The 57,671-nt window shown below is 31.9% G+C and carries 55 protein-coding genes and 1 other RNA gene; 37 read left to right on the top strand and 19 right to left on the bottom strand.

Going from position 1 to position 57,671, the window contains the following annotated elements:
- Nucleotides 1–296: 296 nt before the first annotated feature.
- The 8 genes from LCI24_RS14470 (at nucleotide 297) to LCI24_RS14435 (ending at nucleotide 7,481) form a co-directional block, all read left to right on the top strand.
- The gene (locus LCI24_RS14470; RefSeq protein ID WP_274641014.1) at nucleotides 297–503 is read left to right on the top strand and encodes a hypothetical protein; all 207 of its coding nucleotides are present in this window, start codon (nucleotides 297–299) and stop codon (nucleotides 501–503) included.
- 10 nt (nucleotides 504–513) lie between these two features.
- Nucleotides 514–747 (top strand): hypothetical protein, encoded by a 234-nt coding sequence (locus LCI24_RS14465; RefSeq protein ID WP_274641013.1) that lies wholly within the window; start codon nucleotides 514–516, stop codon nucleotides 745–747.
- Nucleotides 747–1,025 carry a membrane protein insertion efficiency factor YidD gene (gene yidD / locus LCI24_RS14460; protein ID WP_274641012.1) on the top strand — a complete coding sequence of 93 codons (279 nt, stop codon included), beginning with the start codon at nucleotides 747–749 and terminating at the stop codon, nucleotides 1,023–1,025. Before LCI24_RS14465 ends, yidD begins: the two co-directional genes overlap by 1 nt.
- 20 nt (nucleotides 1,026–1,045) lie before the next feature.
- Entirely contained in the window at nucleotides 1,046–1,282 is a 237-nt protein-coding gene (locus LCI24_RS14455) for a hypothetical protein (RefSeq protein ID WP_274641011.1), read from the top strand.
- Between the two features lie 92 nt (nucleotides 1,283–1,374).
- Nucleotides 1,375–3,231, top strand: a complete 1,857-nt coding sequence (locus LCI24_RS14450) for a DNA topoisomerase IV subunit B (RefSeq protein WP_274641010.1) — start codon at nucleotides 1,375–1,377, stop codon at nucleotides 3,229–3,231.
- A 93-nt stretch (nucleotides 3,232–3,324) separates the two neighbouring features.
- Nucleotides 3,325–3,816: a hypothetical protein gene (locus tag LCI24_RS14445; RefSeq protein ID WP_274641009.1), complete on the top strand. Its 492-nt coding sequence runs from the start codon at nucleotides 3,325–3,327 to the stop codon at nucleotides 3,814–3,816.
- Nucleotides 3,817–3,900: 84 nt separating this feature from the next.
- The gene (locus LCI24_RS14440) at nucleotides 3,901–6,615 is read left to right on the top strand and encodes a DNA gyrase/topoisomerase IV subunit A (RefSeq protein ID WP_274641008.1); all 2,715 of its coding nucleotides are present in this window, start codon (nucleotides 3,901–3,903) and stop codon (nucleotides 6,613–6,615) included.
- Nucleotides 6,615–7,481 carry a mechanosensitive ion channel family protein gene (locus LCI24_RS14435; RefSeq protein WP_125067321.1) on the top strand — a complete coding sequence of 289 codons (867 nt, stop codon included), beginning with the start codon at nucleotides 6,615–6,617 and terminating at the stop codon, nucleotides 7,479–7,481. The genes LCI24_RS14440 and LCI24_RS14435 overlap by 1 nt, the downstream gene beginning before the upstream one ends.
- Nucleotides 7,482–7,496: 15 nt before the next feature.
- Here the strand turns inward: LCI24_RS14435 and LCI24_RS14430 are convergent, their stop codons facing one another.
- From LCI24_RS14430 to LCI24_RS14420, 3 genes are all read right to left on the bottom strand, one after another.
- On the bottom strand, nucleotides 7,497–8,459 hold the full coding sequence (locus LCI24_RS14430) for a hypothetical protein (protein ID WP_274641007.1): 963 nt from the start codon (nucleotides 8,457–8,459) through the stop codon (nucleotides 7,497–7,499).
- A gap of 145 nt (nucleotides 8,460–8,604) precedes the next feature.
- Nucleotides 8,605–8,916, bottom strand: coding sequence for a DUF6787 family protein (locus LCI24_RS14425; protein ID WP_274641006.1), 312 nt, complete (start codon nucleotides 8,914–8,916; stop codon nucleotides 8,605–8,607).
- Nucleotides 8,917–8,998: 82 nt separating this feature from the next.
- Nucleotides 8,999–9,649 (bottom strand): DUF937 domain-containing protein, encoded by a 651-nt coding sequence (locus LCI24_RS14420; RefSeq protein WP_274641005.1) that lies wholly within the window; start codon nucleotides 9,647–9,649, stop codon nucleotides 8,999–9,001.
- Nucleotides 9,650–9,779: 130 nt separating this feature from the next.
- Between LCI24_RS14420 and LCI24_RS14415 the strand changes: the two genes are divergently transcribed.
- Nucleotides 9,780–11,105 carry a dicarboxylate/amino acid:cation symporter gene (locus LCI24_RS14415; RefSeq protein ID WP_274641004.1) on the top strand — a complete coding sequence of 442 codons (1,326 nt, stop codon included), beginning with the start codon at nucleotides 9,780–9,782 and terminating at the stop codon, nucleotides 11,103–11,105.
- A gap of 6 nt (nucleotides 11,106–11,111) precedes the next feature.
- Complete coding sequence (locus LCI24_RS14410) at nucleotides 11,112–11,951, top strand: sulfurtransferase (RefSeq protein WP_274641003.1); 840 nt, start codon at nucleotides 11,112–11,114, stop codon at nucleotides 11,949–11,951.
- Between the two features lie 37 nt (nucleotides 11,952–11,988).
- On the opposite strand, the gene LCI24_RS14405 is transcribed toward LCI24_RS14410, so the two are convergent.
- From LCI24_RS14405 to LCI24_RS14395, 3 genes are read right to left on the bottom strand one after another with little or no spacing between them, the layout of a single operon-like run.
- Nucleotides 11,989–12,501 (bottom strand): DUF7935 family protein, encoded by a 513-nt coding sequence (locus tag LCI24_RS14405; RefSeq protein ID WP_274641002.1) that lies wholly within the window; start codon nucleotides 12,499–12,501, stop codon nucleotides 11,989–11,991.
- Nucleotides 12,491–13,204 (bottom strand): DUF3307 domain-containing protein, encoded by a 714-nt coding sequence (locus LCI24_RS14400; RefSeq protein WP_274641001.1) that lies wholly within the window; start codon nucleotides 13,202–13,204, stop codon nucleotides 12,491–12,493. The genes LCI24_RS14405 and LCI24_RS14400 overlap by 11 nt, the downstream gene beginning before the upstream one ends.
- Nucleotides 13,201–13,818 (bottom strand): SatD family protein, encoded by a 618-nt coding sequence (locus LCI24_RS14395; protein ID WP_274641000.1) that lies wholly within the window; start codon nucleotides 13,816–13,818, stop codon nucleotides 13,201–13,203. Before LCI24_RS14395 ends, LCI24_RS14400 begins: the two co-directional genes overlap by 4 nt.
- 228 nt (nucleotides 13,819–14,046) lie before the next feature.
- On the opposite strand from LCI24_RS14395, the gene LCI24_RS14390 reads away from it, so the two are divergent.
- From LCI24_RS14390 to LCI24_RS14375, 4 genes are all read left to right on the top strand, one after another.
- Nucleotides 14,047–16,377, top strand: coding sequence for an ATP-dependent helicase (locus LCI24_RS14390; protein ID WP_274640999.1), 2,331 nt, complete (start codon nucleotides 14,047–14,049; stop codon nucleotides 16,375–16,377).
- A 47-nt stretch (nucleotides 16,378–16,424) separates the two neighbouring features.
- Entirely contained in the window at nucleotides 16,425–17,057 is a 633-nt protein-coding gene (locus LCI24_RS14385; protein ID WP_274640998.1) for a DUF4290 domain-containing protein, read from the top strand.
- Complete coding sequence (murA, locus tag LCI24_RS14380; RefSeq protein WP_274640997.1) at nucleotides 17,058–18,371, top strand: UDP-N-acetylglucosamine 1-carboxyvinyltransferase; 1,314 nt, start codon at nucleotides 17,058–17,060, stop codon at nucleotides 18,369–18,371.
- A gap of 120 nt (nucleotides 18,372–18,491) precedes the next feature.
- Nucleotides 18,492–19,256 carry a DUF6503 family protein gene (locus LCI24_RS14375; RefSeq protein WP_274640996.1) on the top strand — a complete coding sequence of 255 codons (765 nt, stop codon included), beginning with the start codon at nucleotides 18,492–18,494 and terminating at the stop codon, nucleotides 19,254–19,256.
- A gap of 63 nt (nucleotides 19,257–19,319) precedes the next feature.
- Here the strand turns inward: LCI24_RS14375 and LCI24_RS14370 are convergent, their stop codons facing one another.
- Nucleotides 19,320–19,511, bottom strand: coding sequence for a hypothetical protein (locus LCI24_RS14370; RefSeq protein WP_099216630.1), 192 nt, complete (start codon nucleotides 19,509–19,511; stop codon nucleotides 19,320–19,322).
- 198 nt (nucleotides 19,512–19,709) lie between these two features.
- On the opposite strand from LCI24_RS14370, the gene LCI24_RS14365 reads away from it, so the two are divergent.
- From LCI24_RS14365 to LCI24_RS14325, 9 genes are all read left to right on the top strand, one after another.
- Nucleotides 19,710–20,270, top strand: a complete 561-nt coding sequence (locus LCI24_RS14365) for a nucleotide exchange factor GrpE (RefSeq protein ID WP_274640995.1) — start codon at nucleotides 19,710–19,712, stop codon at nucleotides 20,268–20,270.
- A gap of 70 nt (nucleotides 20,271–20,340) precedes the next feature.
- The gene (gene dnaJ, locus LCI24_RS14360) at nucleotides 20,341–21,465 is read left to right on the top strand and encodes a molecular chaperone DnaJ (RefSeq protein ID WP_274640994.1); all 1,125 of its coding nucleotides are present in this window, start codon (nucleotides 20,341–20,343) and stop codon (nucleotides 21,463–21,465) included.
- Between the two features lie 185 nt (nucleotides 21,466–21,650).
- Nucleotides 21,651–21,960: RNase P RNA component class A (rnpB, locus tag LCI24_RS14355), an RNA gene on the top strand.
- 291 nt (nucleotides 21,961–22,251) lie between these two features.
- A complete protein-coding gene (locus LCI24_RS14350; protein WP_274640993.1) occupies nucleotides 22,252–25,032 on the top strand; it encodes a bifunctional aconitate hydratase 2/2-methylisocitrate dehydratase in 2,781 nt (926 codons plus the stop codon).
- Nucleotides 25,033–25,222: 190 nt separating this feature from the next.
- A complete protein-coding gene (locus tag LCI24_RS14345) occupies nucleotides 25,223–27,490 on the top strand; it encodes an aconitate hydratase (protein ID WP_274640992.1) in 2,268 nt (755 codons plus the stop codon).
- A 106-nt stretch (nucleotides 27,491–27,596) separates the two neighbouring features.
- Nucleotides 27,597–28,268 carry a Crp/Fnr family transcriptional regulator gene (locus LCI24_RS14340; protein WP_274640991.1) on the top strand — a complete coding sequence of 224 codons (672 nt, stop codon included), beginning with the start codon at nucleotides 27,597–27,599 and terminating at the stop codon, nucleotides 28,266–28,268.
- A 76-nt stretch (nucleotides 28,269–28,344) separates the two neighbouring features.
- The gene (locus LCI24_RS14335; protein ID WP_274640990.1) at nucleotides 28,345–29,232 is read left to right on the top strand and encodes an anti-sigma factor; all 888 of its coding nucleotides are present in this window, start codon (nucleotides 28,345–28,347) and stop codon (nucleotides 29,230–29,232) included.
- 112 nt (nucleotides 29,233–29,344) lie between these two features.
- Entirely contained in the window at nucleotides 29,345–30,043 is a 699-nt protein-coding gene (locus LCI24_RS14330) for a peptidoglycan DD-metalloendopeptidase family protein (RefSeq protein WP_274640989.1), read from the top strand.
- Between the two features lie 121 nt (nucleotides 30,044–30,164).
- The gene (locus LCI24_RS14325) at nucleotides 30,165–30,638 is read left to right on the top strand and encodes a DUF6495 family protein (RefSeq protein ID WP_274640988.1); all 474 of its coding nucleotides are present in this window, start codon (nucleotides 30,165–30,167) and stop codon (nucleotides 30,636–30,638) included.
- A 17-nt stretch (nucleotides 30,639–30,655) separates the two neighbouring features.
- Here LCI24_RS14325 and LCI24_RS14320 read toward each other — a convergent pair whose 3' ends face one another.
- Nucleotides 30,656–31,339 carry an SIR2 family NAD-dependent protein deacylase gene (locus LCI24_RS14320; RefSeq protein ID WP_274640987.1) on the bottom strand — a complete coding sequence of 228 codons (684 nt, stop codon included), beginning with the start codon at nucleotides 31,337–31,339 and terminating at the stop codon, nucleotides 30,656–30,658.
- Nucleotides 31,340–31,615: 276 nt separating this feature from the next.
- On the opposite strand from LCI24_RS14320, the gene LCI24_RS14315 reads away from it, so the two are divergent.
- Entirely contained in the window at nucleotides 31,616–32,269 is a 654-nt protein-coding gene (locus tag LCI24_RS14315; RefSeq protein ID WP_274640986.1) for a hypothetical protein, read from the top strand.
- A 131-nt stretch (nucleotides 32,270–32,400) separates the two neighbouring features.
- Complete coding sequence (locus tag LCI24_RS14310; RefSeq protein WP_274640985.1) at nucleotides 32,401–33,072, top strand: TrmH family RNA methyltransferase; 672 nt, start codon at nucleotides 32,401–32,403, stop codon at nucleotides 33,070–33,072.
- Here LCI24_RS14310 and LCI24_RS14305 read toward each other — a convergent pair.
- The 3 genes from LCI24_RS14305 to LCI24_RS14295 form a co-directional block, all read right to left on the bottom strand.
- Nucleotides 33,065–35,392 (bottom strand): type IA DNA topoisomerase, encoded by a 2,328-nt coding sequence (locus LCI24_RS14305; protein ID WP_274640984.1) that lies wholly within the window; start codon nucleotides 35,390–35,392, stop codon nucleotides 33,065–33,067. The genes LCI24_RS14310 and LCI24_RS14305 overlap by 8 nt on opposite strands.
- 86 nt (nucleotides 35,393–35,478) lie before the next feature.
- Nucleotides 35,479–36,180, bottom strand: a complete 702-nt coding sequence (locus tag LCI24_RS14300; protein WP_274640983.1) for a LytR/AlgR family response regulator transcription factor — start codon at nucleotides 36,178–36,180, stop codon at nucleotides 35,479–35,481.
- Complete coding sequence (locus tag LCI24_RS14295) at nucleotides 36,177–37,139, bottom strand: sensor histidine kinase (protein WP_274640982.1); 963 nt, start codon at nucleotides 37,137–37,139, stop codon at nucleotides 36,177–36,179. Before LCI24_RS14295 ends, LCI24_RS14300 begins: the two co-directional genes overlap by 4 nt.
- Before the next feature lie 340 nt (nucleotides 37,140–37,479).
- Here LCI24_RS14295 and LCI24_RS14290 point away from each other — a divergent pair, with 340 nt between their 5' ends.
- From LCI24_RS14290 to LCI24_RS14280, 3 genes are all read left to right on the top strand, one after another.
- Nucleotides 37,480–39,663, top strand: a complete 2,184-nt coding sequence (locus tag LCI24_RS14290) for a DUF5916 domain-containing protein (RefSeq protein WP_274640981.1) — start codon at nucleotides 37,480–37,482, stop codon at nucleotides 39,661–39,663.
- A gap of 146 nt (nucleotides 39,664–39,809) precedes the next feature.
- Nucleotides 39,810–41,243 carry an ATP-grasp domain-containing protein gene (locus tag LCI24_RS14285; protein WP_274640980.1) on the top strand — a complete coding sequence of 478 codons (1,434 nt, stop codon included), beginning with the start codon at nucleotides 39,810–39,812 and terminating at the stop codon, nucleotides 41,241–41,243.
- 10 nt (nucleotides 41,244–41,253) lie between these two features.
- Nucleotides 41,254–42,216: a succinylglutamate desuccinylase/aspartoacylase family protein gene (locus tag LCI24_RS14280; RefSeq protein WP_274640979.1), complete on the top strand. Its 963-nt coding sequence runs from the start codon at nucleotides 41,254–41,256 to the stop codon at nucleotides 42,214–42,216.
- A 36-nt stretch (nucleotides 42,217–42,252) separates the two neighbouring features.
- On the opposite strand, the gene LCI24_RS14275 is transcribed toward LCI24_RS14280, so the two are convergent.
- The 3 genes from LCI24_RS14275 to LCI24_RS14265 all read right to left on the bottom strand — a co-directional run bounded on the left by LCI24_RS14275 (nucleotide 42,253) and on the right by LCI24_RS14265 (nucleotide 44,536).
- Nucleotides 42,253–42,444 (bottom strand): hypothetical protein, encoded by a 192-nt coding sequence (locus tag LCI24_RS14275; RefSeq protein WP_274640978.1) that lies wholly within the window; start codon nucleotides 42,442–42,444, stop codon nucleotides 42,253–42,255.
- A gap of 90 nt (nucleotides 42,445–42,534) precedes the next feature.
- On the bottom strand, nucleotides 42,535–43,623 hold the full coding sequence (locus tag LCI24_RS14270; RefSeq protein ID WP_274640977.1) for an NADH:flavin oxidoreductase: 1,089 nt from the start codon (nucleotides 43,621–43,623) through the stop codon (nucleotides 42,535–42,537).
- 70 nt (nucleotides 43,624–43,693) lie between these two features.
- On the bottom strand, nucleotides 43,694–44,536 hold the full coding sequence (locus LCI24_RS14265; RefSeq protein WP_121147350.1) for a DUF2911 domain-containing protein: 843 nt from the start codon (nucleotides 44,534–44,536) through the stop codon (nucleotides 43,694–43,696).
- Nucleotides 44,537–44,656: 120 nt separating this feature from the next.
- Here LCI24_RS14265 and LCI24_RS14260 point away from each other — a divergent pair, with 120 nt between their 5' ends.
- From LCI24_RS14260 to LCI24_RS14250, 3 genes are read left to right on the top strand one after another with little or no spacing between them, the layout of a single operon-like run.
- The gene (locus LCI24_RS14260) at nucleotides 44,657–45,160 is read left to right on the top strand and encodes a hypothetical protein (protein WP_099216652.1); all 504 of its coding nucleotides are present in this window, start codon (nucleotides 44,657–44,659) and stop codon (nucleotides 45,158–45,160) included.
- Between the two features lies 1 nt (nucleotide 45,161).
- A complete protein-coding gene (locus tag LCI24_RS14255) occupies nucleotides 45,162–45,827 on the top strand; it encodes an MIP family channel protein (RefSeq protein ID WP_274640976.1) in 666 nt (221 codons plus the stop codon).
- Nucleotides 45,814–46,572 (top strand): NAD(P)-binding domain-containing protein, encoded by a 759-nt coding sequence (locus LCI24_RS14250; protein ID WP_274640975.1) that lies wholly within the window; start codon nucleotides 45,814–45,816, stop codon nucleotides 46,570–46,572. The genes LCI24_RS14255 and LCI24_RS14250 overlap by 14 nt, the downstream gene beginning before the upstream one ends.
- Nucleotides 46,573–46,653: 81 nt before the next feature.
- Here the strand turns inward: LCI24_RS14250 and gldG are convergent, their stop codons facing one another.
- Genes gldG through LCI24_RS14225 form a run of 5 tightly spaced genes read right to left on the bottom strand, consistent with a single transcriptional unit; the run spans nucleotide 46,654 to nucleotide 50,701 of the window.
- A complete protein-coding gene (gene gldG / locus LCI24_RS14245; RefSeq protein WP_274640974.1) occupies nucleotides 46,654–48,294 on the bottom strand; it encodes a gliding motility-associated ABC transporter substrate-binding protein GldG in 1,641 nt (546 codons plus the stop codon).
- Nucleotides 48,287–49,006, bottom strand: a complete 720-nt coding sequence (gene gldF / locus LCI24_RS14240; RefSeq protein ID WP_274640973.1) for a gliding motility-associated ABC transporter permease subunit GldF — start codon at nucleotides 49,004–49,006, stop codon at nucleotides 48,287–48,289. The genes gldG and gldF overlap by 8 nt, the downstream gene beginning before the upstream one ends.
- Before the next feature lie 6 nt (nucleotides 49,007–49,012).
- Complete coding sequence (locus LCI24_RS14235) at nucleotides 49,013–49,540, bottom strand: GNAT family N-acetyltransferase (RefSeq protein WP_274640972.1); 528 nt, start codon at nucleotides 49,538–49,540, stop codon at nucleotides 49,013–49,015.
- Nucleotides 49,540–49,836, bottom strand: a complete 297-nt coding sequence (locus tag LCI24_RS14230) for a putative quinol monooxygenase (protein ID WP_274640971.1) — start codon at nucleotides 49,834–49,836, stop codon at nucleotides 49,540–49,542. The genes LCI24_RS14235 and LCI24_RS14230 overlap by 1 nt, the downstream gene beginning before the upstream one ends.
- 4 nt (nucleotides 49,837–49,840) lie before the next feature.
- Entirely contained in the window at nucleotides 49,841–50,701 is an 861-nt protein-coding gene (locus LCI24_RS14225) for an SAM hydrolase/SAM-dependent halogenase family protein (RefSeq protein ID WP_274640970.1), read from the bottom strand.
- Between the two features lie 119 nt (nucleotides 50,702–50,820).
- Between LCI24_RS14225 and LCI24_RS14220 the strand changes: the two genes are divergently transcribed.
- The 6 genes from LCI24_RS14220 to LCI24_RS14195 all read left to right on the top strand — a co-directional run.
- On the top strand, nucleotides 50,821–51,774 hold the full coding sequence (locus LCI24_RS14220; protein ID WP_274640969.1) for a PhoH family protein: 954 nt from the start codon (nucleotides 50,821–50,823) through the stop codon (nucleotides 51,772–51,774).
- A gap of 62 nt (nucleotides 51,775–51,836) precedes the next feature.
- Entirely contained in the window at nucleotides 51,837–52,787 is a 951-nt protein-coding gene (locus LCI24_RS14215; RefSeq protein WP_274640968.1) for a phosphoribosylaminoimidazolesuccinocarboxamide synthase, read from the top strand.
- Between the two features lie 116 nt (nucleotides 52,788–52,903).
- Nucleotides 52,904–53,365, top strand: coding sequence for a (2Fe-2S)-binding protein (locus tag LCI24_RS14210; protein ID WP_274640967.1), 462 nt, complete (start codon nucleotides 52,904–52,906; stop codon nucleotides 53,363–53,365).
- Between the two features lie 12 nt (nucleotides 53,366–53,377).
- A complete protein-coding gene (locus LCI24_RS14205) occupies nucleotides 53,378–55,594 on the top strand; it encodes a xanthine dehydrogenase family protein molybdopterin-binding subunit (protein WP_274640966.1) in 2,217 nt (738 codons plus the stop codon).
- A 128-nt stretch (nucleotides 55,595–55,722) separates the two neighbouring features.
- Nucleotides 55,723–56,976, top strand: coding sequence for a cysteate-C-fatty acyltransferase (gene capB, locus LCI24_RS14200; RefSeq protein ID WP_099216665.1), 1,254 nt, complete (start codon nucleotides 55,723–55,725; stop codon nucleotides 56,974–56,976).
- Between the two features lie 107 nt (nucleotides 56,977–57,083).
- The coding region (locus LCI24_RS14195) for a DUF4294 domain-containing protein (protein ID WP_274640965.1) at nucleotides 57,084–57,671 on the top strand (588 nt) is incomplete at its 3' end.

The following is a 57,671-nucleotide window of genomic DNA, read 5'->3' as shown; positions in this document are numbered from 1 at the left end:
CCACTGTCTAGTGTTAAAGAATAGTAGTGTCGGGTGTCACAATGCAAGCTTAGAGATATAGCTTATCCGAAACTAGAGTTTAGACTTTCTTTTTATTTTCAAAAGAACTATTAAACTTGATATATATAGTGGAAATGTCTTTTCGTGCCTAATGGAAAAGGTATTTTGTGCCTAGTAGAAGTATTATTTCGTACTTAATGAAAAATTTAATAATTAAGTTAACCTTATGGAAACCCGTAAGGTTTTGCTTTTTTATTAAGGTAGGTTTGTGAGAAAACTAATCAAAAAATATAGAAATGGCAAGGTATTATGTAAACAAAAATGCACAAACTAATGGAGATCATGAAGTTCATAAATTAGAGTGTTCTTGGATTCCTAAAGTTGAAAATAGAATTTATTTAGGGGAATTTGATAATTGTAAAGATGCAGTCAAAGAAGCTAAGAAGTATTATAACAAAGTTAATGGTTGTTACTACTGTAGCAAAGAATGTCATACTAGTTAATTTATAAGTTATGGAATACAAGGTAGTGCCTTTTTATCCTGTGATAAACAGAGATAAGGATAATTCAAAGAAAGTAGCAAAACAATTAGAAGATATCATAGAAAACTTTACGAATCAAGGGTGGAGATATGTTCAACTGGAGAGTGTTGAGACCTATGTAAGAGCTGATCCAGGTTGTTTTGGCTTTGGTGCAAAACCTGGGTTTACAGCATATAGACAAATGATTGTTTTTAGTAAAGAATAATGAAATATTTGTTACTTCTTTTTATAAAAATATATTGGAAATTTAAACCAAAAGATAAATCAGCTAGCTGTATTTTCAGAGAATCGTGTTCACATAATGTATATAGAGAAACATTAAATAATGGAGCAATAGCAGGTTTACGAGCTCTCAAATATAGGTTTGAGAACTGTTCTTATGGTTATGAGTTGTACATAAACCCTATAAACAAGAAGAAACAAATAATTCTAAAGAACGGTGAAGTACTTCAAGAAGAAGAAATAGCAAAGAGATTATTGTGATAACCAAAACTAAATAACAAATGAAAAAAGTCATAATAATGCTACTATCAGTAGGTGTGTTAGTGGCATTTCAAAAAGTAGAAGACAAAAAAGTGTATATCTGTAGCAGTGTAGCAAGCACAAAATATCACTTTAAAAAGAATTGTAGAGGATTGTCGCAATGCAAAGCAACGATAAAGGAAAGTACAGAGAATAAAGTGAGGAGATATGGGAGATTGCTCTGTAAATGGGAGAAGAAAGCATTAAAAAAGAAATAAAACGAACTCTGTTGATAACTATATTAACAGAGTTTTTTATTTTTTCTGGCGAAGTACTATTTTAGCACAGACTTCAATTCACACGATTTTTTATGACGCAAGAAACACAATATACCGAAGACAATATACGCTCGCTCGATTGGAAAGAACATATCCGCATGCGACCTGGGATGTATATTGGTAAACTTGGAGATGGATCATCACCAGACGACGGAATTTACATTTTGGTTAAAGAGGTTTTAGATAACTCTATTGATGAATTTGTCATGGGAGGAGGTAAAACCATAGAAGTTTCTGTACAAGGAAATAAAGTAATCGTTCGAGACTATGGACGTGGTATTCCGCTAGGAAAGGTAGTTGACGTAGTTTCTAAAATGAACACAGGAGGAAAGTACGACTCTAAAGCCTTTAAAAAATCAGTAGGATTAAACGGAGTAGGTACCAAAGCAGTAAATGCGTTATCAACCTACTTTAGAGTAGAATCTAACCGTGACGGTAAATCAGCTTCAGCAGAGTTTGAGAAAGGAAACTTAACGAATCAAGAATTACTGGATGAAACATCACGTCGTAGAGGTACTAAAGTAACCTTTATAGCAGATGAAACAATCTTTAAAAATTACAAGTATCGTCCTGAATATATATCTAAACTATTAAAAAACTATGTGTACCTAAACCCAGGGTTAACCATTGTTTTTAATGGAGAAAAGTTTTATTCAGAAAACGGATTAAAAGACTTATTGGAAGACAACAACAACAAAGAAGATATGTTGTATCCAATAATTCATTTACGAGGAGATGATATTGAAGTAGCAATAACACACAGTAGAACACAATATTCAGAAGAATACCATTCGTTTGTAAACGGACAAAATACTACACAAGGAGGAACACACTTAAATGCCTTTAGAGAAGCAGTAGTAAAAACAGTTCGAGAGTTTTTCGGAAAAAATTTCGATGCTTCCGATGTACGTAAATCAATTATCGGTGCCATTTCAATCAAAGTAATGGAGCCTGTTTTTGAAAGTCAAACAAAAACGAAATTAGGTTCTACAGAAATGGGAGGAGACTTACCAACCGTAAGAACCTATATTAATGACTTTGTAAAAACACAGTTAGATAATTATTTACATAAAAATACAGAAATAGCTGACAAACTTCAAAAGAAGATATTACAGGCAGAAAAAGAGCGTAAAGAATTATCAGGAATACGAAAATTAGCTCGTGAACGTGCAAAAAAAGCAAGTTTACACAACAAAAAACTACGCGATTGTCGTATACATTTTGGTGACACTAAAAAAGATGGGTATTTAGATACTACGTTGTTCATTACGGAGGGAGACTCGGCAAGTGGTTCGATCACCAAATCTCGTAATGTAAACACACAAGCAGTATTTAGTTTAAAAGGGAAGCCATTAAACTCGTATGGGTTATCTAAAAAGATAGTGTACGAGAATGAGGAATTTAACCTACTACAAGCAGCTTTAAATATTGAAGACGGACTGGAAGACTTGCGTTATAACAATATTGTAATAGCAACCGATGCCGATGTAGATGGTATGCACATTCGTTTGTTATTAATAACATTTTTCTTACAATTCTTTCCAGAAGTAATCAAAGAAGGACATTTGTATATTTTAGAAACTCCGTTATTTAGAGTACGAAATAAAAAAGAAACCATTTATTGTTATTCAGAAGAAGAAAAGCAAGCTGCGATAAACAAACTAAGAGGAAAGCCAGAAATTACTCGATTTAAGGGGTTAGGGGAGATTTCTCCTAACGAATTTGTCCATTTCATTGGAGATGATATTCGTTTAGACCCAGTAATGTTAGACAAAGAAATGTCGATAGAACAAATGTTAGAATTCTATATGGGTAAAAATACTCCTGACAGACAAAAGTTTATCATTAACAACTTAAAGGTTGAGTTAGACTTAGTAGAAGAAGTTTAAAATGAAAGAATCTTGTTTAAAGATAGATGACAGAATAGATACAAAGTATAATTAATGAAGATTATTAAACTATCCTCCAAAGATATAACTCATTTGAAAAAACAGATAAAAAATGATTATATGTTATTGTTTTTTATGATGGTTATATTAATACTTTTTTGGTACTTATTTAATGATAATGGAATTTTTGGAAAGTTAATTATAGTATTTGGAGGAATAGGTATCCTTGGGATATTTTTAAATAGGTTGGTAATCTATCAAGATTTAATAGAGAAAAAAAAATATTCTGGAGAATTTAAGGTAATAGAAAAAATTGAAAGAGTAAGAGGCGGAGGGCATGATACTGATTCTGGTTATATAAGTAGTGTTGAAGATATTATATACTTAATTAAATTCAATGATTGGCGGATAGGAAATATAAGGTTTGAAAAGGAATATTGGGAAAAAGTATCTGAAGGAGATTTTTTCAAAATAGAACAAGCTATAAATTCACAATATGTGTTAGAAATTAGCAGAGGTGGAGAAGATTTTAATAAAGCTGTTGCATTAGATTACAATGATAGAAAGAGTAGTTTAGATAGGTAAATTACTTTTTTTAAAGATATATGATTCAGGCAAAGAATAAAAATAAACTAACTCTTAAACGAATAAACGTTTAAACATTCATATATGAGTGAAGAAAACAATAAGTACGAACAAGACGAAGAATTAAATCAACCCCTTGAAAATACAGAGACTATAACCAAGGTTACGGGAATGTACAAGGAGTGGTTTTTAGACTATGCTTCGTATGTAATTTTAGAACGTGCAGTACCGTCAATGGAAGATGGGTTTAAACCAGTGCAACGTCGTATTATGCATTCAATGAAAGACTTAGATGATGGGCGCTATAACAAAGTAGCAAATATTGTTGGTCACACAATGCAGTATCACCCTCATGGAGACGCTTCAATAGCCGATGCCATGGTGCAAATGGGACAAAAAGAGCTGCTAATAGACATGCAAGGTAACTGGGGTAACATTTTAACAGGAGACCGTGCCGCAGCCTCTCGTTATATTGAAGCACGTTTATCAAAATTTGCGTTAGATGTTGTTTTCAATGCTAAAACTACTGAGTGGCAAGCTTCGTATGACGGACGTAAAAAAGAACCTGTAAACTTACCCGTAAAATTCCCTTTGTTATTAGCACAAGGAGCAGAAGGTATTGCGGTAGGATTATCAACAAAAATATTACCGCACAACTTTAACGAGTTAATAGATGCTTCTGTAAAGTACTTAAAAGGAAGAAGTTTTACTATTGTACCTGATTTTTTAACAGGTGGAATAGCAGATGTTACCAATTATAATGATGGTAAAAGAGGGGGGAAAGTAAGAGTAAGAGCAAAAATATCAGCTCTAGATAAGAAAACACTGGTAATTACAGAAGTTCCTTTTGGTACAACTACATCATCATTAATTGATAGTATTTTAAAAGCCAATGATAAGGGCAAAATTAAGATTAAACGTATTGAAGATAATACAGCAGCTAATGTTGAAATCTTAGTGCACTTACCAGCTAATGTATCACCAGATAAAACGATAGATGCATTATACGCTTTCACTAATTGTGAAAACTCAATATCTCCGTTATGTTGTATTATTGAAGACAACAAACCTGTATTTATTGGGGTAACAGAAGTCTTAAAAAAATCGACAGACTTCACAGTAGAGCTGCTTAAACGTGAATTAGAAATTCAGTTACACGAATTAGAAGAGCAATGGCATTTTGCTTCTTTAGAACGTATTTTTATTGAGAATAGAATTTACCGTGATATTGAAGAAGTAGAAACTTGGGAAGGAGTAATTGAAGCAATTGATTTAGGGTTAAAACCGCATACTAAACATTTAAAAAGAGAAGTAACTGAAGAAGATATTGTTCGTTTAACAGAAATAAGAATTAAGAAAATCTCTAAGTTCGATATAGACAAAGCGAAACAATTTATTGAAAGTTTAGAGGAAAAAATAGCAGAGGTTAAACATCATTTAGATAATTTAATTGACTTTGCCATAGACTATTTTAAAGAGTTAAAATCAAAATACGGAAAAGGGAAAGAACGTAAAACCGAAATCCGCATTTTTGACGATATCGTAGCTACCAAAGTAGTAATGCGTAACTCAAAACTCTATGTAAATAGAGAAGAAGGATTCATAGGAACATCCTTACGAAAAGACGAATATGTTACAGATTGTGCCGATATTGATGATGTTATAGTATTTAGAGAAAATGGCTCTATGGTAGTAACTAAAGTAGACTCTAAAACTTTTGTTGGTAAAGGAATTATTCATGTTGCCATATTCAAGAAAAAAGATAAACGTACTGTTTACAACATGATATATCGTGATGGAGCGAAAGGACCTTCATACATGAAGCGTTTTAATGTGACGTCAGTAACTCGTGATAAAGAGTATAACTTAGCCAATGATGATTCGAAATCAAAAGTATTGTATTTTACCGCAAACTCTAATGGAGAAGCTGAGGTGGTAACTATTTTACTCCGAGCAGTAGGAAGCGTTAAAAAACTAAAATGGGATATAGATTTTGCCGATTTAGCGATAAAAGGACGCGGTGTTAGAGGTAACTTAGTAACCAAGTACTCAATTAAAAAAGTAGAGTTTAAAGAAGCAGGAGTTTCAACTTTAAAACCTAGAAAAATTTGGTTTGACGATACAGTACAACGTTTAAATGTTGATGGTAGAGGAGAACTTTTAGGAGAGTTTAAAGCAGAAGATAAAATTTTAATAGCAACTCAATCAGGAAAAATCAAAGCAGTATCACCAGATTTAGCGATGCATTTTGAAAACGATATGATTGTGCTAGAAAAATGGAAACCTAACAAACCAATTTCAGCAATCTATTTTGATGGTGTAAAAGAACGTTATTTTGTAAAACGATTCTTAGTTGAAACACCAGACAAGGAAGAGCTTTTTATATCAGAAGACGAGAAATCAAAGTTAGAAATTATTGCTACAGATTATCGTCCTATGGCTGAGGTAATTTTCTCAAAAAGAAGTTTAGACAAAATAGAAGTTAATTTTGAAGACTTTATAGCAATAAAAGGAATTAAAGCTCAAGGAAATCAATTAACAACAGACAAAATAAGAACAGTTAATTTATTAGAATCATTACCTTATGAAGAGCCAGAAGAGGAAAAAGTGGAGGATATAGAGGTAAATGATGAAGAAGAAATTAAAGAAGAAGCATTACCTTTGGAAGTAGAAGATGCTAAGCCTAAAGATAAAGAGTTTGTAGAGTCTAAAGAAGACAAAGCAAAGAAAGCGTTGGAAAGAGCACTTCAAAAGAAGAAGAAAGATAAGGATGACGAAAGTCAAACAGCGTTGTTTTAATGGATAAGCTTTTACCATACCGTTTTAATTTAGATACCTTTTTTGGTGTTTTAGGGTACATTATCGTTGTATTTCTAGTGTCTTGGGTTATTTCTAGATTGGTAAGAGCCATTATTTGGCAACTAATTAAGAGTAAGAAAGAAGATCGTTTTGGTAGAACAAGTATTCAGTTTTTACGTAATTCAGTATCTTTTGTAATAGGGCTTTTAAGTGTCATTTATGTAATTATGACCGTGCCTGCTTTTAGAAGTAAAGCGACCTTAATTTTTTCTGGAGCCGGTATTTTAGCAGCCATTATAGGTTTTGCTGCACAAGCAGCACTATCTAACTTAATAGCAGGAGCTTTCATAGTTATTTTCCGTCCATTTAGAGTAGGAGACTATATTAAACTGGACGATACAAGAGTTGGTATTGTTGAAGACATAACGTTGAGACATACCGTAATAAATAACTTTGAAAACAAGAGATTGATTATACCAAATTCGGTAATAAGTACAGATTCTATTTTAAATCATACTATAGAAGATTCTCATGTATTGAGTTTTAATAATTTTAAAATAGGGTTGAAAGCAGATATTGATTTAGCACGAAGAATTATACAAGAAGAGGCAGTTAAGTTACCAACTGTTATTGATTATCGTACACCAGATCAAGTGATGAGTGATATACATCAAGTAGATGTTCGTGTTATTGATGTTTACCCAGACCATATTCACATGCGTGCTTATGTATGGTTAAATGAACCATTTCAAGAATTTAAGACTAAATGTGCTTTAAAAGAAGCGGTACATAAACGTTTTCTTGAAGAAGGTGTTGACTTGCCAATACCAATTAACATAAATGAAATAATAAAAAGAGCAAACTAAGTTTGCTCTTTTTATTTAATATACTTCAAAAGTTATAAATAAGTTTTTCTCGGAAGGATTAGGAACTTCTGATATTAACCCATAAATACCTTTATTTAATATGGCTGTAAAATAAGCTTTATTACCAGTAGGCATATCGTTAACTCCACCTAAAAAAGTAACATCAGATGGAGCAGGTTCAATTAGCCCTTTAGGATCAGCCCAATTCATCCAGTTTTCTAGGTTTTCAAAATCAGTATTACTTTGTAGTTTTACTAAGTTAATATCGTGTCCAACAAAACTTTCGTATACAATTTGATCTTTAAAATGCACTGAAAAAGTACGTTTTCCAGCAAAAATTGAATCTTTTAAAACAATCCCATCAGTACTAGAAATAGTTATGTTAGCATCTGCTTTTGGTTCTGAGTTTCCAGAATCTTTGTCAGATACAACAACATCTTTAACCATTCCCATAGAAGTATGAAATACCCCATTACTCATTTTTACATAGCATTCAAGCATGTAGTTTCCGGGGTTTAAATAAAGTGTAGTTTCTCCTGTACTTTCAGGAGAAAGTAATCCACTACCTCCTAAAAAAACAACTTCGCTAAACCATTTGGGTAAATTAGCAAATTCAGCAAACCCTTCTTTAGCTTTACCTTCATTAATAAGCTTCATAGCTTCATCAAAAACGGGTGCTACATATTTTTTAGCATCCTCTGAATTTTTCCCTTCAGGATACTTATCAATTAGAAAAAAGTGTGTTTGTGGAGATTTATTGAGGTAGCGAAATGTATTCCAGCCAGAAGGTATGGTATCAGACATTTGAAAATCCATGCTTTCTGTAATAATTTCAATTACCTTTTTCTTCTTAATAACTTCTTTTTTTGTTTCAGTGATGTCGTGAGTTTGTTTCTTCTCTTTTTTACAAGATTGAAAAATTAAAAACGAACAACATATAATAATGAGAGCTAGAGTCTCTTTAAGAAAAGTTTTCATATAGAAATGAGTTTAGTTAGTAATTCTATCTTAAAACTAGGGAAGTAAAAGAGAGGAACTATTATTTAGCTAATAATAACACAAAAATAAAAAATACTTTAGAGAAAAGTATAGGTAAATAACTGATTTTTAAATAATTGAATTGTTAGTTTGCTTTTTTGAATAAAAAACTTAGTCCTAATCTACTTAAAAACTTCTTTTCAAACTCCCAAAAGAATTTAAATTGACCAAAAAGCCATCCAACTATAGGTAGTGTGGTTTGATAAATAGGAAAAATAAGTAAAATTCTTAAAGGATAATATAACCAAGGAGTCATTGTCTGTGGAGATAGACCTAGTAAGTTAGTAACAGGTTTAGCAACCCACGCGGCAAAAGAACCGTTTATTGCGAAAACTATAAAAATGGCAGCTAAAGCCCAATTGTTTTCTATGCCCCAACGTTGTTTAAGTTTCTCCATAAATCCTAATATCGTGGCAAAAGTAGTTAAAAGAAAAAGGGCAAACAAATGTTTGCCCTTTGATTATATTACAAATGAAAAGTTATTTTTTCCCAAATACTCCTCCTAAAAGTCCTCCTAAAAGTCCACCAGACTTTTGTTGACTGCTACTAGCGTTTCCTAAAATCATTCCAGCTACATCATCAACAATACTACCATCACCATCAGCATCTAATATTTGTTCTAAGAAACTTTGTTCTTTTTGAGCTGAACTACCACCAAGTAAACCACCTAAAAGCCCACTTAAATCACTCGAATTATTTATGTTTTCTTGACGAGATTGCTTACCTAATAATCCCATTAAAATTGGAGCTGCAGTTTTTAAAATATCAGCAACAGCACTAGTGTCCATTCCTGCTTTTTGACCAATAACTTTTTCCACTCCTTGTTGTTTATTTCCTAAAACATGACCTAAAATTTTACTACCATCTTGTAAAACATCAGAGTTAACACCACCATTAAATAAGTCACCTAAATTATCTAAGATTCCACCATCATGCTTGTTTAATGCACTTTTTAAACTTTCAGCACCTTGAGGTGTAGCAGCATTTCGTTGCATTGCTTTCATTAAAACAGGCAATGCCATCGTTAGAACACTACTAGTTTTATTAGTATCTTGTCCTGTAGAGCCAGCAACGCCAGATATTATTGCCTTTCCGGTATCGCTATTTAATAAATCTAAAATTCCAGTCATCTTTTTATTTTAATAAGGTTAGTACTTAGTATCTAATTTATGGGACACAATATACGAACTCAAGGTCACTTTTTTTTAAATAATTCTTTATACCTTACGGCCAGAAAAAACTAATAGATTAATATATTATATGAAGAAACTTGCACTACACTGGCAAATTTTAATAGGAATGGTTTTAGGTATTTTATTTGGGTTAGCAATGACCTTTGTAGATAATGGAGCATCATTCGTATCTGACTGGATAAAGCCTTTAGGAACTATTTTCGTAAAATTATTAAAGCTAATTGCTGTACCATTAATTATTGCTTCTCTTGTAAAAGGGATATCTGATTTAAAAGATATTTCAAAATTTAAAAATATAGGTTTACGTACCATACTAATATATATAGGTACAACAGTAATAGCTATAACAGTAGGATTACTATTAGTAAATGTTGTACAACCTGGAGATGGTATTTCAGAAGATACCATAGCAAAGTTAACAGCTGATTATGCAAATAGTGAAGGTGTACAAGCTAAAATTGCAGAGGCTAGTAAGCAAAAAGAAAGCGGTCCACTTCAATTTTTAGAAGATATGGTTCCTGATAATGCTATGCAGGCAATGAGTAATAATAAAGCAATGTTACAAGTAATTTTCTTCACCATTTTCTTAGGAATATCAATGTTATTGGTAGGTGAGAAAAATGCTAAACCATTAAAAAACTTCTTTGACTCATTAAATGAAGTCGTGTTAAAAATGGTAGATTTAATAATGTTAACAGCTCCTTACGCAGTATTTGCATTATTAGCAAATGTTGTGGTTTCTTCTAACGATCCAGATTTATTATTAGCATTGTTAAAATATGGATTAACAGTTATAGGAGGGTTATTGTTAATGGTGGCACTTTATATGGTTTTAATAAGTGTGTTTACCAAAAAGAACCCATTGTGGTTTTTACAACAAATTAGCCCAGCACAATTATTAGCATTTTCAACTAGTTCAAGTGCAGCAACATTACCTGTTACGATGGAAAGAGTAGAAGAGCATATTGGAGTTGATAAAGAAGTATCAAGCTTTGTGTTACCAGTAGGAGCTACTATTAATATGGATGGTACTAGTTTGTATCAAGCTGTAGCTGCAGTTTTTATATCGCAGGCTTTAGGTTTTGATTTAACTTTTGGAGATCAGTTAACAATTATTTTAACAGCTTTGTTAGCCTCAATAGGTTCAGCAGCTGTACCTGGAGCCGGTATGGTAATGTTAGTAATAGTATTGGAGTCAGTTGGGTTTCCAGCAGATAAATTAGCAATAGGTTTAGCATTAATTTTTGCGGTTGATAGACCGTTAGATATGTGTAGAACAGTTATCAATGTAACAGGTGATGCAACGGTGTCTACTTTAGTTGCGAAGTCTGTAGGTAAGTTAGGAAAGCCACACCCACATGAATGGGATGAACATTATGATGAAGTAAAATAGACTTATATGCTTATAGTAAAATCACCTATAGTTCCTGTTGAATGGTTACATGATAATTTAAGTGTAGACAACTTAATAATTCTTGATGCAACTATTCAGAAAGTAGGAACAAAATCAGATGATAAAAAAGAAAAACAGCAGATTCAAAATGCTGTTTTCTTTGATTTAAAGAATGTCTTTTTAGATATTGAAGGAGAGTATCCTAATACAGTTCCGTCAGAGGAATACTTTGAAAACGAGGTTAAGAAATTGGGAATAGACAATGATAGTTGTATTGTTGTTTACGACGATATAGGAGTGTATTCAGCACCGAGAGTTTGGTGGTTGTTTAAAGTATTTGGTTTTGAAAATATCGCAGTTTTAAACGGAGGTTTGCCTGCTTGGAAAGAAGCTGGTTATAAAGTTGAGTCCAAAAAAGAAAGAGAACTCTTAACAGGAAACTTTAAAGCTAATCTTAGTAAGGATAAAATAAGTGTTACCGAGGAAGTGTTAAAAGCTTCTCATGATGATAATAAAGTTATTTTGGATGCTCGCTCTAAAGGAAGGTTTTATGCTACGGAACCAGAGCCAAGAAAAGACTTAAGAGGAGGTCATATACCGAATTCTAAAAGTTTGCCTTATGCAGAATTGCAATTAGAGGGAAAGATGAAATTGAAAGAGGAGCTTCAGAAAATATTTTCAGATATGAATCCGAATAAAGAAGAAATGATTTTTTCTTGTGGTTCAGGAATTACAGCGTGTATTTTAGCTTTAGGAGCAGAAGAATCAGGAAGTACTAACTATAGTGTATATGACGGTTCTTGGACAGAGTGGGCTAGTAGACTAGAATTACCTGTTGAAAAATAATAGAAATAAAAAAGCCTCTGATTAGAGGCTTTTTTTATTATATCAATTTCTTCACTTCTTGCTTTAAAAAGGAAATTGCAGTATTAGCGGGACTTTCTTGTTGAGAATAATCAATTAATACATTTTCTCGTAAGTCTTTAGCGGTTTCAGAATCTTCTGCTGTAGAACGAAGCTTTGCTATAATGGCTAATTTAGCAGCAGTAACAGCTTTCCAGCTATCATCAGAAATGTATAGTTGTTGTACTAAATTATGTTCAAATTCTTGTTCTATGTTACCAATTAAAAGTTGTAGATAATTATCAGTATCATCTCCAATAGGGTTAACTCTTAAAAGTAATTTAGAAGGGTTGATACGCTCACAAAATAATAACATACGTTCATAAGCTTGTAGTTTTGTAGGTAAGCTTTCACGCTTTTTTTCAACTAAAGCATTGAATGTTTTTTCTTTATTATCCTGTTCAATAAAGCGACCTAAAATTAGGTAAGCCACACCGCCAGTTACTAATGCTGGTAGGGCATAAGCAAGCCCTTCAATAATTTTATCTTCCATAATGCGAATATACGAGTCCTGTTAAAATTGCCAATCCAAAACTTAATAAAGTTCCAATTAGTACATATTCAGTAAGTTTTCTGTCTTTTGAAGCAGTTAAATCTCCAAACCTAAATATAGATTTTGCTGCTAGTAAAAAGCCGACACCTGCCCATTGGTTAATTGCTATAAAAACAAAAATTAATATACGTTCTAAAAAACCAATGTACCTACCTGCATTGGCTAACGATTGTTCTGTTGATTTATTACCCTTTTCAGGATTCCATTTAGAAATTAATGTATTTATAATGATGGAAGAGGTGTAAGTAACAAAAATTAAACAAGCAAAAAGTAATAGGTTTTGCTTAGTTAAAATAGCGTCGATATTAATTTTAAAAGGAGAATAAATATAGGTAGCAAGTCCTAAAAAGAATATATGTAAAGCTTGATCTAAAAAGAAAAATAAGCGTTTGTTTTTTTTCTTTTGAAGATATAGTTTTCCAAGATCAACTAAGTAGTGAGAAATAATTACGAGTAAAATAGTACTCCAATATGTAGAGTTGAATTGTAATAATATTAGTAATAAAATAGTATGAACACCTATGTGGGCATAGAGTTTTATAGATTTTATTTTCTTTTTCTCTTTATTTTTTACCCAATTTTTAGGTTGAAACACAAAATCACCTAATAAGTGAGCAATAAGTAGTTTTAAGAAGAGTATCATAGGTTAGTTAGTTTCTGATTCATAAGTTTTCTATAACGTTTTTCTAGCTTCATAATTTCATCAAAACCAGAACGTTTTCTTCGTTCGCTAGCACTACTTTCTGAAATAGCTAGTTTTTTAGCAATAACTTTTTGAGTACACTCAGGGTTTTGTAATGACATATATACAAAAGCAGCAGAGTTAGTTGTCCAGCTATCCATTATTAACAAACTTAACCCTAAAGAAACTTCAAACTCTTCGTTAATATCTTTCCAAGGAGTTTTTAAAGCCAAATTTTGCTTTTTAAGTAAATGATCAAAAGCATACCCAGAATTTATAAAAGCTTCACCATTAGCTTCGGTAATTTTATCTGTATCAAAACTTTTATTACCAATACCAATAGCTAAACGAATGTCTAAATCTTTTATTTTCTTAATATTGGTTTTTAGTTTTATGGCATAAAGAAGAGCATCAGCAATATTTTCAATTTCAATTTGAAAACTATCACCACGAAAAAGTTCCCATGTTTTTGGTGTTTTTCCAATAGAGTTAAAAGACTCCTTTAATAAAGGGAGCCATGTTTCAGCAGAAACACCTCTAGAATTAATAATATCACCAGTAATTACACTTGTCATGCATTTAAATTTTAGTAAAAATAGGTTTTCAAATTGAAAACGCCAAATAATTCGGGTTTTAAAATGAATATTATAAAATAAGGGTTTTAGGACGAATTTTTGGTTATTCGGGTTTAGACTGAAATTTATCAAATAAAAATTAGTGAATAAAAAAAAGGTTAGAATCTTTAAAAAACCTAAAAGATTGGTTAATTTCCCACTTTTAAAATACTTTCAATTTAATTTCCATTGAATACTTATTTAGAGCAACTTAACGAACCACAGAGAGCAGCTGTTTTACAAAAAGACGGCCCAATGATAATTATAGCAGGAGCAGGATCGGGTAAAACGAGAGTGTTGACCTATAAAATTGCCTATTTAATGGAGCAAGGTGTAGATGCATTTAACATTTTATCGTTAACATTTACCAACAAGGCTGCTCGTGAAATGAAAGATCGTATTGGTAAAGTAGTAGGGTATAGTGAAGCTAAAAACCTTTGGATGGGAACTTTCCACTCAGTTTTTGCACGTATTTTACGCTCAGAAGCTGATCGATTAGGCTATCCATCAAACTTCACCATTTACGATACACAAGATTCAGTTCGATTGATAACGGCGATTATCAAAGAAATGAATTTGGATAAAGATCGATACAAACCAAAGCAAATTTTAAGTAGAATTTCGTCTTTTAAAAACAGTTTAATTACGGTCAGAGCTTATTTTAATAACTCTGATTTACAACAAGCTGATTTAGAAGCAAGCAGGCCTAGAACAGGTGATATCTATAAAGAATATGTAGATAGATGTTTTAAATCTGGAGCTATGGATTTTGACGATTTACTACTGCGAACGAATGAATTGTTAGCTCGTTTTCCAGATGTTTTAGCAAAGTATCAAGATCGTTTCCGATATATTTTGGTAGATGAGTACCAAGATACCAACCATTCGCAGTATTTAATTGTACGTGCGTTAGCAGATCGTTTTCAGAACATTTGTGTGGTAGGAGACGACTCTCAAAGTATCTATGGATTCCGTGGTGCGAACATTCAAAACATCTTAAACTTCCAGAAGGATTATCCAGATGTAAAAACGTTTAAGTTAGAACAAAACTATCGTTCAACAAGTAATATTGTCCGCGCTGCGAATAGTGTTATTGATAAGAATAAAACCAAGTTAGATAAAGAAATTTGGACAGCAAATGATGCAGGAGATAGTGTAAAAGTAATGCGTACAATTTCTGATGGAGAAGAAGGGCGTTTTGTAGCACAATCTATTTGGGAAAACCAAATGAATCATCAGTTAACTAGTGATCAGTTTGCTATTCTTTATCGTACTAATGCACAGTCAAGAGCAATAGAAGATGCATTGCGTAAAAAGGATATTAAATATAAAATTTACGGGGGAATCTCTTTCTATCAACGTAAAGAAATTAAAGATTTACTATCGTATTTACGAATTTTAATCAACCCGAATGATGAGGAAGCATTAAAACGTATTATTAACTACCCAGCCAGAGGAATTGGAGCTACAACGCTTGATAAATTAACAATTGCAGCGAATCATTATAAAAAATCAATGTTTGATATTTTAAAGAATATCAATACAGTAGATATTAATCTTAACTCTGGAACCAAGACAAAGTTGCAGAATTTTGTAAATATGATTCAGCGTTTTCAAATTGAAGCACAAACAAAAAATGCTTTTGAAATTGCTGATTTGGTAGTTAAACAAACGCAGTTAGTTAAAGACTTACAAAAAGACGGAACGCCAGAAGGAGTTAATAAAGTTGAAAATGTTCAAGAACTTTTAAACGGAATAAAAGACTTTATTACCGATAAAATTGAAACAGGAGAAGACGCATCGTTAACATCATTTTTAGAAGATGTAGCACTAGCCACTGATTTTGATTCTGATAAACAAGATGAAGAACCTCGAGTTTCGTTAATGACAATTCACTTATCTAAAGGATTAGAATTTCCTTACGTATACATTGTAGGTTTAGAAGAAAGTTTGTTTCCATCAGCAATGAGTATGAATACTCGTAGTGAGTTAGAAGAAGAACGTCGTTTATTTTATGTGGCGTTAACAAGGGCAGAAAAAGGAGCCTATTTGACTTATGCACAAACACGTTATCGTTGGGGTAAATTAACCGATGGAGAACCTAGTAGATTTTTAGAAGAAATTGATGACCAGTATCTAGAATACTTAACTCCCAAAGTGCCAGAACCATCAGTAAATAGATTTATAGACGCTAGCCTGTTTGAAGATGATTCTCCAAAGAAAATACGATTTCAAAAACCAATTCAAAAAAAGAGAAAAGAATTCTTAGCTAAGAAGGAAAAGCCTAATATGGTTCCTCCAAAAAGTAAAATGAAAAAGGTTTCAGAAATGAGCCCGAAAATGAATTTGTTTGATGGAGAAATTACAGTAGGAAACGTAGTAGAACATAACCGTTTTGGCACTGGAAAAGTAGTAGCTTTAGAAGGGAAAGGTCCCAATAAAAAAGCAGAAATAGAGTTTAGTACCGTAGGTAAAAAGAAATTATTGTTACAATTTGCAAAATTGAAAGTAATCGGGTAAGTTAATTCATAATAATTACCTATTTTGCATAGATAAAATATAGAGAAATGACGTTTGATTTAGAATACAATTCGAAAAGATCCAAATTAATTATCCCAGAATATGGGAGACATATACAAAAGTTAGTGAACCATTGTATCGCTTTAGAAGATAAAGAAGAAAGAAATACAATGGCCAAAGCTATTATTGACGTTATGGGGAATTTGCAACCTCATTTACGAGATGTACCTGATTTTAAACATAAACTTTGGGATCAATTACATATAATGGCAGATTTTCAATTAGATGTTGATTCTCCATACGAAACACCTTCAAAGGAAGAGCTACAAGAATCTCCTGAACGATTGCCATACCCTAAATCAGCATCAAAGTACCGCTTTTATGGAACAAATATCCAAACCATGATTGATGTTGCGTTAACATGGGAAGAAGGAGAAATGAAAGAAGCTTTGGTGTTTACCATTGCTAATCATATGAAAAAATGCTATTTAAACTGGAACAAAGATACAGTTGAAGATAGTGTTATTTTTGATCATTTGTATGAGTTATCTGATGGGGAAATAGATATACGTAATACTGAAGAGGAGCTTACAGACAGTAAGAGCTTACTAAGAAAAAGAGGTGGTCAAGGGCAGCATAAATCAAAAGGAAAAACAAATACTAAATACAGAAAAAAGTAAATGGCATCATTTAAAATAGAAGGAGGTCACAAGTTAAAAGGAACAATAACACCACAAGGAGCAAAAAATGAAGCATTACAGGTAATATGTGCGGTGTTATTAACGTCAGAAAAAGTAATTATAAATAATGTTCCTGACATTATTGATGTCAATAAACTGATTTTTATTTTGGGAGAATTAGGGGTTAAGGTAGAAAAGCTATCTAAAAACTCGTATAGTTTCCAAGCAGATGATATCAATTTAAAATACCTAGAGTCACCAGAATTTAAAAGGGATGGAAGTTCTTTAAGAGGGTCTATTATGATTGTTGGTCCTTTATTAGCTCGTTTTGGAAAAGGATATATTCCACGTCCAGGAGGAGATAAAATTGGACGCCGTCGTTTAGATACTCACTTTGAAGGGTTCATTAACTTAGGTGCTAAGTTCCGTTATAATCGTGAAGAGTATTTCTATGGAGTAGAAACTGAAACAGGGTTAGTAGGAGCAGAAATGCTGTTAGATGAAGCTTCAGTAACAGGTACCGCAAACATTATTATGGCTGCAGTACTAGCTAAAGGAACTACAACAATATATAATGCAGCTTGTGAACCTTATATTCAACAATTATCAAAAATGTTGAACTCTATGGGTGCAAAAATTTCTGGTGTAGGATCTAACTTACTTACAATTGAAGGAGTAGAGTCATTAGGAGGTTGTGAACATACCATCTTACCAGATATGATTGAAATTGGTAGTTGGATAGGTATGGCAGCTATGACTCGTTCTGAATTAACAATTAAAAATGTAAGTTGGAATGATTTAGGTCAAATTCCTAATGTATTTAGAAAGTTAGGAATTCAACTAGAAAAAGTAGGAGATGATATCTTTATTCCAGAACAAGATAGTTATGAGATTCAAAGTTATATTGATGGATCAGTACTTACGGTAGCAGATGCACCATGGCCAGGATTTACACCAGATTTGTTAAGTATTGTTCTAGTAGTAGCTACACAAGCAAAAGGAACAGTGTTAATTCATCAGAAAATGTTTGAAAGCCGTTTGTTCTTTGTTGACAAATTAATCGATATGGGAGCAAAAGTAATTTTATGTGACCCACACAGAGCTACAGTAATTGGACATGACTTTAAATCTCAGTTGAAGGCAACTAAAATGACTTCACCAGATATTAGAGCAGGTATTTCTTTATTAATAGCAGCATTATCTGCTAAAGGAACAAGTATTATCAATAATATAGAACAGATTGATAGAGGTTACGAAGATATTGAAGCACGTTTAAAATCAATTGGAGCTAAAATTGAAAGAATTGATGATTAAAAAAGTAACATCGAGAAATAAATATAAATCCCAAATCAACTGATTTGGGATTTTTTTTATGATTAAAGTGTAATTGAAGTATGTTTATTTCGACTTAGTGGATTAATTTTAATCAATATTATGAAAACAAGAATCATACTTGCAGTATTATTATTTCAGGTAACAATTTTTACAGCCCAAGAGAATTCCCAAACTTTTACATCATCAATAGAAAAAGCTCATAAAAAGAATGTATTTATGGGGAAGAAGTACCTTAAATATACCATTGATATAACTTTTGGAGGAAAAAAACATTTAAAAGGCGTTATAACACAAGAACCAGGAGGAGGTAAAATAAAAATAGAAAAGGAAGATGGTTCATTAATTATTTTTGATGGAAAAGAAGTGTATGCATTAGGAGTAAATAAAAAGGATATGGCTACAGCTCGTTTTGATATTTTTACATGGTCATATTTTTTAGGCTTACCATATAAACTTAACGATCAAGGAACTATTTGGTCTAATTTTAGTGAAAACAAATGGGAAACTGAAAATTTTACAACAGGTAAACTGACTTTTGAGTCTGGTACAGGTGATGCACCTGACGATTGGTATGTGATATATAAAAATCCAAAAACAAATATTTTAGAAGGAGCAGCATATATTGTAACCTTTGGTAAAGGAAAAGAAAAAGCAGAAAAAGAACCTCATGCTATTAAGTATAATCAAATTGAACAAGTTAATTCAATACCAATTGCTACAAATTGGACATTTCATATGTGGTCTTTAAAAAATGGATATGAAGAACAAATAGGAGAGGCAAAACTATCTAATATAAAATTCCTTAAAGAAGCAGAATTTATTGTGCCTACAAAAGCAAAAATAGTTAGCGTTGTGCCAAACTAGTTAGGAATAAGAAATAAAAAAGCTGTTATCGTTTAGATAACAGCTTTTTTTATGTTTTAACTTTTACATTTCTTCACTACAAGTATACTCTTGTGTACAAGCAAAATATTGATGACAATAAATAGGACCTGTAACGCTTCCAGAGCAATCACATCCACATTTACTAAGATCAATAGCAGCACCACCTGTTAAGTTCTTTTGTTGATTTTTTGAAAGAATTGTAACTCCTGAAATGTTTAAAAAATTCTGTTTCATAATGAGGGACTTTTTATGTTATAAATTAATTAATAAAAATTTCTTAAATATATAATTTTGAGATGTTTGTACAAAAGATAAATGTATTTTTTTGTATGACATATATAAAATAATATTAACAATGTCATTATGACACATTTTTTTTATTGGCAGTATTCTTGTTAATCAAAAAGTGTTAAATACATGAAACGATTTACAATGAGTAAAGATCAATATACAAAAGAAGACGAAATTAACGACGCTATTAAAAATGGCGATTTAGGAGAGAATCAAGAAGAAACTCAGGAAAATAAAGAGGTTGAGGCTAAAGAAGAGCCAACAGCAGAAGAATTAATTCAAGCTGAGAAAGATAAATATCTACGATTATTTGCAGAGTTTGAAAATTACAAAAAACGTACTTCAAAAGAACGTATTGAACTTTTTAAAACTGCAAGTCAAGAATTAATGACAGCTTTACTGCCAATTATGGATGATTTTGATAGAGGTTTGGCAGAAATTAAAAAAACAGAAGACTCTGAACTGTTAAAAGGAATGGAACTTATTAATAACAAGTTTAAAAACACCTTAACTCAAAAAGGATTAACAGAAATAGAAGTAAAACCAGGAGATGATTTTGATGCAGAAGTTCATGATGCAATAACGCAAATACCAGCACCTTCAGATGATTTAAAAGGAAAGATTATTGATTGTGTAGAGAAGGGATATAAGTTAGGAGATAAAATTATTCGTCACCCTAAAGTAGTAATGGGGCAAGCGTAAAACAATCATCATTAATACAATTATTAGTAATTATAATAACTGTTTACTAATTAATTGAACATTGAAAGTTATGGCAAAACAAGATTATTACGAAATATTAGGAATATCAAAATCAGCCTCAAAAGCTGAAATCAAAAAGGCATATCGTAAGATGGCAATCAAGTACCATCCAGATAAGAACCCTGATGATAAAGATGCTGAAGAAAAATTCAAATTAGCTGCGGAAGCTTATGAGGTATTAAGTGACGATAATAAAAAAGCACGTTACGATCAGTACGGTCATGCTGCTTTTGAAGGAGGTCATGGAGGCTTCGGTGGTGGCGGTATGAATATGGATGACATATTTAGCCAGTTTGGAGATATTTTCGGAGGAGCCTTTGGTGGCGGTTTCGGTGGTTTTGGTGGTGGAGGTCACCGTCAAGCACGAGTAAAAGGTAGCAACTTACGTATTCGTGTAAAACTAACCTTAGAAGATATTGCTAAAGGAGTTGAAAAGAAGGTAAAGGTTCGTAGAAAAGTTCAAGCCGAAGGAGTAACATACAAAACATGTTCAACATGTAATGGTAGCGGACAACAAATGCGTGTAACCAATACTATCTTAGGTAGAATGCAAACTGCTACTACTTGTAGTACTTGTCATGGAGCAGGAGAGATGCTAGATAAAAAGCCAAGTGGAGCAGATGCGCAGGGAATGATAGTAAAAGAAGAAACCGTTTCTATCAATATTCCAGAAGGAGTAACAGAAGGAGTACAGTTAAAAGTAGGTGGTAAAGGAAATGAAGCTCCAGGTAAAAACTCAATTCCAGGAGATTTATTAGTGTTAATTGAAGAAGTACCACACGAAAACTTAAAACGTGAAGGAAGTAATATTCACTATGATTTATACATCAACTTTTCAGAAGCAGTTTTAGGAGTATCGAAAGAAGTAGAAACAGTTACAGGAAAAGTAAAGATTAAGATTGAACCAGGAACGCAATCAGGTAAAATTTTACGTTTAAAAGGAAAAGGATTGCCAAGTATTGAACGTTATGGTCATGGAGATTTCTTAATTCACATAAATGTATGGACTCCTCAAGAATTAACTAAAGATCAACGTAAGTTTTTCGAGGAAATGCAAGAAGATGAGAACTTTAGCCCGAATCCACAGAAATCAGACAAATCTTTCTTTGAAAAGGTTAAAGATATGTTTTCTTAAAAAAATCATAAAAAAGATAATTTTTTTTAAATAAAATTTTTTTTAAACGAAAAACAGTTATATATTTGCAGTGTCTAGGAGACGTTCTAGACACTTTTTCTTTTTCATAGCAATTTTCCCACTCAATTCTTTTGAGTGGGTTTTTTTATGAATAGAGTTGTGAACTTTTATTTGACAACAATATAATAGCAGACCTATCTTATCGACTTATAGAAAATATAAGTAGGAAAGTCTGGACACCATAGAGTAGCATAGCGGATAACATCCGTCCGGTGTAAACCGAGGACAAGTGCAACAGAAAGAATGTACAGGTAATGCTGTAGTGAAACCAGGTAAACTCTATGCGGTGCAATGCCATGTACATTAGAGCTTGAGTGCTACTCGCGCGATTCTAAGGGGTAGGCAGATTGATTCTGAGAGTAATTTCAGAACTAGATAAATGATAAGAGCCTTATTTATAAGGAACAGAATCCAGCTTATGGGTCTGCTTTTTTTTTCCTATTTAGAATCATTATACTATTTTTTTCTAATCTCTTTAAAAAACTAAATTATCAATTTGATAATTATATGGTGTTTTTACAGTTGTTTTTTTGAGATATTTCTAAAAACAAGCCTTTCAAATTAAATTAATTTGCTTTTTGGACTGTTTTGTTGTTTATTTTTAAAATTAAGGTTAAAATATTACTTTTGCTAAGCAAAAATTAACAGGATAAAGCTGTAATAACCAGTTTTAATATATAGTAGTTTTTACTATTTCCTTCAAAATATTTTAAACAAAACTTTTTTATGAACACATACTCAGATTACCTAAAGGAGATTGAAGTAAGAAAAGGTCAAGGTCTTCACCCTAAACCTATCGATGGAAGTGAATTGTTAACTGAAATCATCTCACAAATTAAAGATGAAAACAATCCACACAGAAAAAATTCTCTTAATTTCTTTATTTATAATGTTTTACCAGGTACAACAAGTGCTGCTGCTGTAAAAGCAAAATTTTTAAAAGAGATTATTCTTGGTGAATCTGTAGTGGAAGAGATTACTCCATCTTTTGCTTTAGAGCAGTTAGGACACATGAAGGGGGGAGCTTCTGTAGAAGTTTTACTTGATTTAGCATTAGGTAGCGATGCTGCAATTGCTGAAGAAGCAGCAAAAGTATTAAAGACTCAAGTATTCTTATATGAAGCAGATACAGAGCGTTTAGAAGAAGCATACAAAGCTGGTAATAAAATAGCAAAAGAGCTTATCGAAAGCTATGCACAAGCAGAGTTTTTTACTAAGCTTCCAGAAATAGAGGAAGAAATTAAAGTAGTTACATATATAGCAGGTGTAGGAGATATATCAACAGACTTATTATCACCAGGTGCTGATGCACACTCAAGATCTGACCGTGAATTACATGGGCAATCAATTTTTGAGCATAATAAAGATATGCAAAATGAGTTGTTAGCACTTAAAGAGCAACATCCAGATAAACGTGTGATGTTAGTTGCTGAAAAAGGAACTATGGGAGTAGGTTCTTCTAGAATGTCAGGTGTTAATAACGTGGCTTTATGGACAGGTGTAGAATCAAGTCCGTACGTTCCATTTATCAATATTGCCCCAGTAATTGCAGGTACTAACGGAATTTCTCCAATTTTCTTAACTACAGTAGGTGTAACAGGAGGTATTGGTATTGATCTTAAAAACTGGGTAAAGCAAAAAGATGCTGAAGGTAATACGATTGTTGATGAAGATGGAGAGCCAGTTTTAAAACAAGAGTATTCTGTAGAAACAGGAACTGTTTTAACTATCAATACAAAAACTAAGAAATTATATAACGGAGATAAAGAATTAAAAGATATCTCTACAGCATTAACTCCACAAAAAATGGAGTTTATAAAAGCTGGAGGTTCATATGCTGTTGTTTTTGGTAAGAAATTACAAACATTTGCAGCTAAAGTATTAGGAATTGATGTACCACAAGTATATGCTACTTCTAAAGAAATATCGGTAGAAGGACAAGGATTAACTGCAGTTGAAAAAATCTTCAATAAAAATGCAGTAGGAACAACTCCAGGAAAAACATTACATGCAGGTTCTGATGTTCGTGTAGAAGTTAATATTGTAGGTTCTCAAGATACTACAGGTTTAATGACTTCTCAGGAATTAGAAATGATGGCTGCTACTGTTATTTCTCCAATAGTTGACGGAGCTTACCAATCTGGTTGTCATACAGCTTCTGTATGGGATGATAAGTCAAAAGCAAACATTCCAAGGTTAATGAAATTTATGAATGACTTTGGTTTAATTACAGGGCGTGATCCTAAAGGACAATATCCTGCAATGACAGATGTAATTCATAAAGTGTTAAATGACATTACAGTAAGTGATTGGGATATTATTATTGGAGGAGATTCTCATACACGTATGTCAAAAGGAGTTGCCTTTGGAGCTGACTCAGGAACTGTAGCATTAGCTTTAGCAACAGGTGAAGCAACAATGCCTATTCCACAATCAGTTAAAGTAACGTTTAAAGGAGACATGAGAAGTTTCATGGATTTCCGTGATGTTGTACACGCAACGCAACAACAAATGTTAAAGCAGTTTGACGGAGAAAATGTTTTCCAAGGAAGAGTTATTGAAGTACATATCGGAACCTTAACAGCTGACCAAGCCTTTACATTTACTGACTGGACTGCTGAAATGAAAGCTAAAGCTTCTATTTGTATTTCAGAAGATGAAACATTAATTGAATCATTAGAAATTGCCAGAGATCGTATCCAAATCATGATTGATAAAGGAATGGATAATGAAAAGCAAGTATTAAAAGGTTTAGTTGAGAAAGCAAATGCAAGAATTCAAGAAGTTAAAACAGGAATTAAGTCAGCATTAAAACCTGATGCAGATGCAAAATACTATGCAGAGGTTGTTATTGATTTAGATGAAATTGCTGAACCAATGATTGCTGATCCTGATGTAAATAACGAAGATGTATCTAAACGTTATACACATGATACAATTCGCCCATTATCATTCTATGGAGGAACTAAGAAAGTAGATTTAGGTTTCGTAGGATCTTGTATGGTGCATAAAGGAGATATGAAAATCTTAGCTCAAATGTTAAAGAACATTGAAGCACAAGAAGGTAAGGTAGAATTCAATGCTCCATTAGTAGTAGCCCCACCTACATACAATATTGTAGACGAGTTAAAAGCTGAAGGAGATTGGGAAGTATTACAAAAGTATTCAGGATTTGAGTTTGATGATAATGCACCTAAAGGATTAGCACGTACAAAGTATGAAAACATGTTATACTTAGAGCGTCCTGGATGTAACTTATGTATGGGTAACCAAGAAAAAGCTGAGCCAGGAGATACAGTAATGGCTACATCAACACGTTTATTCCAAGGAAGAGTTGTAAAAGATTCTGGAGAGAAAAAAGGTGAATCTCTATTATCTTCTACACCAGTAGTAGTATTGTCTACTATTTTAGGAAGAACACCTACTATGGAAGAATATGAAAAAGCAGTAGACGGTATTGTTTTAACAAAATTTAAACCATCTCAAAAACAACTAGTAATTTCATAGTTAAATAAAACTATTAGTTATAATATAGAAGCCCGAGTGTTAAAGCTCGGGCTTTGTTGTTATTAATTAATTACTGTATAAAACTCTACTATAGAAAAAACTTATTTAAACTTATTATAATTATATAGTTACTCCATCTTTTGTACTGTTTTTTTTGGTAAATTCGTACAGCAACAAAAAAATTACATATATGGCTTTTGATATTAATATGATAAAAGAGGTATACAATAAAGTAGTTGAACGAGTAGATGCTGCTCGTGAAATTACAGGTAAACCTTTAACATTAGCAGAGAAAATTTTATACACACACCTTTGGGACGGAAATCCAACGAGAGCATTTGAAAGAGGAAAGGATTATGTTGATTTTGCCCCAGACCGTATTGCTTGTCAAGATGCAACAGCCCAAATGGCGTTATTGCAATTTATGCAAGCAGGAAAAGATAAAGTAGCAGTACCAACAACGGTGCATTGCGATCACTTAATTCAAGCAAAAGTAGGTGCTTCAACAGATTTACAAACAGCATTAAATAACTCAAACGAAGTATTTAACTTCTTAGAGTCAGTTTCTAATAAATATGGAATTGGTTTCTGGAAACCTGGAGCAGGTATTATACATCAAGTAGTATTAGAAAATTATGCATTTCCAGGAGGAATGATGATTGGTACAGATTCTCACACGGTGAATGCAGGAGGATTAGGAATGGTGGCGATTGGAGTAGGTGGAGCTGATGCAGTAGATGTAATGGCAGGAATGCCTTGGGAATTGAAGTTTCCTAAGTTAATAGGTGTAAAATTAACAGGTAAATTATCTGGTTGGACAGCGCCTAAAGACGTGATTTTAAAAGTAGCAGAAATTTTAACCGTAAAAGGAGGAACAGGTGCTATTGTAGAATATTTTGGACCTGGAGCTACTGCAATGTCATGTACAGGTAAAGGGACTATTTGTAACATGGGTGCGGAGATTGGAGCAACAACCTCTACTTTTGGTTATGATGAGTCTATGGAGCGTTATTTACGTGCTACTGATAGAAACGATGTTGCTGACGCAGCAAATGAAATAAAAGAATACTTAACGGCAGATGCTGAAGTGTATGCAAACCCTGAACAATATTTTGATCAGGTAATTGAAATTAATTTATCAGAATTAGGACCATTATTAAACGGACCTTTTACTCCTGATTTATCTACTTCTGTTGGTAAAGAAATGACAGAAAAAGCACAAGCAAACGATTGGCCTTTACAAGTAGAATGGGGGTTAATAGGTTCTTGTACAAACTCTTCTTATGAAGACTTATCACGTGCTGCTTCTATTGCACAGCAAGCTATAGACAAAGGATTGAAAACTAAAGCAGAATTTGGTATTAACCCAGGTTCGGAGCAAGTACGTTATACGGCAGAAAGAGATGGAATCTTACAAGTTTTTGAAAATTTAGATGCTAAGATATTTACCAATGCATGTGGACCGTGTATTGGACAATGGGGACGTTATGAGGATCCTAAAAATGCACCTAAAAATAGTATTGTTCACTCTTTCAATCGAAACTTTGCTAAACGTGCTGATGGAAATCCAAATACACATGCTTTTGTTGCTTCTCCAGAATTAACAGCAGCCATTGCCATAGCAGGACGCCTAGATTTTAATCCATTAACAGATAAACTAATTAATGAGAAAGGAGAAGAGGTAATGTTAGACGAACCTACAGGTTGGGAATTACCTCCAAAAGGATTTGAAGTAGATGATAATGGATATTTAGAGCCAGAGGCTGATGGAAGCCATGTAGAAATAGTAGTAAATCCTAATTCAGAGCGTTTAGAGTTGTTAACTCCGTTTGAACCATTAGGAGATACTATTAAAGATGCTAAATTGTTAATCAAAGCTCATGGAAAGTGTACAACTGACCATATATCTATGGCGGGACCTTGGTTACGTTATCGTGGACATTTAGATAATATTTCTAACAATATGTTAATTGGAGCTGTAAATGCTTTTAACATGAAGACAAACTTCGTGAAAAATCAGTTAACAGGAGAGTATGATGCTGTGCCTAAAGTGCAGCGTGAGTACAAAGCAAAAGGAATTAAAACAGTTGTAGTAGGAGATCATAACTATGGTGAGGGGTCTTCTCGTGAACATGCAGCAATGGAACCACGTCATTTAGGAGTGGCAGCTGTGTTAGTAAAATCATTTGCGCGTATTCATGAAACAAACTTGAAAAAACAAGGGATGTTAGGATTAACATTTGATAATGAAGCTGATTACGATTTAATTCAAGAAGATGATACGTTTAACTTCTTGGACTTAAATGAATTTGCTCCAGGAAAACCGTTAACTATTGAAGTGGTTCATGCAGATGGTTCAAAAGATGTCATTGTAACTAATCATACCTATAACAAAGGACAAATAGAGTGGTTTAAAGAAGGCTCAGCTTTAAACTTAATCAAAAAACAAAATGCTTAATAAATAGTATTTTAAATATTAATAGTATTAAGGCTCTGGAGTTTTCCAGAGCTTTTTTTGTAATGCACTTTTAATTTTTTCGACTTAAAATTTAAAAGTAAAAACTATGAGTGCACTTTGGTACTTTGAGGATGTTAACTTGTTTAAAATATTATGTCCCCACAAATATCCTGCTTTTAAAGAAAACCACACACTGAATAAATATAAAAAGAAAGATTATATCTATTTTGAAGAAGATGCTGCAAATAAAATTTATTTAATAGATAAAGGAAAAGTAAAAATAGGGTACTACACGGAAGAAGGTGAAGAAGTAATCAAAGCAATACTAACTAAAGGAGAAATATTTGGTGAAAAAGCAATTTTAGGAGTTGAAAGACGAAATGAATTTGCTCAATCTATAGATAATGCAACAGAAATTTGTCCTGTATCTAGAGAAACCATGTATTCATTAATGAGAGATAATGTATCTGTAAGTTTTAAGATTTACAAATTTATAGGATTAAGAATAAAAAGATTAGAGAGAAGACTTCAATTATTATTATTTAAAGATACACGTACTCGCTTATTAGAGTTTTTTAAAGAGTTGTGTGAAGAATATGGACATGAATGTGAAAAGACAGGAGATCAAGTAATAGAACATCCATACACACAAAAAGATATTGCTAGCTTAATAGGAACATCAAGGCCAACATTAAATACTTTAATGAATGAGTTAAAGCAAGAAAAAGTCATTGATTTTAACAGAAAAGAAATACGATTACTTAAAAAAGTAGCGTAAGTGTAAGCTAGCTAACATTTTAATAGAAAAAGGGCAGGTAACTTTGTTTTTGTATAAATTCAAAATTACAAAAACAATGAAAAAAATACTTTTAACAATAGCAGCAGTAAGTGCGTTAACTTTTGTTGCTTGTAGCGATGATGACGATAACACACCAAAGACATCAAATTTAAGTTTAAATGTTAATGGTTTAGAAAACTTAGGGGCTGACTATGTGTATGAAGGTTGGATAATTGTTGGAGGTTCGCCAGTATCAACAGGTGTTTTTAATGTAAATGATTCAGGAGAATTATCTCAAAGTTCTTTTGTAGTAGATTCAGATATGCTATCAGCGGCATCTACCTTTGTTTTGACAATTGAACCAACGAACGATCCAGACCCAGCGCCATCAAGTACTAAAATTTTAGCAGGAGATTTTTCAGGTAATAGTGCTTCTATAAACTCTAATATTGTTGGAGATTTTAGTAGTTCTTGGGGGAAATTCATTTTAGCTACACCAACAGATGGAGAAAACACAAACGAAAGAAGTGGTGTTTGGTTTTTAGAACCAGGAATGCCACCACAAGTAGGTTTAGGATTACCAGAATTAGATGAAGGATGGAAGTATGAAGGATGGGCTGTGATAAATGGAGTACCAGTTACTACAGGTAAATTCACAAAACTTGCTGCAACAGATGAGTTTGATGGCTTTAGTGGGGCTATGGATTTACCAGCACCAAATGGGGCTGATGGATTTTTTCCAGGAGAAGATTTCTTAGTAAATGCTCCAGACGGAGTAACTTTTCCAACTGATTTAAGAGGTTCAACTATTGTAATTACAGTAGAACCAAATCCAGACAATAGTCCAGCACCTTTTACTCTTAAACCATTAGCTAAAAAAGTAGCTGACGATGCTCAAGATCATGTTGCTATAGATTTAGGAGTTGGACCATTGGTAACTATTACAGGAACCGTTTCAAGATAACAGAAAACTGTATCATAGCGTTTAAAATTAATTAATACGCTTAATTCCCCTTATATTTTAAGAGTAATCAATTATTTTTGGTTACTCTTATTTTATATATAAAATTCATTTTATGAAAGACTTTTTAAATAATATATCTCAAAAACCATTGCATGTAGTTGATACGAGTATACCTTTTAGCGAATACATTCCAATTTCAATAGCAGCATCTAACGAAGAATTAAGTTTTGATGTTTCTTCATCAAAAGAATGGGAGGCTTATTTAGAAAATTATTTTTCAAAACATAAAAAAAAAGTTGCTTTTGGAGGATATTTGGAAGTAAGAGATATTTATAGTAGAAGTGAGCATTTTAATAAACTATCAGAAGAAAACCAACGAAATATTCATTTGGGAATTGATTTGTGGTGTGATGCAGGTACAGATATTTTAGCTGTATTAGATGGGGAAATTCATAGTTTTAAAAACAATTTAAACTATGGAGATTACGGGCCAACAATTATTGTAAAACATTCAATAGAAGGAAATGAGTTTTATTCATTATACGGTCATTTATCATTAGAATCTTTAGAAGACTTATCAGTTGGAACAAAGGTTAAAAAAGGGGAGAAGATAGGAACTTTAGGAGATAGTTCTGTAAATGGAGATTATGCTCCTCACTTACATTTTCAGATAATGATAGATATTGAAGATTATAAAGGAGATTATCCAGGTGTTTCTTCAAAAAAAAGCCTAGGTTTTTACAAGGAAAATTGTCCTAACCCTAATTTATTACTAAAATTGCCAAATGAAACAAACATTAATAAATTTTAAAAATTTCTTTATAAAAGATTTTCTTTAAAGTTTTTAATGAGAGAACGACTGGAGCGAGTGGTTGCAAACGTTCTTAATTTTATAATTATAATAAATCAATAAACAAAAAAACTTAAAACGTTTGAAATATAGACAACTTACAAAAGAACAGTTTGAAGGATTACATGAAGAGTTTGCTCGATTTTTGGCATCACAAAACATAGATAAAAAAGAATGGGATGAACTAAAAAAAGAGAAACCACAAGTAGCAGAAGATGAAATGAATGTATTTAGTGATGTCGTTTGGGATGATGTATTGACCAGAACAGCGTACTTAGAACATTTTTCTCCAAACTTAGTAAACCTGTTTAAATGTGAAGAAAAGGAAATACATCGTATTGTAATAAAAATAGAAAAAGACATTAATGTTTTGGAGCAAGAAGGGTTTGAGTGGTTACTAAAAAACCCAAATGATGAAGCAATTGAGTTTTTAAGAGGCTCAAAAGCATATCAAGAAGAAAGAAATGTTGAACTTTTTGATTTGATTGAAAAAGGAAGTAACATCTCTAAAGGAGAATTGTATGAGTATTTTGATCGATTAACATCAAATTCATAAAACTTAGATGCTAAGCTTTATTTTAGCATAGTAATTAATTTATCAGTACCAGAACTAGCAACGTCTTCAATAATAGTTAAGTTATTGAAGGCGTTTTTATTTACAGCAGGTTTAGGATCTATAAAATATATAGGTGTATTATGCTGTACATAATTAACCAAACTAGCAGCAGGATATACTTGCATAGAAGTTCCTATAATAATTAAAATATCTGCTTGTAAAGTAATTTCTGCAGCTTTTTCCAAAAGAGGAACATCTTCACCAAACCAAACAATATGAGGGCGTAATTGAGCATTTTCTTCGCATACATCACCTATAACAATATCTTTATTCCAATCATAAACAAGATATTTGTTTTTGGTACTACGAGCTTTTAATAGTTCACCATGTAGATGTATTACATTTTTGTTTCCAGCTCTTTCATGTAAATCATCTACGTTTTGAGTAATAATATCAACTTCAAAATCATTCTCTAAAGAAACTAAATTGTGATGTGCTTTATTAGGAGAAACTTCTAAGAGTTGTCTTCTACGTTGATTGTAAAAATCCAACACCAATTCAGGATTAGCATGAAACCCTTGTGGAGAAGCCACTTCATAAATATCATGACCTTCCCATAAGCCATCAGCATCTCTAAAAGTTTTTATACCACTTTCAGCACTAATACCAGCACCTGTTAATACAACCAAACGTTTTTTCATAGATAAAAAATAAAGTTTTAAAAATAGAAAAATTTATTAAGCATATTACTTGATTAATTAGGATTTGTAGACCTTCTTTTCAAAAGCGATAATATAAATAGTTTTTATATTTTTTTTGTTTTGCATACCTGTTTATGTATTTGAAACCCTAAAAAGATAATTTTCCAGTACTTAAGTAAACTCCGAGAGAAAATTACTCTAGCTTTTCTAAGAATTTAGTAACTTTATCTGTAAGCATAAAAAGACCTAAAAAGAAGATAACATAAATTAGTAAAAATGAAATTATCCATAAAGTTAATTATATTACTATCGATTGCAGTTGTCGCACTTAATAGTTGTACAACAACTCAATTAGTTGAAGATTGGAAAAACCCAGAAATAGATTCGCTATCATTAACCAAAGTGTTAATTATTGGTATGACTCCAAATTTAGAGGCTAGAGATAAGTTCGAAGAATTACTAAAAAAGGAGTTTGAATCTAGGGATATTGCAGCTGTACCAAGTTTAGATATTTTTGAGCCAAAATTTAGAATGGAAGGAAAAACAGATGAAGAATTAAAACATATAGAAAATGTTTTAACAGCAAACTTTTATGATGCAGTACTTTATACTAAGGTGGTAGGTGTAGAAGATAGAAAAATCTTCTCAGAAAAATATAAAGAAAAAAAATACCTAGATGTAAAGTTCAAGGAAGATTATTATAATCACCGAGAAATTCTAGAAGACCCAAATTACTATGAAAAGTATAAAATATACAAAGCTGAAACCTCTTTATATTGTATTTGTCCTACAAAAGAACGAGAGTTAATTTGGAAGGGATATATAGATATTATTGATCCTAAGTCTATAGAAGAAACTGTAAATGACTATGTTAATTTATTGATTCTTGCCCTAGAAGAAAGACAACTTATTAGTAAAAAATTAAATTAGGGTTTTATTTTCTCTTTGAGTACTTGTTATACCATTTTAATTTAGTAGTGAATAGAGTTAACTACATTTATTAAAAAAGAACGAGTTGTTTAAGCATAAGATAAAATAGGAAAAAACACTATGTTTGTTGTATGATTGATGAAGGATTATTAGCCTATTTAGAAGGTTACATTACTGAAAAAAGGAAAGATACATTTCACAAAGTTTTGAATGAAAGAACACGCTATTTTACGGTAGTGTTAGAAGACATTTATCAGCCACATAATGCAAGTGCAGTGGTAAGAAGTTGTGATATATTTGGTATACAAGATGTATATGCCATAGAAAATAAGTTCACAAACAAAGTATCAAGACATGTAGCTAAAGGAAGTCAAAAATGGTTAGACATTCATAGATATAAAGAAGACGGAGACAATACAAAAGCTTGTTTGGAAGATTTACGAGCAAAAGGGTATCAAATTATAGGTACCACACCACATACAGATTCGTGTATATTACCTGATTTTGATGTCACAAAAAAATCAGCATTTGTTTTTGGTGCTGAAAAAGATGGAATTTCGGATTACATAAAACAAGAAGCAGATGGGTTTTTAAAAATTCCAATGGTTGGTTTTACCGAAAGCTTAAATATCTCAGTAGCAGCAGCAATCACACTACAAGATGTAACTACCCGATTAAAAAGAACAAATTTAGATTGGCAGCTATCAGAAGAAGAAAAGAAGATACTCTACTTTAAATGGATAAAAAACACCATTAAAAACCCAGAGAAATTAATAGAATACTATTATAAAGAGCTTACTTAGAAGTCAATATTTTATATACTAACTCTTTGGTTAACGGTTGTCCGTTAGCCATTTTTTTGATGTTTTCAAAAGTAAACACAAAATCACAACCGTTTTTATACTCAGAACATCCGTAGGCAGACTTTCCTTTTAAAACAGTTCCTTTGCTACATTTAGGACAAGTTATTTTTTCACTGTCATTACGAGGAGTTTGCGACGAAGTAATTTTTTCATTTGTAACAACTCCTTTTTTAGGTTCAAATTTTAAATTGAAATTATCATCAAAACGAACTAAACCTTCTACTTTTTTATCTTCTTGTTTGAATCCTTTTAAGTTAGTAGTACAACCTTTGTCAAGCAAACGAATTAGTTGATTTTCGGATATTTTTTTATCCATAAACTCAAAAGCTAAGGTAAAATCACAACCATTTTTATAAGCAGAACAGCCATAAGCAGCACTTCCTTTTAATAATTGCCCTTTTTTGCATTTTGGACATTCTTTACCAACGACGGTTTTCTTTTTAGAAGTTGTTTTTTTAGGTGGTTGTTTTGTTTTTTGGGCTTCGTAAGAAATTCGTTTGGTTTTAGAGCTTGAACGAACTTCGTAGACTAAATCGTCTACCATTTTTTTCATTTGGTTGATAAATGTAGCAGCGTGGTATTCACCACGTTCAATTTCCTTCAAACGTTTTTCCCAGAGTCCTGTTAATTCAGCAGATTTTAAAAGTTCGTTGTCAATTAAATCAATCAAGTCAATACCTGTTTGGGTAGGAATAATTAATTTTTTTTGACGCTCAATGTATTTTCTTCTAAATAAAGTTTCAATAATACTCGCACGTGTAGATGGTCGTCCAATACCATTTTCTTTCATTAATTCACGCATTTCATCATCATCTACTTGCTTCCCTGCAGTTTCCATGGCACGTAATAAGCTCGCTTCGGTATAATTTCTAGGAGGCTTTGTTTCCTTTTCTAAAAATGAAGGTTCGTGCGGGCCTTTTTCTCCTTTTTCAAAGGTGGGAAGTACATCTTTTTCTTCTGTTTTTTTAGCATCGCTTCCGTATTCAAAAACAGCTCGCCAACCTTTGGTAAGTATTTCTTTTCCTGAAGTTCTAAAAGGCACTTTATCTGCTTCCCCTTTAACTTCAGTCTTAGAAATATCACTATCGGGATAAAACACGGCAATAAATCGTTTTACAATAATATCATATACTTGTTGCTGATTGTATTGCAGGTTTATTTCTATTCCTGTAGGGATAATCGCATGGTGATCGGTAACTTTTTTATCATTAAAAACTTTACTCGATTTACGTATTTTCTTTCCTAATAGAGGTTGTGTTAATGAAGCATATTGTTTTAACCCTTTTAAAATATTAGGAACTTTAGGATAAATATCATTCGGTAAAAAAGTAGTATCTACTCTAGGATAGGTAACTACTTTCATTTCATATAATTTTTGAACAATTTTTAAGGTTTCATCTGCAGAAAAGCCAAATTTGTTGTTACAATATACTTGTAAGCCTGTTAAATCGAAAAGTTTAGGTGCGTATTCTTTCCCTTTTTTCTTTGTAACAGAAGTTATTTCAAAATCACTTTCTTTTACTTTATCAGCAAAAGCTTGTCCGTCTTCTTTCTTTAAAAAACGACCCTCTTCACAACTAAATAAGGTTTCACGATATTGAGTTTGTAATTCCCAATACGGTTCAGGTTTAAAATTCTGAATTTCTTTATAACGATCAACCAACATAGCTAGGGTAGGAGTTTGTACTCTACCAATAGATAAGACTTGTTTGTAACCACCAAATTTTACAGTGTACAAGCGGGTAGCATTTAACCCTAACAACCAATCACCTATAGCACGAGAAAACCCCGCATAATATAAATTGTTGTAGTCGTCGTTGTCTTTTAGGTTTTCAAAACCTTCTTTAATAGCTTCTTCTGTTAAGGAAGAAATCCATAATCGTTGGATCTTACCCTTATAGTTAGCTTGATTAATAACCCAACGTTGAATGAGCTCTCCTTCTTGCCCAGCATCCCCACAGTTGATAACTACATCGGCTTTTTCAAATAATGATTTTACAATCTTAAACTGTTTTTGAATACCACTGTCATTAGTAATTTTTGTGTCAAAACGATCAGGAAGCATGGGTAAATTGTTCAAATCCCAACTTTTCCAGTGTGGTTTGTAATCTTTTGGTTCTAAAAGTGTGCATAAATGACCGAATGTATAGGTAACAGCATAGCCATTACCTTCGAAATATCCATCTCGTTTGGTATTGGCTCCTAAGATATTAGCAATCTCACGTGCTACACTAGGTTTCTCGGCGATACAAACTTTCATAAAAATGATTTAGAAGGTCGAAATTACTAAATTATTTGTGAATGTTAAACGATGTTCTTAGATGAAGTTTTAATAAATGTAATTAGTTATGAATCAATAAAAGTTAGGTTACTTCTATAGTTTTCACCGATAGGGATTTCAATTTTTCCTATCTCAATATCATTTTTAGTATATGCAGTAATTTTATCAATGTTAACAATATATGAGCGATGTATTCTTATAAATCGTTGATCTAACTTTTCTTCAAAAGCAGTTATACTAGATTTGGTAACATGTTTTTCTTTTTCTAAATGTATTTTAATGTAGTCTTTTAGACTTTCTATATATAAAATAGAGTCTAAATGTACTTTTACTTGTTTTCTGTCTTTTCTAATATAAATAAAAGAGTTGTTGTTATGATTAGAAACTATTAAAGGGTTGACAATGTTTTCTTTTTGTGAAACTTTAAATTTTTGTATGGCACTAAAAAAGCGTTGAAAAGTTATAGGCTTTAAAATATAATCGACTGCATTTAATTCAAATCCTTCAACAGCATAATCTCTATAGGCTGTGGTAAAAATAACTTTGGGTTTGTTTACTAAGTTTTTAAAAAAATCAGTACCCTTTAAAACGGGCATTTCAATATCTAAAAACAATAAATCAATAGTTTCTTTTTGAAGTATGTTACTAGCTTCAATAGCGCTACTGCAAGAAGCAATTAGCTCAAAATCTTCTAATTGAGATAAATGTGTTTTTATAAGACCTCTAGCTAATTTTTCATCATCAACTATTAAACATTTGTATGTCATTTTATAGGTAATTTTAAGTCCAAGTTAAAACTATTAGAATCTTCCTTAATATGTAAAGAATAGTTATTATGGTATAATAATTCCAATTGCTTTTTTACGTTGTTTAAGCCAATACTTTTTTTATTTGTAGCTATACTATTTTTTGCCTTTGAATTCATAATATTGAACTTTATAAATTCTTCTTCAACAGACATATTTATATGTATAAAAGCTTTTTTTAATTCTTGAGAAACCCCGTGCTTAAAGGCATTTTCTATAAATGTCAGGAGTATTAAAGGAGCAATTTTAACATCGGTTTTTATTTCCTTATCAAACTTAATATCCACACGCTCATCATACCTAACTTTTTCTAAAGCGAGATAGTTTTCTATTAGTTCAATTTCTTTTTTTAGCGAAACGTATTTGTCATTACATCCATACAACATATAGTCTAACATTTCCGAGAGTTTTGCAATCACCTCAGGAGCTTCGTCAGACTTTTCTATAGATAAAGCATATAAGTTATTTAAAGTATTGAATAAAAAATGCGGATTTAATTGATGTTTTAAAACAGATAGTTCTGTATACATTTTTTGCTCATTAAGTTGTAAGTAGGCTTGTTGGTCTTTGTAAAACTTAGCTATAACTAATAATATAGTGGGAGTTAAGATTATTGTTGATTTTCCTAAAAATACTCGAAGATCTAATAGCTTTTCCCAAAACATTTTATTAGAATCATATACACTGTTATTACTAGACTTAAAATATTTTGGAATGTGATAATATTCGTGAAACCCAACAAAAATTATAAACACACCAACTAATAAAAGCAAAAGGTATATTGTAAATAAAATATTTTTTTTAGGGATTAAAAACTTAGGAACTAAAAAATTAAGACAAGCATAAGCTACTATAAACTGACAAAAAACATAAATAGCATAGTGTTCTAAAACTTCAAGATACCCGCTATAATAATTCATATTTACAGTGCCAATAAAATAGACGTACACTCCCAACCAAAACAAAACTTGTTTTACTATAGGAGCCTTAAAAAATCGTACTATGTTTTTTAAAATATGCATGTGCGCGCTAAAATACAATTTTAAAGAAGAGACAAATTAAAAATAGCTTAAAGCTAATTTTTTGTAGCTAGAAATAAAGAAATGATAGACTAAACTTAGTTTCTTCCAAACATAACTTTCCAACTGTAAAAGCAACTCGTTAGTCTATTTTTTAAAAAGTAGGTATATCTCCATAATAGTTTTGTTTACTAAATGTGCTTAAAGATGATAGCACTTTGTTAATTTTTAATTTAAGTAAATGAAGAAAGTTGTATTTTTTTTAATGTTATTTTTTGAGGTGTTTTATATTCAGGCTCAGTCGGAGGTAGAAGCAAGTAAAATAATTTTCAGCGATACTAATATTCAATTAGACGGAAAATTAAATGAACCTATATGGGGCAAATTAACTCCGGAAAGAGAATTTATTAATTATATACCTAATAATGGAGATTTAGCTTCTAACAAAACTGAGGTAAAAATGTTTCATAATGGTAAAAAATTATACATAAGTGCTGTGTACCAAGATACAACAGATGTTGTTCAAATAGGTTCTTTAAAAAGGGATGATATTGGAACTTCAGGAGCAGATAGTGACTCTTTTGCTATAATTCTTGATACCTACAACCAACAACAATCAGGTTATTTTTTTATTGTTAATATGGGAGGTGCTTTAGTAGATGCATTAGTATCTAGAAATGGCGATGGTTTTAAAGTAAGCACTAGTTGGAATACTGTGTGGAATGCTAGAACTTCAGTAAAAGGAAATTTAAAAATATTTGAAATAGAAATTCCCTTAAAGGCGCTAGGTTACAAGGTTGACTCTGCTGAATGGGGAGTAATGTTTCATACAAGAAACATTAAATTAAATGAGTGGACAACTAGCACTTTAATAGATCGTAATTATAAACAATTCGATTTACGATTTGCCAAAGTATTCGAAGTAGAAAATTTGTCAAAGAATAAGTCATCGAAATTCGTTGTAACCCCATCTGTAATAACGAACTATTCTGAAGATGTAATCAATGATGTTGAAGATACTATGGTAAAACCAAGTATAGATATACAATTTAATATAAGTTCTTCTTTAAAGTTAGACGCTACTATAAACCCTGACTTTTCGCAAATAGATGTAGACAGACAAGTTACAAACTTAAGTAGGTTCTCTATATTTTTTCCTGAACGACGTAACTTCTTTTTAGAAAATAGTGATTTGTTTACAAGTCTAGGGGTAAGTGGAGTAAATCCTTTCTATTCAAGGCGTATTGGTGTGGATAGTGAAATATCTTTTGGGTTAAAATTATCTGGAAATATTACTAAAAAAACACGACTAGGAATACTTAATGTTGCCACAAAAGCTAAAAGTGATAATCCTGCTCAGAATTATGGAGCCTTTGTAGTACAACAACAACTTTCCAAACTTTTTACAGCAACTGGATACTTAATTAATAGGCAAGAAACTGATGGTCTTTCTTTTATGGATGATTATAATAGAATTACTGGAGTTAACCTAAACTATCAATCAAAAAATAATAAATGGACAGGGTTAGCAAATTTTGCGAGTAGTTCAACAAGTAATGTTTCTGGAAAAAATAAATTTTACAATGCAGAAGTTTGGTACAATAATATAAATGTCTCTGGTTATGCCGGAATAAGAAAAGTTGAAAAAAATTATATTACTGATGTTGGTTTTGTGCCACGTTTATATAACCATGATGCTATTTTAAATGAAGTTATACGTCAAGGATATACTCAGATAAGTGGTCGTATTAGTTTAACCAAATTTTATAAAAATTCTAAAACCTTCGATAATCATCGTTATTTAAACTTGTCTAATGATACCTATTGGGATGATCAAGGAAATGTTAGTCAGTCGACTACAGTATTAAATAATGATTTAGTATTTAAAGATCAATCGTTTTTGTATGGTGGATTTCGTCATGAATATGTAAACCTAAAATATGCATTTGACCCTTTAAATAAAGGAAAAGCTATAACAGCAGGAAAGTATAAGTATTTCGATGCAGGTTTTGGGTATGCTTCAGCCGATAATAAAAAGTTTCAATACAGCGGTAATATTAGTTATGGGAGTTATTATAGTGGTTATAAAAACGGTGTTAGCGTAAATGCTCAATATAGATTAATGCCCTTAGCACGTTTGCAAGTTCTATATGAAAGAAATAGAATAAATTTAAAAGAACAAGGAAGAGAAACCTTTCATTTAGCACGTTTTACAGGAGAAATATTCTTTTCTAACCGATTAAATTGGACTACTTATGTACAGTATAATACTCAGTTTGATAACTTTAATATTAATAGTCGTTTACAATGGGAATATAAACCGCTATCGTACATATATGTAGTTGTTTCGGATAATTATAATCAAGATATATCACGTAAAAACTGGGGGATAGCTTTAAAATCAAACTATAGATTCGATTTTTAAGAAGACATAGAAGGAATTAGTAAAATTCAATTGAAAATATGTTTATAATTTAATGCGAACAAAGGTTAGGAGGTTTATTTTTTTATTATTTTTAATTATGTAGAAATAATCATTTATAAGAGATAATAAATTTATAAAAACGAATAATGAAAACTATAGAGCTTATAAAACCTAATACATTTAATAACGAGAATCATTGGTACCCTAAAGTATTGAACGCCACAATTCATCCAATGGTAAACTTTTTTTTAAATCTTGATAAGGAGAGAATTATTGCTAGGTACTGCCATTTACACCCTAAAGTAAATGCTGATAAGCTTAGAGAAATTTTGTCGTATGAATGTAAGTACTTTTTATGGGGAGGAGCAGATTTGATAAACTCAACATCAGCAGATGGAGATAAAAACATGGTTATTATTGAGAACAACTCATGTCCATCAGGTCAAAAGTCAATGCCATTACTAGACGATAATAAAGAAGACGGAGTATATCGCTTATTAATTGAAAGAACTTTTAAGCCTATTTTAGAGAAAAAACGAAAACTTGTTAAAGATGGTAGGTTAGCAGTACTTTACGATAAAAATTATATGGAAACATCAGGTTATGCAGCAGTTATAGCAGATGTTTTTAAAGAAGATGTTTTTCTAGTACCATATTATTCAAACAAAGATAACAGTCATATAAAGATAGAAAATGAAATTTTCTACCTTAAACAAGATGAAGAATGGATTCCGTTGCGAGGTATTTTTAGATATGTAACTCAAAAACCATGGAATAGATTTCCTATTAATAGTAAAACAAAAATTTTAAACCCGATCATTACCTGTTTAGCTGGTGGAAGAAATAAAATGGTCGCAGCCAAAGCATATGATATTTACAATACCGAGTTAGAAGAATACGGAATGAAAATAAACATACCAGATACTATTTGGGATGTAAGCAAGAATGAAATACCGTTATGGGTGAAAAAAATGGGTGGACAAGCTGTTGTAAAGATACCTTATAGCAATGCAGGACAAGGGGTTTATACGATTGTTAATGAACAAGAACTAGAAGAGTTTATGAAGTTAGAAATCGAGTATGAACGTTTTATAGTACAAAGTTTAATAGGTAATTATAATTGGAGTTCAGTTAGTACCAAAGGGAAATATTACCATGTTGGTACAATGCCAAATGCTAAAGGAGAAACGTTTGTGTCTGACATTCGCATGATGATTAGTAGTACTAAAGATGGAATAAAACCATTGTGTATGTATTCGAGAAGAGCATTGTTACCTTTGGTAAACGATTTAGAAAGTAGTAAAGATTCTTGGCAAATGTTAGGAACCAATTTATCAGTTAAGTTAGGGGAAAATGAATGGACATCTGACACTAATCGTTTGTTAATAATGGATAGAAGAGATTATAACAAACTAGGTTTAGGAATAGATGATTTAATAGAAACTTTTATACAAACAGTACTTTCCACCATTGCTATCGATAAAATGTGTATTAGCTTAATAAACTCAAATAAAAAGTTTAAAAAGAAACTATTTACTTCATTAAACAACGATAGTACGCTGTTAAACGAACTATATTAAATGTATGAATATGGGACACCAAATTGAATATATTACAGAGTTTGATGTAAATCAAACTCCTAAAAACTCTATAAAAAACTATTGGTTAAAGGTTACTTCCAATGCAATGGGAATACCTACATGTATTCCTGTTATAGTTGCTAGAGGAAAAGAAGACGGTATAGTATTAGGGCTTACAGCAGCGGTTCATGGAAATGAATTGAACGGAATATCAGTTATCCAGCGATTGTTTAAAGATTTAGATACAGAAAATTTAAAAGGAACAATCGTAGGAATTCCAGTGGTTAATGTACCTTCATTTGTTCGAGGAACAAGAGTTTTTAGTGATGGAGTTGATATTAACAGAATTATGCCAGGAAAAGATAATGGAAATACAAGTGAAGTATATGCCAATCGTTTTTTGAATTTGGTAGTAAAGAAATTCGATTATTTATTGGATTTACATACAGCTAGTTTTGGTAGAGTGAATTCATTTTACATTAGAAGTGATATGAATAATAAAGTAACTAAAAAACTAGCCTTATTACAAGATGCTGAAATTATAGTACATACACCTCCGTCAGATGGTACTTTAAGAGGAGCAGCTGAAGAATTAGGAATTCCGTCTATTACTATTGAAGTAGGTAATCCGCATAGTTTTCAAAAGAAAATTATTAAAAGCGGAGTAGCAGGAGTACACAATGTATTAGCATATTTAGGAATTACTGATGATGAATATGAAACCTCTAAGAGAAATACAGTAGTTTGTGAAAAATCCTATTGGTTATATACACAAGAAGGAGGCTTACTCACTGTTCATGTTGATTTAAGAGATATTGTAGAAGAAGGAGACCATATTGCCACACTACGAGATGTGTTTGGTAATAGAATTAAGAAATATTACGCTCCAGAAAGAGGAATTGTAGTAGGGAAGAGTGTAAACCCTGTAAATCAATCGGGTGGACGTATAATTCATCTAGGAATTATAAAATAAAAGACTGTTTTTTAACAGTCTTTTATTTTTAAGATTTTAACTAGCCTTTACCAATGTTTTATTCCTAAACACAATAGCTGTAATTAGTAAACCGATTCCCACACCAAAACTTAAACCTTGCATTAAGTCTGATACTTTTAAATAATGAGTAAGTATTTGAGAAGCGGCAATGGTTAAAATCCCTATTGATAATAACATCAAAGGTTTTTTACGATATAAATTTTTCATAGTAAAACTGTTTTATACTGTATTAGTAGAGAAACAATGTAATTTGTTACATAAAAACTCAAATAAATTTTAAAAATTAATAAAGTCTTTTTAAGAAGCTTCGTCTTTAACAAAGTTAGGCCACCTACGCATATAATTTATAAACGTATCACTTAATCCTTCATTAATTAAGTAGTCTTTTGAAACAGGTGTTTCAATGCTTTTAAAAGAGGAGTCTTTAATAACTTGTAGAGGAAAGTCATGGTGTAAAATTCCAGATCGTCCGATGCAAACAAAATCAATCCCAGTATTTAATATTTTAGTAACATCTTCACCGCTATTAATTTTTCCAGCAACGGTTACAAGAACATTTTTGTAATCTAATTCAGTAAAATGTTCTAACAAGGTTTTATTTTGAAAATCTTTTTGTTCAGGATATTTAAAAACATCCCATAGAGAGAGATCAATAAAGTCTATTTTATTTTCAGTTACTAACCGTTTACATATTTCCTTTATTTCAAGAATATCCATACCAAATCTTTCAGGAGAAAGTCGAACCCCTATTAAAAAATCAGCACCGCAGGTACTTCTTATCTCATTAATAATCTCAAATAAAAGGCGCGATCTATTGACTAAACTTCCACCATATTGATCGGTTCTTTTGTTAATTTCACTACTTAAAAATTGAGTTAAAATATATCCGTGAGCTCCATGGACTTCAACACCATCATAACCACATTTTTTAGCTCTATTAGCTGCTTTAACAAAATTGTTTTTAAGTTCATAAATTTCATCTAATGATAATTCACGAGCATTGTGTTTTTCGTTTTTTGAAGGACAAACAGGTAGACCATCAATCAATTCTGATGGTGATCGCATACCTGCGTGGTGTAATTGAATTACGGCTAAGCTACCATAAGACTTAATACTTTTTGCGAGTTTAGTATGTCCTGGAATTTGTTCGTCAGAAAAAATACCTAATTGTCCTGGGAAACCTTTACCGTTTTCTTGTACATGAGAAGCACACGTCATTACCATTCCAAATTGTCCTTCAGCTCTCATTGTTAGCCAATGAAACTCCTCATCAGAAAGTTGCCCGTTTTCAAAACTTTGTGTATTGGTCATTGGTGCAAGCATGAATTTATTTTTCATTGTGGCACCACAAGAAAATAGTAAGGGTGTATTTGAGTTGGTTTTCATATTATGATTTATTTTTAAGAAAAAAAACTCGCGAAGAGCGAGTTTTTTATGAAGACATTGTATGCTAAAATTATTTCATTTTAGCAATAAACTCTTTATTCATTTTTACATAGTCAGCATTTCCTGCCTCCTTTGCACCTGCTAATGAAGCTTTAGCTGCTTTAACAGCACCTTTTTTATCACCAGCTTTAGCTAAGATTAAAGATTGTTGACGTAAGTACCAAAAACGAGGTTGATCTTTAGTCATATCAACTGCTTTGTTAATCCAATTTTTAGCTTTGTTAATGTCTTTTCCTTCTTGTAAGTAATACACAGCAGAAGAAAAATAATCATTGGCAGAAGGTCCACCCATTACTTGTGCAATGCTTTTTTCTACAGCCTTATCAGTAGGAGTATTAAACTTTACACCTACGTAAGCATTTTCCCATAAAATTCCTAATACAGCAGAATCGTTTGTTAAATCGTCAATAGACATTGTAAACGTTTCAATTTTCACAGGCATAGCTTCAACTTTAGCAGTAGTAGATACAGCTACTTTAGAGTCATCCCATTTTTGAGGAGTTCCCCAGTTGTTAGCATCAGAATAAAATAATACTTCCCAAGAATCTTTTCCTGGTTTAGTATATAAAGCGTACGTTCCTTTTTTTAAGGTTTTACCATCAATAGTAACATCGTCGCTAAAAGTAACTTTGGTATTTGCGTTAGCACCAGTTCTCCATACTTTTCCGTAAGGAACTAAATCTCCAAAAATAGTTCTCCCTTTCATACTTGGACGAGAATATTCAACTGATACATCTGTTAAACCTACAGTTTGCTCTAATTTAGCTGCAGGACTAGGGGCAGGGGTTTTTAATTGTGCATTGATATTTGTTGATAAAGCAACAACAAACAAGCTTAAAAGTATTTTTTTCATGTTGATTGATTTGTTTTAAATTAGTTTTGTTAAAATTACAAGGAATTCCTCGGATTAATGTTAACAAAAACTTAAAATACCGTAGTCTTGTTTTAATAGATATTTGCAATTAAAGAAAGAATGATAAGAAAAAGAATATATAGAAAAAATGGAGCTATTGGAGCTTTGTTAGATGAGTATGAAAAGTCAATAGAAGAGTTTAAGGAGGTAATTAAAGATGTTACTTCAAAAGAATTGATTCAAATAGTTGATAGTGAGACTAAAGATGAAGATTGTAAGTCAATTCAAACAATACTGACACATGTTGTTAGGGCAGGATATACCTATGTTATTGAAATAAGAAAGTGGTTAGGAGAAGATATAGTTTATAAAGAAAAAGAGCAACTAAACTCTGTTTCGGAGTATAATAAAGCATTAGATACAATGTTTGCTTATAATGAGCAACTCTTCAACGATTATCCTAATATTAAATTAGAAGAATTAGATCCAAATAAAAAGGTTCACGTAAGGTGGGGGCAGAAATATGATGTAGAACAATTATTTGAACATGCTATTGTACATATATTAAGACATAGAAGACAAGTAGAATTATTCAAAGAAAAATTAGTAGATAGAAACTTATAAAATGAAAAAATATATAGCTGAAAGTATAGGGACTTTTGCTTTAATTTTCTGTGGAACAGGGGCAATGACGGTAAATGAAATAACCAACGGAGCAGATTTGACGCATATTGGGGTTGCAATTACTTGGGGATTGATAGTGATGGCAATGATTTATGCCTTTGGAGAAATTTCTGGAGCACATTTTAATCCTGCAGTCACAATTGCTTTTGCTTATGCTAAAAGATTTTCATGGAAAGAGGTGCCTAAATATATCATAGCTCAATTAGTAGGAGCTTTGTTGGCTAGTGTTATGCTTTGGGTATTATTTCCTACAAGTGAATTTTACGGAGCTACATTACCAACGGTAGTACCTTGGAGAGCTTTTATTTTAGAATTGTTATTAACCTTCTTTTTAATGCTTACTATTATCAATGTATCTACAGGAAGTAAAGAAGTAGGAGTAATGGCAGGTATCGCCATTGGGGGTGTAGTGTTATTAGAAGCCATGTTTGCAGGACCTATAACCAAAGCTTCTATGAATCCTGCACGTTCCATTGCACCAGCGCTAGTTTCAGGTCACTTAGAGCATTTATGGTTGTATATATTAGCACCAATTATAGGAGCTTTATTAGCGGTGGTTTCGTGTAAAATAGTAAAAGACGATAATTGTTGTAATGAAAAATGTTAGTATTTTAGGTTGTGGATGGTTAGGCAAAGAACTAGGAATATATTTTACAAGGAAGGGATATAAAGTAAAAGGTTCAACAACATCTAAAGATAAACTTCAAGAATTAAAATCAGTTGAAATTAAACCTTACCTAGTTAATGTTTCTGACGAACATATTTCATCAGAATTCTTAGATGCAGATGTTCTAATCATAGCCATCACTTCCAAAGAGATAGAAAACTTTAAAAGGTTGATTTCTTCTATAGAAAAATCAAACACAGCTAAAGTAATTTTTATTAGCTCTACTTCGGTGTACCCTAGTTTAAATAAGGAAATGACTGAAGAAGATGAAACTGTAGATTTTCCGCTAGTAGAAATAGAAAACTTATTTAGAAACAACAATAACTTTCAAACAACCATAATTCGTTTTGCTGGATTATTTGGAGGAAAAAGACAACCAGGGAATTGGTTTGCTGATAGAAAAATACCGCATCCAAAAGGCTATGTAAATATGATACATAGAGAAGACTGTATTGCTATTATAGAACAAATAATTGAACAGAATGTTTTTGGTGAAGTTTTTAATGCCTGTACAAACGATCACCCAACCAGAGAAGATTTCTATATAAATGCTAGAAAAACTCTAGGAAAACCTATTCCAGAGTTTGATGATTCAAAACCATTGGAATATAAAATAATTAGCAGTAAGAAACTTCAAAATGAATTGAAGTATCAATTTATATACGATGATTTGTTACGTATATAGCTTAGTCAAAAGTGAGTAGTATGTATTATTAATTTTTTCTTCTCTTACACGTATTTAAAAAATAACTTAACCACTAACCACTTATTGATATTTCTTCTTCCTCCAGTAATTAAAGCCAAAACCGAAGAGTGCTAATAAAACTAATGGCACACCAATATTGATAAATTGCCAAAAAAGTTTTTCAGCAAAAGCACGTTGCTTATCCAATAAGTTAATTTGAATAGTTTTATTACGCAGTTGAATCAATCCAGAATCATCTAATAAATAATCAATAGCATTGATTAAAAATTCTTTATTTCCAAACTGTTCTCCCGTCCATTTATCTATGGACAAATCGTGTGGTTTTCCTTTTAAAGTCTGATTTCTACCTACATCACCATCAGCAATTACAATCATTTTATTGTTTGTGCTCTCAGCTTTAAAATCAGGAGTATCAAAAGGTTTTATTCTGTTTTTATATGCAGAAGGAATATTACCTTCTAAAAGAACAGCCAATAATTGTGGACCTGAAGCAAACTCATTTTCTTTAGGTTCTTTCGCAATACTTTGTAACTCAATAAAATTAGGAGTTCCTGTTTGTTTGGTAAGCACGGAAGTTACTAATAACGGAGTCTTTTTTAAGTTTCCTTTTAAAGTATCTATTTGAGTAGCAAAACGAAAACGAACAGGTGCTACATTTTTGGTAATCGGATGGTTCGGATTTCCATTAACTAACGGATGATAAAACCAGTTTAAATGTTGAAATTGTGTTTGGTTTCCTACGTTTCCCGTAGCTAGTGGGATTTTAGCCGAGTATAAATCTTGAATTAGTTTATTATTTACACGAACTTGATATCCAAACAATAAATCAGTTAAATTCAAATCACGAGGAAATGCTAACATTTTCCCTTCATTGTATAAACTATCAGTATCCGCATAGTTATTATCTAGCATCCATAAACTTTTACCGCCATTTGCTATAAACTGATCAACGGTAAACTTTTCTTCTTCAGTAAAGCGTTCAGTGGGTTTTGCTATAATTGCTAAATCGTAGTTACGTAAATCTTTCAATGTTTTTTGCGGATTATTAGCAACACTATCTAATGTAAACTTAGCTAAACGGTACTTTTTACCAACCTCACTTAATAAACTATATTGATAAATATCTTGAAGCTCGCCATTACCAGCTAATACCGCTATTTTCTGTCTTTCTTTTAAAGTAACATTATGCAATGCATTAGCAAAAGAATACTCTAATTTTTCAACAGCATTTTGTAGCTGTGCCTCTTGCGTTTTAGCAATAGAGTTAGGAAGTAAAGAAATTAACTCTACTTTTTTACCATAAGTAATTTCTGCCCAAGGAAAAATAATAGCTTCAGATAACTTTCCATCTTCTTCTACAGTTAACTGGCTAGGCATCATTCCTCTTTTTACCAAACGTTCACGAATATTATCAGGATTGATAAATCTGAATCGGATGTTAGAGTTTTTAGCTTGTAATTCTTCTAAAAACTGGCGTGTTTCTATTTGTAAACGCTTAAATTCCGCAGGAAAATCACCTTCTAAAAATACGTGAATCGTTAGTGGTGCATCAATTTTATCAATAAGACTTTCACTTACTTCCGATAAGGTATATCGCTTGTCTTGTGTTAAGTCGAAACGTTTATATACAGAGTTTGCTATATAATTAATAACTAACAGTCCTATAAGTGCTAATGCGATGTGTTGTAGTTTCTTATTCATTTTTTAACTGTTGTTTAGTGATGAATAAAAAGAAGAAGGTAACACTGATAAAATAGATTAAATCACGAGTGTCTACTACACCACGACTAATACTTTTAAAGTGTTCGTTAATACCAAATTGTTGTAAGGCATATCCTGAGTTACCTAAAGAAGACCCGACAGCATCAAACCCGTAAAATAAAGCAAAAGTGATAAATACACTTACAATAAATGCTACAATCTGATTATTTGAAAGGGTAGAAGTAAATAAACCTACAGCAGTATAGGTTGATGCTAAGAATAACAATCCTAAATACGAACCAATTGTACTACCTACATCTAAATTTCCAACAGGACTTCCTAATTGATATACTGTATAAGCATAGGTTAACGTAGGTAATAATGCTATTATAACGAGCAAAAGTGCAGCAAAAAACTTGCCCATCACAATTTGCCAATCGGTAAGTGGTTTGGTTTTTAAAATCTCAATAGTTCCACTATTAAACTCATCTGCAAAACTTTTCATTGTTATGGCAGGAATCAGAAATAAAAACAACCATGGAGCTAAATAAAAAAAGCTATTCAAATCGGCAAACCCTGCATTTAAAATATTGAAATTATCTTTAAATACCCATAAAAATAAGCCATTTACAAGTAAAAACACTCCAATAACCAAATAGGCAATGGGAGAGGCAAAAAATGAGTTAAATTCTTTTTTTAGTAGTGGTAGCATAAAATACTATTGTTCGTTTTTAAGAAGTCCAAAAATAACATTATTCTCGAAGTCGTTATCTTTTTTATTGGGACGTAATTTAAAGTTAAACCTTTTTAACAAATTTATAGAATCTTTATTGTGTTTATGAGTATAAGCTTCAATTTCATTCAAGTTAAGTGAACTAAAACCAAATTGAATAACTTCTTTTAAAGCTTCACTCATAAAACCTTTTCCGTGAGCGTCAGGATGTAATTCATAGCCAATTTCGGCATAAGAAAAATTATCATTAAAATGACGTAAACCAATAGAACCTATAACCTCGTTGTTGTTTTCAATAATCCAGTAAATACCTTCGTTTTTAAGTACTAATTCATCAATTAGTTTTATAAAATCTTCCACATCAGAAATATCACTAGGAATCTTTCTATCAATAAATTTATTGACTACTGAATTTGATCGAATTTTAAAAACAGTATCTTTATCATTATTAACAAGTTTTCTTAGTACAAGACGAGGTGTATATAAAACAGGAAAAGGACTGAATAAATTCATTAAGTTAACGATTCAACTTTATCTACACTCCAAGCAAGAGGCTTGTCATTAAATAAAACTTTGGTTTGCGCCCAAACGCCTTTAAATAAATCAGAATTCCTGTAGTTTTCTAAATCTTGCTCAGTATCCCAATAACTATAAGTGAAAAATATACTCGGATTTGTTTTGTCTCTGTATAACTCTAATAAACGGCAACCAGATGAGTTTCGTATAAACTCTTTTTTTGAATTGAAGTTGTTTAAAAACTCTTCAATTTTTTCTGGCTGAAAGCTCATTTTTACTATTCGTACAAACATAAATTTAATTTATAGGTGTAAATTCTGGTTTAATAGGGTTTTCAAATTCAATGGTAATGGTATCACGGTATTCTAAACCTAATAGAGTAGAAGCTCCACCAACCGTTTCTAAATTACTTCGGTAAATAGCAATTTCTAAAAAACCAGCAGAATTAAAAATAGCTAACTTTTCACCATCGTATTGTCTTTTGTCAGTCACCGAAAAATCAACAATCTCATTATATCGGCTGTAAATTTTAGAAAAGGTATAACGTCTTGCTGTTACTTTATAATCACGACCTTTTCCTATGGTATTAAATTGTTTTTTACTAATGTTGGTAATCACATTTCCGTAATTATCAATATAAATAACACCTCCTGAAATAATGGTTTGCTGTTCGTTTACTTTAGGTTTAATTTCAACAATCTTTTTATAAGTTTCAATCTCTCTACCAATAACACTTAAACTACCACCACGAGCAATATGAGAAGCAACTTGCACAAAAACATCTAAAACAGGAAAACTACTTTCAATACGATCGTGAATATTAATTTCAACAATTTTAGTAGGTTTAATTTCAGAAGCAATCATAGAAATTAATCCATTGTCAGGACAAATAAAATAATGATTGTCCAACTCTAAAGCAATATGCTTATTGTCTACACTTAACTCGGAGTCTACACCAATTACATGAATCGTTTTATCTGGAAAACTTTTATAAGCATTCTTTAAAATATAAGCCGTTTCAGTAATATTGAAAGGAGAGATTTCATGCGTAATATCAACAATCTTTGCATCAGGTAACTCAGAATAAATAGCTCCTTTTACAGCACCTACAAAGTGGTCTTTTGTTCCAAAATCAGTAGTTAATGTAATAAGAGACATTAATTTAGGTGTTTGTTAATTAATTTGTGAAAAATTATGCTGAAATTTTAAACAAAACTACGTAATTCAAGAAAAATAATCATTATTTTTAGTGTGAATAATATTAAAACTTTTATCATTTGAACGAACGCGTAATTGAATTAACAGAAATCAACCCAAACGATTTTTTTGGAGCTCAAAACAGCACTATTACTCAGTTAAAAACATTCTTTCCTAAAATAAAAATAGTTGCTAGAGGAAATAAACTTAAGATTTTTGGAGAACCTGAATTATTAAATGAATTTGAAAAGCGATTAGAAATGCTTATCAAATACTTTAATAGGTATAACAAGCTAGATGAAAATAGTATTGAGCGTATCTTAACATCAACAGGTAAGGAAGAAGAAATACGAAAATCTGGAAATGCAAAAGATGTATTAGTTCACGGTGTTAGTGGTAGGTTAATTAAAGCGCAAACGGCTAACCAACGTAAAATGGTTGAGTTAATGCAAAAAAATGATATGCTATTTGCTGTTGGACCAGCAGGTACAGGTAAAACATACACAGCAGTTGCTTTGGCTGTAAAAGCATTAAAAGAAAAAGAAGTAAGACGAATTATTTTAACAAGACCTGCGGTAGAATCAGGAGAGAACTTAGGTTTTCTTCCAGGAGATTTAAAAGAGAAATTAGATCCATACATGCAACCTTTATACGATGCACTTCGTGATATGATTCCTCATGAAAAATTAGAATCACATCTAGAAAAAGGAGTAATACAAATAGCTCCCTTAGCATTTATGCGTGGACGTACTTTAGATAATGCTTTTGTTATTTTAGATGAGGCACAAAATACTACGCATGCACAAATGAAGATGTTTTTAACACGCATGGGAATGCATGCAAAATTTATCATTACAGGAGATCCAGGTCAGATAGATTTACCAAGAAGACAAGTATCAGGATTAAAAGAATCGTTATTAGCGTTAAAAGATATTGATGGAATTGCTCAGGTGTATTTAGATGATAAAGATGTAATCCGTCATCGATTAGTTAAAAGAATTATTTCAGCTTATAAAAGTATAGAAACCGAGTAGTTTTTAGTTGTCAGTATTTAGTGATTAGTTTACATTTGCGGGTAACAACACAACAACATATAATGAACACAATTAACGAAACAAACTTCCAGTTTCAAGGACAAAAAGAAGTTTATAAAGGAAAAGTAAGAGAAGTTTATAATATCAATGACGAGTTGTTGGTAATGATTGCTTCTGATAGACTTTCCGCTTTCGATGTAATTTTACCGCGTCAAATACCTTTTAAAGGACAAATTTTAAACCAAATTGCTACTAAAATGATGAACGATACTGTAGATATTGTTCCGAATTGGTTATTAGCAAATCCAGATGAAAATGTAGCAGTAGGTCATTTATGTGAACCTTTTAAAGTAGAAATGGTTATCCGTGGATATTTATCGGGGCATGCGGCTCGTGAATATACAGCAGGAAAAAGAACGCTTTGTGGGGTAGCAATGCCAGAAGGAATGAAAGAAAATGATAAGTTCCCAGAGCCAATTATTACACCATCTACTAAAGCAGATAATGGAGAGCATGATGAAGACATTTCTCGTGAAGATATTTTAGTTAAAGGAATTGTTTCAGAAGAAGATTACTTAGTTTTAGAAGACTATACCAGAAAACTATTTCAAAGAGGTACCGAGTTAGCAGCTAAAAGAGGATTGATTTTAGTAGATACTAAATATGAATTTGGAAAAACAAAAGATGGTAAAATTGTATTAATTGATGAAATTCATACACCAGATTCTTCTCGTTATTTTTATGCTGATGGATATACAGAACGTCAAGAAAATGGAGAAAAGCAAAAACAATTATCAAAAGAGTTTGTACGCCAGTGGCTAATTGAAAACGGATTTCAAGGAAAAGAAGGACAAGAAATCCCTGAAATGTCTGATGAAAAAGTTATTGAAATCTCAAATAGATATATTGAGCTATACGAGCAAATCACAGGAGAAAATTTTGTGAAAGCAAATACTGAAAATGTACTCGATAGAATAGAGAAAAATGTAAGGACGTTTTTACAAAACAAATAATAAAAAGAGAGGCATATGCCTCTCTTTTTGTTTAAAATTATCTTAAAAGAACTTCATTAACAAACAGGCATTTATATTTTTTGTAACTTACACGAGACAAACAAAAATTAGCCAAAATGCCAAATTATACATTAAAAATTAACGGAAAGTCGGTGTCCTTTAAGGCAGATGCTGATACACCATTGTTGTGGGTTTTACGAGATGAACTCAATATGGTAGGAACTAAATTCGGTTGTGGAATAGCACAATGCGGAGCCTGTACTGTTCATGTAGATGGAACAGCAATGAGAAGTTGTCAATTACAAGTTTCAATGATAGGAGATGAAGAAATAACAACTATTGAAGGGTTATCAACCGAAGGAGATCATCCATTACAAGAAGCTTGGAAAGAAGTAGACGTTCCACAATGTGGATATTGTCAAGCAGGTCAAATTATGACAGCTGCTTCCTTTTTAAAAGAAAATCCAAATCCTTCAAAAGAAGAGATAAGAGAAGCAATGCAAGGTAATATTTGTCGTTGTGCTGCATACAATAGAATAGAAAAGGCAGTTGCATTAGCTGCAGATAAAATGTCTTAAAAACTTTCAATCATGAGTACACAAGAAAAAAACTTCACGTTTAGCAGAAGAAACTTTTTAAGAACTTCTGCATTAGCTAGTGGTGGTATTATGATTGGATTTAATCTATTTACTGCCTGTAAACCTAATGTAAAACCATCTGTAGATGTTGAAAATCTAAATTTTAATGATTTTAACGCATTCATAAAAATATCCGATGAAGGTTATGTAACTATTTACTCTCCCAATCCAGAAATTGGACAAGGAGTAAAAACATCAATGCCGATGATTATTGCCGAAGAATTAGATGTTGAATGGGACAAAGTACATGTAGTCCAAGCTCCGTTAGATACAAAAAATTATACCCGTCAATTAGCTGGAGGAAGTCAATCTATTCGTTTGGGTTGGACAGCATTAAGACAAACAGGGGCTACAACTAAACAAATGTTAATAAATGCAGCAGCAGTAAAATGGGGTGTTGATGCAGCTACTTGTTCTGCATCAAAAGGTGTAATTACCAATGCAAATGGCGATAAATTAGGCTATGGAGAAGTGGTTAAAGAAGCAGCAATATTAGAAGTTCCAGAAAATGTAACATTAAAGAAACCTTCAGAATTTTCTATCATAGGTAAAGATGCTATAAATGTTGATGTAGAAAAAATAGTAACAGGAAAGCCTTTATTTGGATTAGATTATAAAGAGGAAGGAATGGTTTATGCAGCTGTAGTAAGACCACCAGCCTTTGGTGATGCTTTAGAATCTTTTGATGCATCGGAAGCCAAAAATATATCAGGAGTAATAGATGTTATTACAATAGGAGAAAAAGCAAGGAACTTTATTGAATCAGGTAAAAATAATTGGACTTTCAAATTACCAAAATCAGATAAAGTAGTAGTAATAGCTAAAAATACTTGGGCTGCTATAAAAGGTGCAAAAGCTATCAAGGCTACATGGAAAGCTGACTCTAAACTTGAAGATACAAAGCTTCATGATGAAAAACTGTTAAGCTTATTAAATGAAGATAAACTTGATGTAAGAAGAGAAGATGGAGATGTAAAAAAAGCATTTTCAGAAGCGGATAAAGTCATAGAACGCACCTATCATTCGCCTTTTTTACCTCACAACTGTATGGAGCCAATGAATTTCTATGCAAATGTAACACCAGATAAGGTTCATTTAGTAGGTCCTGTGCAAACCCCAGAGTATGCAGCTCAAGTAGCATCAGAAATGCTAGGGCGTAATTTAGAGCAGGTACATGTAGAAATGACAAGAATGGGAGGAGGATTTGGAAGAAGGTTGTATGGAGACTTTGTATATGAAACCCTTGAAATATCTGATAAAATTAAGAAACCAGTAAAAATGGTTTCAACAAGAGAAGAAGATATAATAGCAGGTATTTACCGACCAGCTATTAAATATAAAATAGCAGCATCAATTAAAGATGGAAAAGTAACAGGATATCATTTAAAAGAAGCAGCAATTAATGATAATATGTATGGATTAATTCCACATTTCTTTCCAGCTGGATGTATTCCAAACTATAAAGTATCAACAGGAAATTATAAAAGTAATATCAGCACAGGAGCTTGGAGAGCACCATATACCAACTTTTTAGGATATGCAGAACAATGCTTTTTTGATGAATTAGCACAAGAACTAGAGGTTGATCCAGTACAATTGCGTTTAGATTTACTAGAAAATGTAAAAGAAACGAAAGACGAAAAAATTCAGTACTCAGGAAAAAGAATGCAAGATGCAATTAGATTGGCTGCAGAAAAAGGAAACTGGGGTAAAGCAAAAGAAGGAGTTTATCAAGGTTTTTCAGCTTATTACAGTCATAATACCCACGTAGCAGAAGTAGCTGAAGTAGAGTTAAAGGATGGGGTACCAGTGGTAACAAAAGTAGTTGCAGCAGTCGATTGTGGTATCGTTGTAAATCCAACAGGAGCTAAAAATCAAGTAGTAGGAGGAGTAATTGATGGTATTGGACATGCTATGTATGGTAATTTAACTTTTAATGAAGGAAAACCATCAAGTAGAAATTTTGATAACTATCGATTAATAAGAATAAATGAAACTCCCAAGGTTGAAGTACATTTTGTAGAAAATGAAATAGCACCAACAGGCTTAGGAGAACCAGGTTTACCACCTGCAGGAGGAGCAGTAGCAAATGCAATTCATAAAGCATTAGGAAAAAGATTATATAAACAACCATTTATAGAAGAGCTAAAATCAAACATTTTAACCTAAAAACTGAAGAACTTTATAGGTTTAATAAAGTAGTGTTTTTATTATTTATTGAAAATGAAACAGCAGGTAATTTTTGAAAATCTGTTAAAAAGCACTACTTTCGCATCCTATAAAAATCAAAAATAACAATGGTTAAAGATTTATTTGAAAGAATTAAAGGAGATAAAGGACCTTTAGGAAAATGGGCAGATAAAGCAGAAGGATATTATGTGTTTCCTAAATTAGAAGGACCAATTTCTAACCGTATGTCTTTCAATGGAAAAAAAGTAATAACTTGGAGTATTAATGACTACTTAGGATTAGCAAATCATCCAGAAGTTTTAAAAGTAGATGGAGAATCTGCTGCTACAGATGGTATGGCGTACCCTATGGGAGCTCGTATGATGTCAGGTCACACAAAATACCATGAACAATTAGAGCAAGAATGTGCCGAATTTGTTGGGAAAGAAGCAGCTTATTTAGTAAACTTCGGATACCAAGGAATGGTATCAGCAATTGATGCTTTAGTAGGAAAAGACGATATTATAGTATATGACATGGATACACATGCATGTATTATAGATGGAGTTCGCTTACATGCAGGAAAACGTTTTGTTTATCGTCACAATGATATAGAAAGCTGTGAGAAAAACTTGAAGCGTGCCACCAAAATGGCAGAAAAAACAGGAGGTGGAATTTTGTTAGTTTCTGAAGGGGTATTCGGAATGCGAGGAGAACAAGGACGTTTAGCAGAAATAGTAGCCTTAAAAGAAAAATACAACTTCCGTTTATTAGTAGATGATGCACACGGGTTTGGAACTTTAGGAGAAGGAGGAAGAGGAACAGGATTTGAACAGGGAGTACAAGACGGAATAGATGTATACTTTGCGACGTTCGCAAAATCTATGGCAGGAATTGGAGCATTCTTTGCAGGAGATAAAGATGTAGTTCAATACTTACAATATAATATGCGATCTCAAATGTTTGCAAAATCTTTACCAATGCCAATGGTAAAAGGTGCTTTAAAACGTTTGGATATGATTCGTACTATGCCAGAACTTAAAGAAAATCTTTGGAAAATAACCAATGCATTACAATCAGGTTTACGAGAAGCAGGTTTTGATTTAGGAACAACACAAACGTGTATAACACCAGTATACTTAAAAGGAGAAATTCCAGAAGCCATGGCAATGGTGAATGATTTAAGAGAAAATCATGGAGTATTCTGTTCAATTGTAGTATACCCAGTAATACCTAAAGGATTAATAATACTAAGATTAATTCCAACAGCACGTCATACAATTGAAGACGTAAATGAAACAATCGAAGCATTTTCTGCAATCCGCGAAAAATTAGAGAACGGAACTTATAAGCAAGTAGCAGCTTCAATTATGGCAGAATAATAAGAAAATGCAAAAAATAAATAAAAACTCATGAAATACTTCATGAGTTTTTTTGTTTTAAAAGAGAAATGATACATTTGGAATCCTTTTGCTTATCAAAAAATCAAATGAAAAAATTACTATACATATACTTATTATTATTTGTAACAGCTTTAAGTGCGCAAATTAGAGATACATTACCAAACTTTAATGACGAATATATCTTGATAAGGGAAGGAGATAGTTTAATGATAGAGCTAAATGAAGTAACAGTACTTCCAAAACATAAGTTTAAAGAAAAAAAAGATATTCTATATTATTATTGGCTTCGTAAAAAAGTATTCAAAGCATATCCCTACGCAATTTTGGCGGCAAAAAGAGTAGATAGTGTAAACTCTCGTCTAGCTAGAGTTAAATCAAAAAGTAAAAAAAGAAAATACATAAAAAGAATTCAGAAGTATTTAGAAGAAGAGTTAACAGCACCTTTAAAGAAATTAACAAGAACTGAAGGAAGAATCCTTTTAAAGTTAATCCACCGTCAAACAGGAAAAACAGCTTTTGATAATGTAAAAGAATTAAGAAGTGGTTGGAAAGCCTTTTGGTATAATACCACAGCAAATTTATTTAAGTTATCATTAAAGTCAGAGTACAAACCAGAAACGGAGAATGAAGATTATTTAGTAGAAGATATATTACAGCGTGCTTATATAGATGAA

The organism is Tenacibaculum larymnensis, assembly GCF_028829235.1.
Lineage (GTDB): Bacteria > Bacteroidota > Bacteroidia > Flavobacteriales > Flavobacteriaceae > Polaribacter > Polaribacter larymnensis.
This window is presented reverse-complemented; position numbering and strand designations above follow the sequence as displayed.

Bases quoted from the DNA above. Each gene is read 5' to 3' on its own strand.
- LCI24_RS14470 (WP_274641014.1), top strand. From the start codon at position 297: ATGGCAAGGTATTATGTAAACAAAAATGCACAAACTAATGGAGATCAT.
- LCI24_RS14465 (WP_274641013.1), top strand. From the start codon at position 514: ATGGAATACAAGGTAGTGCCTTTTTATCCTGTGATAAACAGAGATAAG.
- yidD (WP_274641012.1), top strand. From the start codon at position 747: ATGAAATATTTGTTACTTCTTTTTATAAAAATATATTGGAAATTTAAA.
- LCI24_RS14455 (WP_274641011.1), top strand. From the start codon at position 1,046: ATGAAAAAAGTCATAATAATGCTACTATCAGTAGGTGTGTTAGTGGCA.
- LCI24_RS14450 (WP_274641010.1), top strand. From the start codon at position 1,375: ATGACGCAAGAAACACAATATACCGAAGACAATATACGCTCGCTCGAT.
- LCI24_RS14440 (WP_274641008.1), top strand. From the start codon at position 3,901: ATGAGTGAAGAAAACAATAAGTACGAACAAGACGAAGAATTAAATCAA.
- LCI24_RS14435 (WP_125067321.1), top strand. From the start codon at position 6,615: ATGGATAAGCTTTTACCATACCGTTTTAATTTAGATACCTTTTTTGGT.
- LCI24_RS14430 (WP_274641007.1), bottom strand. From the start codon at position 8,459: ATGAAAACTTTTCTTAAAGAGACTCTAGCTCTCATTATTATATGTTGT.
- LCI24_RS14425 (WP_274641006.1), bottom strand. From the start codon at position 8,916: ATGGAGAAACTTAAACAACGTTGGGGCATAGAAAACAATTGGGCTTTA.
- LCI24_RS14420 (WP_274641005.1), bottom strand. From the start codon at position 9,649: ATGACTGGAATTTTAGATTTATTAAATAGCGATACCGGAAAGGCAATA.
- LCI24_RS14415 (WP_274641004.1), top strand. From the start codon at position 9,780: ATGAAGAAACTTGCACTACACTGGCAAATTTTAATAGGAATGGTTTTA.
- LCI24_RS14410 (WP_274641003.1), top strand. From the start codon at position 11,112: ATGCTTATAGTAAAATCACCTATAGTTCCTGTTGAATGGTTACATGAT.
- LCI24_RS14405 (WP_274641002.1), bottom strand. From the start codon at position 12,501: ATGGAAGATAAAATTATTGAAGGGCTTGCTTATGCCCTACCAGCATTA.
- LCI24_RS14400 (WP_274641001.1), bottom strand. From the start codon at position 13,204: ATGATACTCTTCTTAAAACTACTTATTGCTCACTTATTAGGTGATTTT.
- LCI24_RS14395 (WP_274641000.1), bottom strand. From the start codon at position 13,818: ATGACAAGTGTAATTACTGGTGATATTATTAATTCTAGAGGTGTTTCT.
- LCI24_RS14385 (WP_274640998.1), top strand. From the start codon at position 16,425: ATGACGTTTGATTTAGAATACAATTCGAAAAGATCCAAATTAATTATC.
- murA (WP_274640997.1), top strand. From the start codon at position 17,058: ATGGCATCATTTAAAATAGAAGGAGGTCACAAGTTAAAAGGAACAATA.
- LCI24_RS14375 (WP_274640996.1), top strand. From the start codon at position 18,492: ATGAAAACAAGAATCATACTTGCAGTATTATTATTTCAGGTAACAATT.
- LCI24_RS14370 (WP_099216630.1), bottom strand. From the start codon at position 19,511: ATGAAACAGAATTTTTTAAACATTTCAGGAGTTACAATTCTTTCAAAA.
- LCI24_RS14365 (WP_274640995.1), top strand. From the start codon at position 19,710: ATGAGTAAAGATCAATATACAAAAGAAGACGAAATTAACGACGCTATT.
- dnaJ (WP_274640994.1), top strand. From the start codon at position 20,341: ATGGCAAAACAAGATTATTACGAAATATTAGGAATATCAAAATCAGCC.
- LCI24_RS14350 (WP_274640993.1), top strand. From the start codon at position 22,252: ATGAACACATACTCAGATTACCTAAAGGAGATTGAAGTAAGAAAAGGT.
- LCI24_RS14345 (WP_274640992.1), top strand. From the start codon at position 25,223: ATGGCTTTTGATATTAATATGATAAAAGAGGTATACAATAAAGTAGTT.
- LCI24_RS14340 (WP_274640991.1), top strand. From the start codon at position 27,597: ATGAGTGCACTTTGGTACTTTGAGGATGTTAACTTGTTTAAAATATTA.
- LCI24_RS14335 (WP_274640990.1), top strand. From the start codon at position 28,345: ATGAAAAAAATACTTTTAACAATAGCAGCAGTAAGTGCGTTAACTTTT.
- LCI24_RS14330 (WP_274640989.1), top strand. From the start codon at position 29,345: ATGAAAGACTTTTTAAATAATATATCTCAAAAACCATTGCATGTAGTT.
- LCI24_RS14320 (WP_274640987.1), bottom strand. From the start codon at position 31,339: ATGAAAAAACGTTTGGTTGTATTAACAGGTGCTGGTATTAGTGCTGAA.
- LCI24_RS14315 (WP_274640986.1), top strand. From the start codon at position 31,616: ATGAAATTATCCATAAAGTTAATTATATTACTATCGATTGCAGTTGTC.
- LCI24_RS14310 (WP_274640985.1), top strand. From the start codon at position 32,401: ATGATTGATGAAGGATTATTAGCCTATTTAGAAGGTTACATTACTGAA.
- LCI24_RS14305 (WP_274640984.1), bottom strand. From the start codon at position 35,392: ATGAAAGTTTGTATCGCCGAGAAACCTAGTGTAGCACGTGAGATTGCT.
- LCI24_RS14300 (WP_274640983.1), bottom strand. From the start codon at position 36,180: ATGACATACAAATGTTTAATAGTTGATGATGAAAAATTAGCTAGAGGT.
- LCI24_RS14295 (WP_274640982.1), bottom strand. From the start codon at position 37,139: ATGAATTATTATAGCGGGTATCTTGAAGTTTTAGAACACTATGCTATT.
- LCI24_RS14290 (WP_274640981.1), top strand. From the start codon at position 37,480: ATGAAGAAAGTTGTATTTTTTTTAATGTTATTTTTTGAGGTGTTTTAT.
- LCI24_RS14285 (WP_274640980.1), top strand. From the start codon at position 39,810: ATGAAAACTATAGAGCTTATAAAACCTAATACATTTAATAACGAGAAT.
- LCI24_RS14280 (WP_274640979.1), top strand. From the start codon at position 41,254: ATGGGACACCAAATTGAATATATTACAGAGTTTGATGTAAATCAAACT.
- LCI24_RS14275 (WP_274640978.1), bottom strand. From the start codon at position 42,444: ATGAAAAATTTATATCGTAAAAAACCTTTGATGTTATTATCAATAGGG.
- LCI24_RS14270 (WP_274640977.1), bottom strand. From the start codon at position 43,623: ATGAAAACCAACTCAAATACACCCTTACTATTTTCTTGTGGTGCCACA.
- LCI24_RS14265 (WP_121147350.1), bottom strand. From the start codon at position 44,536: ATGAAAAAAATACTTTTAAGCTTGTTTGTTGTTGCTTTATCAACAAAT.
- LCI24_RS14260 (WP_099216652.1), top strand. From the start codon at position 44,657: ATGATAAGAAAAAGAATATATAGAAAAAATGGAGCTATTGGAGCTTTG.
- LCI24_RS14255 (WP_274640976.1), top strand. From the start codon at position 45,162: ATGAAAAAATATATAGCTGAAAGTATAGGGACTTTTGCTTTAATTTTC.
- LCI24_RS14250 (WP_274640975.1), top strand. From the start codon at position 45,814: ATGAAAAATGTTAGTATTTTAGGTTGTGGATGGTTAGGCAAAGAACTA.
- gldG (WP_274640974.1), bottom strand. From the start codon at position 48,294: ATGAATAAGAAACTACAACACATCGCATTAGCACTTATAGGACTGTTA.
- gldF (WP_274640973.1), bottom strand. From the start codon at position 49,006: ATGCTACCACTACTAAAAAAAGAATTTAACTCATTTTTTGCCTCTCCC.
- LCI24_RS14235 (WP_274640972.1), bottom strand. From the start codon at position 49,540: ATGAATTTATTCAGTCCTTTTCCTGTTTTATATACACCTCGTCTTGTA.
- LCI24_RS14230 (WP_274640971.1), bottom strand. From the start codon at position 49,836: ATGTTTGTACGAATAGTAAAAATGAGCTTTCAGCCAGAAAAAATTGAA.
- LCI24_RS14225 (WP_274640970.1), bottom strand. From the start codon at position 50,701: ATGTCTCTTATTACATTAACTACTGATTTTGGAACAAAAGACCACTTT.
- LCI24_RS14215 (WP_274640968.1), top strand. From the start codon at position 51,837: ATGAACACAATTAACGAAACAAACTTCCAGTTTCAAGGACAAAAAGAA.
- LCI24_RS14210 (WP_274640967.1), top strand. From the start codon at position 52,904: ATGCCAAATTATACATTAAAAATTAACGGAAAGTCGGTGTCCTTTAAG.
- LCI24_RS14205 (WP_274640966.1), top strand. From the start codon at position 53,378: ATGAGTACACAAGAAAAAAACTTCACGTTTAGCAGAAGAAACTTTTTA.
- capB (WP_099216665.1), top strand. From the start codon at position 55,723: ATGGTTAAAGATTTATTTGAAAGAATTAAAGGAGATAAAGGACCTTTA.